Here is a 55,000-nt window from a genome sequence, read left to right on the forward strand (position 1 = left end):
GCCGTAAGGCGAAGTATACGGGCTGACGCCTGCCCGGTGCTGGAAGGTTAAGGGGAGTGGTTAGGGGTAACCCGAAGCTATGAACCGAAGCCCCAGTAAACGGCGGCCGTAACTATAACGGTCCTAAGGTAGCGAAATTCCTTGTCAGGTAAATTCTGACCCGCACGAATGGCGTAACGATTTGGGCGCTGTCTCAACGAGAGATCCGGTGAAATTTTAATACCTGTGAAGATGCAGGTTACCCGCGACAAGACGGAAAGACCCCATGGAGCTTTACTGCAGCTTGATATTGGATTTGGGTACGATCTGTACAGGATAGGTGGGAGCCTAAGAAACAGGAGCGCAAGCTTCTGTGGAGGCGCCGTTGGGATACCACCCTGATCGTATCTAGGTTCTAACCTAGTACCGTGAACCGGTGCGGGGACAGTGTCTGGTGGGCAGTTTGACTGGGGCGGTCGCCTCCTAAAGAGTAACGGAGGCGCCCCAAGGTTCCCTCAGAATGGTTGGAAATCATTCGAAGAGTGCAAAGGCATAAGGGAGCTTGACTGCGAGACCTACAAGTCGAGCAGGGACGAAAGTCGGGCTTAGTGATCCGGTGGTACCGCATGGAAGGGCCATCGCTCAACGGATAAAAGCTACCCTGGGGATAACAGGCTTATCTCCCCCAAGAGTCCACATCGACGGGGAGGTTTGGCACCTCGATGTCGGCTCATCGCATCCTGGGGCTGAAGTAGGTCCCAAGGGTTGGGCTGTTCGCCCATTAAAGCGGTACGCGAGCTGGGTTCAGAACGTCGTGAGACAGTTCGGTCCCTATCTGTCGTGGGCGCAGGAAATTTGAGAGGAGCTGTCCTTAGTACGAGAGGACCGGGATGGACGTACCGCTGGTGCACCAGTTGTTCCGCCAGGAGCATGGCTGGGTAGCTACGTACGGAAGGGATAAGCGCTGAAAGCATCTAAGCGTGAAGCCCCCCTCAAGATGAGATTTCCCAACTAGTAAGACCCCTTGAAGACGACGAGGTAGATAGGTTGGAGGTGGAAGTGCAGCAATGCATGGAGCTGACCAATACTAATCGGTCGAGGGCTTATCCTAAATATTCGCAAATCACGTTTCGTATCTAGTTTTCAAGTGATCAAACACTTGATCCGTTTGGTGGCGATAGCGGAAGGGTTCCACGCGTACCCATCCCGAACACGACCGTTAAGCCTTCCAGCGCCGATGGTACTTGGACCGAAGGGTCCCGGGAGAGTAGGACGTCGCCAAGCGAACAACCGAAGAAACCACTATCGAGCAATCGATAGTGGTTTTTTTTAGTATAAACATCGGAGTAAACTGCATCTTTATCTCGCAAGAAAAACAACTGTTAAATGCGGCCTGTCTTCATTGAGGTACGTCGATAGACGTTTCGCGTATGTTTATTTCAGGAAGCACTTCAGTAAGTATTAATGGATGTTTTCACTTTATTTGGGGAAATATAAGTTATATGTCCATTCACAGGAGACAGATTCTCTTGGGCGAGATCGTTTTATGAGGCCATGTAAAGGACCTATTCTTTTCTTGACAGCCTATAGGGCCTTTGCTAAGATGGCAATAATATATTTTTGAAAATAATCATGAAAATGCCGTCCGGCCCAGTTCTGACAGGATTTTGAAGTCCGCCGGAAGACGACAAAAAGGAGGAATAACCCAGGTGTGGGAAGATAAGTTTAGCAAGGAAGGCTTTACTTTTGACGATGTATTGTTGGTTCCTAGAAAATCAGTGGTACTGCCCAAGGAAGTGGATGTATCGACGAGATTGAGTGAGCAGGTGAAGCTGAACATTCCATTAATGAGTGCAGGAATGGATACAGTTACAGAAGCTCCTTTGGCAATCGCTATTGCCAGAGAAGGTGGAATCGGCATTATTCATAAAAATATGAGCGTAGAACAACAAGCTGAGGAAGTAGATCGGGTTAAGCGCTCTGAAAGTGGCGTAATCACCAATCCGTTCTCCCTGAGAGCGGATCATTTGGTATCCGATGCGGAGAACGTAATGTCCAAATTCCGCATATCTGGTGTTCCAATTGTGGACGAGGATAACAAACTGATCGGTATTTTGACCAATCGCGATCTTCGCTTTGTACATGACTACAGCATTGCGATCAGCGAAGTAATGACCAGCGAGAACCTGGTAACAGCACCCGTGGGAACAACACTTGAAGATGCTGAGACCATTTTGCAGAAACATAAAATTGAAAAGCTTCCGCTTGTGGACGATAATAATGTTCTTAAAGGACTTATTACCATTAAAGATATTGAAAAAGCAATTCAATTCCCGAATGCAGCCAAAGACGCTCAAGGACGATTGCTTGTCGGCGCAGCCATCGGTATCTCAAAAGACACATTTGATCGTGCTGAAGCGTTGGTTAAAGCCGGTGTGGATCTGATTACGGTTGATTCCGCACACGGACACCATATCAATATTATCGAAGCTGTACGCAAACTGCGTGAGCTGTATCCGCAGCTGACCATTGTAGCTGGAAACGTAGCAACAGGCGAAGCTACCAGAGAGCTGATTGAAGCCGGTGCTTCTGTCGTTAAGGTGGGTATCGGGCCAGGATCTATTTGTACAACTCGTGTTATTGCTGGTATCGGTGTACCGCAAATTACAGCGATTTACGATTGTGCAGCGGTTGCAAGAAAATATAACATTCCTATTATCGCAGATGGCGGTATCAAATACTCTGGAGAAATCACCAAGGCTATTGCGGCAGGCGCTAGTGCCGTTATGCTCGGTAGTATGTTTGCAGGAACCGAGGAAAGTCCTGGTGAAGCCGAGATCTATCAAGGACGACGCTTTAAGGCTTACCGCGGCATGGGCTCCCTCGCTGCGATGAAACAAGGCAGCAAAGACCGCTACTTCCAGGATGATGACAAGAAGCTCGTTCCGGAAGGAATTGAGGGCCGTGTTGCTTACAAAGGGCCTTTGGCCGACACGATTCATCAACTGATTGGAGGCTTGCGTTCCGGTATGGGCTACTGTGGAACAGAAAGCCTGGAGCAGCTGACCAATGATACACAGTTCATCCGGATAACGGGCGCCGGTCTTCGTGAAAGCCATCCGCATGATATTCAAATCACGAAGGAAGCACCAAACTACTCGTTATAAAATAAAGATGCTTCATTTCTGTTCCCAAGATGACCTAAATAATGAATAATATCGGTTGTTATGTGAATGCATGAGGGACATACAAGTATCTTTTGAATAAACCATTAGAGTGCGATAGCCTAAACGCCGATCGTTAAGAAGGACAAGCCGGTTGAAATGTATCCGGCTTGTCCTTTTTTTGATAACCCCCCTGTGATAGAATAGAACAAGCAAACGATTTATTGAGTTAAGAGGGGAGTTATATCATTTGAAATCTAAGACTGTAAGGAAAAATAAACGTCCTATCGTACAACGAACTATAGCATCGGTGATGCTTATGAATATACTATGTCTTTCCGCCATTCCTACTCTGGCGCTTGCCGAACCGGTCACGGTGGCTACCGCCGAGAAGAAGGAAACTACGACAACAGAGGCGAAAGCGACCAAAACAGTAAAAGCAGATAAAGTTCCTTCCATTGATACACTTGGACTGCAAGTAAGATCGGCTGTGCTGATGGAGCCTACGACGGGACAGGTGCTTCTATCGTTAAATGCTGATAACGCACTCCCGCCTGCCAGTATGACAAAAATGATGACGGAATATATTGTGCAGCATGAAATAAAGCAGGGTAATCTAAGTTGGGACACCGTCGTGACCGTAAAAGAGAATGCGGCTAAGAGCGGTGGTTCTCGTATATTTCTGGCTGTGAATGACCAGCATACGGTGGAAGAGCTGTACATTGCTATGGCCGTAGGCTCAGCGAATGATGCAGCCGTTGCGCTGGCTGAACATATTGCGGGCTCTGAGCAGGAATTCGTTAAATTAATGAATGAAAACGCGAAACGCATGGGTATGAAAACAGCTCATTTTATCAATGCTACTGGTCTGAGCCGTGCCGACATGCCTGAGAAATATCGTCCGGAAGGTGAAGATGAAACAGTGATGTCTGCTATGGACACGGCAAAGTTGGTCAAGTTCATCGTGGAAGAACATCCTGAATTTTCGAAATATACAACGATTCAATCGTTTAAGTTCCGTGAACGCGATAAGGATCCAATCATAAATCTGAATTGGATGCTGGAAGCGAATAAAAATGTGCCCAACTTCCGCTCTTTTGCCTATGAGGGGCTGGACGGCATGAAAACAGGCTTCACCGAAGAAGCAAAGAACACTTTTGCAGGAACCGCTGAGCGTGACGGTATGCGTCTGATCAGTGTCGTGATGGGAGCCGAGACCAAAGCTTCACGCTTTACCGAAACACGCAAATTACTCGACTACGGCTTTAATAACTTTGAAGTCAAGCAGATTATTGATGGAAATACAGTTGTTGAAGGATTTGAAACGGTTGACGTAAAAAAAGGTAAAGAAACAGAGGTTAAGCTCGTTACCAACAAACCACTCAGCTTTATGGTACCAAAGGGCTCTGACGGAAGCAGTGTTACGTTTGAAGGTAAGATCGACAATGAGAACCTGACAGCCCCTGTCAAAAAGGGCACCAAAGCAGGAACAGTTACTTACACTTATAAGATTGAGGGCATGAAAAATGTCCAAAAGGGAACCGTGGATCTCGTAACGTATGAGGATACCGAAAAAGCAGGCTGGTTTAAGCTCTTTTTGCGAGCCATTCAGCAGTTCTTTGCGGACCTGTTCGAATCGATTAAAAATCTTTTCTAAATATATTTCTCGCAGAAAAGCCGTCGCCCTTTGAAAAGGGCGATGAAGTCATTTCTTCTTAAATTCCGAGTAAATGGGTTGCCTATTTGTTACCCGTGGAGTAGAATTACAAGTTAGATTATAGATTTAATGAAAAACAAGATAAGTGACTATTTCGGGAGGCTAGGGACATGGAAACGGGAACAGCAACTGTAAAAAGAGGTATGGCAGAAATGCAAAAAGGCGGCGTCATCATGGACGTCATGAATGCGGAACAAGCAAAAATCGCTGAAGCGGCTGGAGCTACAGCAGTTATGGCGCTGGAGCGCGTGCCTTCTGATATTCGCGCGGCTGGGGGAGTTGCCCGTATGGCTGATCCTACCATCGTTGAAGAAGTAATGAAGGTTGTATCTATTCCGGTCATGGCTAAGGCTCGTATCGGCCATTATGTAGAAGCAAAAGTTCTGGAATCGTTAGGTGTAGACTACCTTGATGAGAGTGAAGTTTTGACACCGGCTGATGAAGTATTCCATATCGACAAGTGGGATTTCACTGTACCTTTTGTCTGCGGCGCTAAAGATCTGGGTGAAGCGCTCCGCCGGATAGGGGAAGGCGCATCTATGATCCGCACAAAAGGCGAGCCAGGAACAGGCAATATCGTTGAAGCTGTACGCCATATGCGTTTCATCAATAGCCAAATCCGCAAGGTACAGAACATGTCCAAGGACGAGCTGTACGCTGAAGCTAAAAACCTGGGTGTATCCTACGATCTGCTGAGAGGTGTTCAGGAGAATGGTAAACTTCCAGTCGTTAACTTCGCTGCAGGCGGAGTTGCAACTCCTGCGGATGCCGCACTTATGATGCATTTGGGTGCAGATGGAGTATTTGTGGGATCTGGTATTTTCAAATCGGATAACCCCGAAAAATTCGCTCGCGCGATCGTGGAAGCTACGACCCACTTTGATGATTATAAATTGATTGCCGAAGTATCCAAGAACTTGGGTGCACCGATGAAAGGTATCGAAATTTCCAAGCTGTCCCCATCCGAACGTATGTCGGACCGCGGCTGGTAAGAGAGAAGGATCAGCATGAGAATTGGAGTACTTGCACTTCAGGGGGCAGTTGCTGAACACATGCGCAGTATTACTAAGGCTGGCGCGGAGGGCGTTCCGATCAAACGAATCGAGCAGCTGGAGACGATTGACGGTCTGATTATACCAGGTGGCGAAAGCACGACGATCGGTAAACTGATGCGTAAGTATGGGTTTATCGAAGCGATACGTCAATTCTCGGCGAAGGGTAAACCTTTATTCGGCACATGTGCCGGTCTAATCGTGCTAGCTAAAGAGATCGACAACGGCGAAGAGGCACATTTGGGGCTGATGGATATCAAAGTTGCCCGGAACGCCTTTGGACGCCAACGGGAGAGCTTTGAGACCGAACTTGCAGTAAAAGGAATAGAGGAACCTGTTCGCGCCGTATTTATCCGTGCTCCACTGATTGTGGAAGTTGGAGAAGGTGTGGATATACTCTCCGCCTTTAACGATGAGATCGTGACCGCTCGGCAGGGGGCCTTACTCGCGGCTTCTTATCATCCGGAATTGACGGATGATTACCGTCTTCATCAGTATTTTGTAGACATGGTGAAGGATGCTGCCTTGTCGCCAAAATAGTAAATTCGGTTATTGAAAAAGCATCTTGACTCTTTTTTAAGGGTCAAGTTTGTTTTTTTCTTGATTTTTCAATAAAATATATAGAATGAAGTAATAATAATTCGTTACACCGATGGATGTTTTACTTAGGAGGGTTTCCTGTGTTAGACGTGAAAATATTGCGCAGTGATTACAGCCGTGTGGAAGAAGCGCTGAAAAACCGCGGCAAATCACTTGATTTGATTGCGGATTTCCCAAAGCTTGACGCACGCCGCCGTGAGCTGTTGCAGGAGAGCGAAAGTCTGAAGAACCGGCGCAATACCGTGTCGGCCGAAGTAGCTAAGCTGAAAAAAAATCGTGAGAATGCGGATGATCTGATTCTGGAAATGCGTGAAGTTTCAGACCGGATTAAAGGTATGGATGAAGAAGTACGCGAGCTGGAAAGCCAAATTTCCGAGCTCAGTTCGGCGATTCCTAATATTCCTCACGAAAGTGTGCCTGTAGGAGCATCGGAGGAAGAAAATGTAGAGCTTCGCCGCTGGTCCGAGCCTAGAAATTTTGATTTTGAGCCGAAAGCACACTGGGATCTCGCTCAGTCTCTCGACATTCTCGATTTTGAAGCTGGTGCTAAGGTAACGGGATCACGCTTTACGTTCTATAAGGGCCTAGGTGCTCGCTTGGAACGTGCATTGATCAACTTCATGATGGATCTTCATAGTGAGCACGGTTATGAAGAGATGCTGCCTCCATATATCGTCAACCGGGACAGCCTCTACGGTACAGGTCAGCTTCCTAAATTTGAAGAGGATCTCTTTAAGCTGGATGACTCTGATTATTATCTCATTCCGACGGCAGAGGTTCCTGTAACGAACTATCACCGCGAGGAGATTTTGAACACAGAGGATCTCCCCAAAAGATATGTAGCTTACAGCTCTTGCTTCCGTTCAGAGGCTGGGGCGGCAGGACGCGATACACGCGGCCTTATTCGTCAGCACCAGTTCAACAAAGTGGAGATGGTGAAGATTGTGGATCCGGACTCATCCTTTGATGAGCTGGAGCAAATGACAACTGATGCGGAGCGCGTTCTTCAGCTGCTGAATCTCCCATACCGTGTGCTTGTATTGTGTACAGGGGATATGGGCTTTGGCTCCATGAAAACATACGACCTGGAGGTATGGCTTCCGGAGAGCGGTGTATATCGTGAAATTTCCTCATGTTCGAATATAGGCGATTTCCAAGCTCGCCGTGCCAATATCCGTTTCCGTCCGGAACCGAAATCGAAACCAGAGTTTGTACACACGTTGAACGGATCTGGACTCGCTGTGGGTAGAACAGTAGCTGCCATTCTGGAAAATTATCAACAAGCTGACGGCAGTGTTATCATTCCAGAAGTGCTGCGCCCATACATGAGAAATGTAAGTGTTATTGAACCAAAGAAATAGCTTGCAGTAATAATATTGTTTGTGGTAAAATAATTAATGCACGTGATTAATCATTTTATCACTTGGAGAGGTACCGAAGCGGTCATAACGGGGCGGTCTTGAAAACCGTTAGAGTGCAAGCTCACATGGGTTCGAATCCCATCCTCTCCGCCATACATATACACAATAACCGTTTCCTGATCAGGAAACGGTTTTTTTTGTTTTTTCAAATGGCTCCTTTCATATTTACAGATACGGTACAGCTTTAGCCGTTTTTCTTATTTTTTGTAAAGTATAAAAAGAAACGCATCTCCGCAATTTAAAGACAAGGGGAGGTGTGATAGATGAACTCAGAGCTAAATGTTGATCAGACAGCGTTGGTGAATGCGTGGCAAGAAAGACTGCCCACGGTACTGAAGCCTGGCGATCATGCTGAAGTGGCTGCCGACATGGCGAACCCTCATGCTGTTCGGATTCACATTGATGCGGCTGGAAGGCAGGATTATTCCTTCGATTTTGAATGCCGCTATGTGGATTCCAGAGAAGTTGAGGTTAAGCTGGTCGATGTGGAGCGGGCAGGCGTTGTTATTGATGAGCGCAATGAGAACATTCAGGGAATGGCAGGAGATTATACCCGTCATATTCATGAGTGTGCTCAGGCGCTTCAACAAATAACGAACCCTTAGACAGTTTACGGCTACAGTCTTCGATGAACTTCCACAGTAAGAGATAAGAAGAGCTGTAGAGCAATGGATTCCGCATGAAACGGAGGGTTAGAAGCTATGAGTAAACCAAAGTCCATACCGGTGCCGGAGGCTCAAAAGCCGCAAAGAAGACGTAAAGATAATGGAGAAGGTGGAGTGCAGGAACCGATGACCGGATCACACCGAGCCAAAATTCACAAACAATCCGGGCATTATAACCCAGAGGGGTAGTGTTATTCATTTTTATCATGTATTCAGAGGCTTCTGTCGTAAGGACAGGGGCCTTTTGCTGTTGTTCTAACATATTTCAAAAGTTTTCATGAAAGGGGATGAAACCTATTCCTGAATTTTCCGTATATAGAACATGTAAGCTTCATCGGGGCCCCAACTTTTGATGAATGAGTGAATATTCGCAACATATTATCTTATTTCATCTTCCATTTTGAAGCAAGGAAAATGATTGGAAAAATATTTTGAAAATATTCCATAAAGTGTTTCTCATTTTGTCGAAATGGTTTATGATTAAGAGGTCTTGTTATTTTTTATGGTTATGAGGGGAGAGAAAGAGTAATGAATAAAAAGTTTGGAGTGGTGATGCTGTCACTGCTGTTAACTTTGACAGTTGTGCTATCAGGCTGTGCGAAGAAGCTAGAACCTAAAGAGGCAATGAATACTGCTGCTGCTAACGCTATGCAGATGACGTCTTACGAGATGAAGAGCAGCTTCGTTATCGAAGATCTGCAAATGAAGGTGGCAGCTACCGAAGGTAATCCTAACGTTGACCAAGCTCTTACTATGTTGAAGAACGCTGAGTTGACATTGACTGGTATCCACCAAGCAGAGCCTCAACAAACTGAAATGCAAATGGGGATCAATCTGAAGGGCGATATGGCCATGACTTTCAACATTGATATGGTCATGACCAAAGAGAAGATCTATGTGAAAATTCCAAGCATTCCGATGCTTCCATTCCCTGAGGATGTTGTAGGTAAGTATCTCGTTATGGATTTGAAAGAACTTGCTGAACAGGCTGGGGAAACATTCAATCCGGAAAGTCTGGATGCTCAGAAGTCCCAAAAATTCGCAACCGAAGTCATGAACGCTTTGATCGCTGAATATGATCAAGCGAAATACTTCAAGCAAATCGAAACCAAGGATGCTAAGCTTCCAGAAGGTGTAGATGCGAAACAAGTTGTACAATTCTACATTACCAATGAGAACGTTAAAGAAGCATTGGATATTTTGGTAAATAAGGCTGCTCCGAAGATTGTGGATATCGCAGGCAAAGATGAGTACCGCGAAATGCTCAGCCTGACCAAAGAAGACATCGAGCAAGCGAAGAAAGAAGTAAGCTCGGTGGATCAAGGTGAGTTCAAGAAAGGTCTGGAGGAACTCCAGAAATACCTGAAAATCAACACCTTTAACATTACCACAGCAATTGACAAGAAAGATTTCCCGGTTTATCAGGATCTCGTAATGAATGTTGACTTCAACGATCCTGAAACGAAGGATACAGTGAAGCTTGCTGTTAAAGGTAGCACACAATACAGCAAAATCAACGAAAAGCAAACATTCAAAATCGGAATTCCTAAAGATGCTGACGTGATTACCATGGAGCAGTTTCAGGAATCCATGGGCGCTTATTAATTCCTAATTACACTTTAACAAGAACCCGGCCGTAGAAAACTGGCCGGGTTTTTGTGTTGCTGTGTAACGGTTATTTAAATTTTTTGGAGATGTTGTGAAAGCTGAAAGTCATTTACCTCTCAGGCGCCGAAAGAACTGAGTTAGAAGGGCTGCACACTCTTCTTGCAGTACACCTTCGATCACTTCGGTACGATGGTTGAAACGCGATTCCTGAAGGAGGTTCATGAGCGTACCGGCACAGCCTGCCTTGGGGTCTAACGTGCCGTAAATAAGCTGGGGTACTCTGGACTGGACAATGGCCCCTGCACACATAGGACAAGGCTCTAGGGTAACGTAGAGACGGCAATCAAGCAGCCGCCACGCGCCAAGGTGACGGCTAGCATCGCGAATGGCAACCATCTCTGCGTGTGCAGTGGCATCAAAAGTAGTTTCGCGCAGGTTATAACCACGGCCGATGATCTCGTCACCATGGACAATCACAGCGCCGATGGGGACTTCACCAAGCTCCTCCGCTTTTCGGGCTTCAGCAATGGCCTCACGCATCCAATAGTTATGATTATAATTATCCACAGTGTGCGGATCATTAAATTTTAAATTCAATTCAATATCTCCTCTCGGTCTGGGACTAAAGTAGTTGTTATACAACGAACATTCATTCGTTTGTTAACATGATGTGGACATTTTTGTGGATAAATAAAAAGTTATGCACAAACTTATGCACATAATCCACAGAAAACATGTGTATTTGTTAGCAATCTGTGGACACTTCTGTAAAAAAAACAGATGTTTTGCTTCTTTATTGTAGAGAAAGAACCTCTCAAGATCAATAAATCCATATCCTTTAACTCACACCACCGATACGTATGCCAAAAATTCTTTTCAAACCACCGGACTCACGTTATCATAAATTATGACAGGCTATACTAGTTTATTGTCAACGAAGTGCCGAAAGGTGTAGATTACTTTGTCCATCAAGACAAAATTATCATTGATCATGTCCATATCTGTGCTTTTTATCTTGTTGCTTAACATCGCGCTTAATTTTTATACAACACAAGAGAATTTAAGGCAGGACAGTGAGACTAAGATGGTTATGGCTGCTACCCAGATCGCAATTACCGTGGAGCAAACGGAGTACAGTTCCAGATATGTAGACGGAGTATTTGGGGACCTGCTTCGGGTCGCATCAGTAAATGCTGCTAAAATGCTGGATCCCGACATTGCGAATATAACCAACGAAGATCTTGTTAAACTCAGTGAAGAGCTCGGAGTTACCCATATTTCCCTTTTAGTCGAGACGAGTGATGATATAGTAGTTGCCCGTTCGAGCGAAACTGAACAAATGGGCATGTCTACCCGAACATGGGGCTACTGGTTCACAGCCTTTCAAGAGCTGTTTAAGTATAAGGAGGTACGTTCGGTCGAGGAAGGGCATACTGACAAGCACTTTTGGTCTGGGCCATTTGAATTTTCGACGGCTATGCCGGAGTTTATTGATAAATGGGGATATTATTATGACGGAAAGCGCAATTACATTGTCGATCCCTATATCCGTAGTACGGACATCAAGGATTTTTTCAAAATAACAAGTCCGGGCGTCGTTATCGAGCAGACCATTAAATCCAACCCCCGTATATTGGAGGTAACGGGCATCAACCCGGATACTTTCGGTAATATTTTTATGGAGAAGGATGGAACCGATAGAATTCACTATAAACTGGGCAACCGCCCCATCAAATTTGGGACATATGACTACGGCACTTTAAAGGGAGACCAGGCCGCAGTTAAGCAATCGGTGACGAATGATGAGAATGTAGTTTTTGTCAGTACGGTGAATGGGAAGAAAGTGATGAAAAGCTTTATCCCGATCCAAATCGAAAAAAAGGCTCCCTATGTTATCAGTGTGGTCATGGACTATGAAGCCATCTCTTCTGTGATGCGGGAGCAGATGATTAGCTTGGTCGCGATCTCGCTTGTTCTCCTGGAAATTGTTATATTCGGTAGCTATATTGTGGCTGGTTATTTTACAAAGCCAATTCAAGCTATACTGGGTACTGTAAATGAGGTTGCCGATGGAAACTTTGAGCGGCGTTTGGAAGTAACGAGCCGGGATGAACTTGGGCAGTTGTCCGGTCGAATTAATGCGATGACCCGCAATCTGGGGAATTATACAAGTCAGTTGAAACAAATGGTAGATGAAAATCAGTCGGTCAAGGAATATTTGGAATCTGTTATCAACCAGACGGCGGATGCGATTCATACGACGGACATGTACGGAAAAATCACAAGTGTGAACAAGGCGTTTGAACAGTTATATGGCTGGAATAGCCATGAGGTGATAGGCCGGAAACTTGAAATGATACCTGCTGAGATGGAAGATGAAGAGAGAGAGCGGTGGAGACGGCTTAGAGCTGGAGAGCGGCTTGGATCGGTCGAAACCGTTCGGATGCGTAAGGATGGCAGTATGATTGAAGTCAGTATCAGCACATCTCCGATACAGGATGAGACGGGAAATATTACGTCAATGGTCAGTGTGTCACGGGATGTCACGGAACGTAACCGGATGGAGGAAATGCTGCGGCGATCTGAGAAGCTGACGACAGTCGGACAGCTGGCTGCCGGTGTTGCTCATGAAATCCGTAATCCGCTAACTACGTTGCGCGGTTTTATGCAGCTCCAACAACAAACCCATAAAATTAATCCGGATCATATCAGTTTGATGTTGTCCGAGCTGGACCGGATTAACCTGATTGTAAGTGAGTTTCTCATATTGGCTAAGCCGCAGGCGGTCTGCTTTCAGGAAAAGGACCTACAGGTTATTATGAATGATGTGATCTCACTGCTGGGTAGTCAGGCCCGTTTATATGGGATTGAGTTTAGTTACAACTACATGAACGAGCCGGCGTTGGTACACTGTGAGGAGAACCAGCTAAAGCAGGTGTTTATTAATGTGCTTAAAAATGCGGTAGAAGCTATGCCGGATGGCGGTTATGTTACGATAGAGATGACAAAACCGTCTTCAGAGCAGGTGGCTGTCCGAATTATCGATAAGGGTGAGGGCATTTCTGAAGATCTGATGCCCCATGTCGGAGAACCATTCATTACCAATAAAGAAACGGGTACAGGTCTTGGACTTATGGTCTGTCAGCGAATTATACAAGGTCATCAAGGCGTTCTGGAGATAGAAAGTGAAGAGGGCGTAGGCACAGCGGTAACCATCCTGTTGCCGGCTGCTGCTAAAGGTGATCGGGCGTAGCACATAAATTTGAGTATGGATGGAGAGGATGACACCTTGAGGATTAATAAATTCATCAGTGAGACAGGCTTCTGTTCCCGCCGGGAAGCGGACAAGCTTGTGGAGAGTGGTCAGGTCACGATTAACGGAGTGAAGGCCGTGCTGGGTAGCCAGGCGGAGGAAGGCGATGACGTTCGAGTGAACGGTCGACAGCTAAGCGAGAAGAAGGCAAAGCATGTTTATATCGCCCTGAACAAGCCTGTGGGCATTACGAGTACTACGGAGTCCCACATCAAGGGGAATATCGTTGATTTTGTAGGCCATACCGAGCGGATCTTTCCGATTGGCAGGCTGGATAAGGATTCCGAAGGCTTGATTCTGCTTACAAGTGACGGGGATATCGTGAATAAAATACTGCGTTCTGAAGGCAGACATGAGAAGGAATATATCGTTACTGTAGATCGTCCGCTGACAGAGGCTTTTATCAGAGGCATGTCGAGCGGGGTGAAGATACTTGGGGAGATGACACTTCCTTGTACCATCACACGGATGTCGGAGCGAGTGTTTCGTATCATTCTAACCGAAGGGAAAAATCGTCAAATCCGGCGTATGTGCAGCGCTTTTGGTTACGAGGTGAGAAAGTTGCAGCGTATCCGGATTATGAATATCCGTTTAGGCAGTCAGAAGACGGGGTCATGGCGTGATCTTTCAGATCAAGAAAAGCAGGAGCTCGGTAAGCTTCTTAACTATACACTGACCTAAATAGCAAACAACCGGCTCTCGGGTACGTCTGCCTGAGAACCGGTTGTTTTTTTAATTAGATGAATCATCTTTTGATTTGGGCACGTTGGTATACGTATTGTGACTCGAATATTTACGAATAATAGATACTTCTACCCGTCGGTTTTTGGATTTGCCTTCGACGGTTTCGTTGGTCGCTATCGGGTGATACTCTCCGTAACCGACTGACATAAACCGCTTCGGATCAAGTGACGGATTCTCCAGAAGGATCTTCATGAATTGCATCGCCCTGTCAGAACTCAAGTCCCAGTTGGATGGGTACTTGCTGGTGTTCATCGGGACATCGTCAGTATGACCAGATACGATAATATCGAAGTCCGGGAATTGCTGGAGCATGTTCGACATCTCTTTTGCCAGCTTGCTGGCCTCTGGCTTCACAACCGCCTCGCCTGGAGCAAACAGCGCATTATCCCGGATGGTGATCATCAACTGTGAATTATTCAGCTTTGTGTTTAATTCGGTACTTAAACCATTGTTTTTAATATAACTATCCAGCTGTTTCTTTAGCTTCTCCAAATCCTCCTGCTCCTGCTTCATAAGTTTTTCGCGTTTCTTATCATCAGATTTCGGGGTTGGGATAGAGTTCATTGCCTTGTTATTACCTTTATCAGCTGGATCATTGCTCGGTTCGGTCTTGCTGTAATCAAGAACCCCGGTTCCGCCAGTCAGGGCCATATTGAATGCTTCGCTCATTTCTTGAAACTTTTTAGCGTCCGTCGCGCTCATTGCGTAAAGAACTAGGAAGAGCGCGAGTAATAGGGTAAGCAGATCTGCATACGGAAGGAGCCAGGACTCGTCAGCATGCTCTTCGTGGGGCTCGTGTCTAGTCTTTTTGCTCACTAGAACCAGCCTCCCTTTGGTTCATTTTAAGGCGCTCAGAAGGGGTCAGGAAGACGGACAGCTTCTGACTGATCGCAATAGTTGAGACACCTGATTGAATGGAAAGAAGACCTTCAACCATCATCAGCCGGATCTCCACTTCACGTTTAGACAAGCGCTTCAGTTTGTTGGCGATGGGGTGGCAGATGACATAACCGGTGAAAATACCAAGCAGCGTTGCGATAAAGGCAGCACCGATTGCTTTTGCAAGCTCTGTCATATCGCTCATCTGGCCTAAGGCTGCGATCAAACCGATAACCGCACCCAATACCCCGAGAGATGGTGCGTACATGCCGGCCTGAGAGAAGATGAGTGCACCGGAGCGGTGCCGCTCCTCGGTGGCGTTAATATCCTCCATCAGAACGTCGCTCACGAATTCCTGGTCGTTGCCGTCAATGATCATGCGCATCCCGTTGCGGAGAAAAGTATCGTTGATTTCCTCGACTTTTGATTCGAGCGCGAGCAATCCCTCGCGGCGGGTAATGGAGGCATACTCCATAAAGAGTGTAATCAAATCTGTTTTATTCATCAGCTTTTGCTTCACGAAAATCATTTTGATAAGCTTAGGAAATTTCTTAAGCTCCGACAAAGGAAAACCTATAAACAGTGTGGCTGCCGTACCGCCCAAAATAATGACAAAGGCGGCAGGATTAACTAAAGCGGTAAGTGGTGCATGCTTTAACACCATTCCGACCAGTACGGATACAAACCCGAGCACTAAACCTATAATCGTTGAAATTTCCATAATACACCTCATCCATGAGAAATAAATAACGAATCCATTCGTTTTGCCGTCCTTTTGGGTAGACAGCATTGTGCAAATGAGCGCATTACACTATTTATCGTCAGGTTAGTGTTTTTTTTTTAGCTGTAATTTCCGGTATAATAGAAGCAAGGGAAACTTGCAGGTATGAAGTGACAGAAAGGAGTGAGAGAGATGGGTGTTAAGCATGGGCGTGATTACGGTGATATTTTGACAGATTTGACTGAAGCGGTCGGACGTATTCCGGACAGCTACGTGTTTTTTGAAATGGAATCGGAGGATTGGAGCAACCTTAACGATACGGAGAAAAATGAGGTTCATGAGGCGCTGGCGGAGGATTTATTTTATGCACTGGGCACAGAGCCTGTCATATCGGTAGGCAGTGGAGTTGTCATTCACGATCAGACAAACCATCGGATACATATTTTAATTGGGGAAGAAGAATTGGCGTTTGTAGCTCTCGTCTAGCTAAGGTAATGAACCAAAGATCAGAGGAATAGAATAGATGAATAATTGGTCCCGCCTTGGTGGGAGAGGTTTTTTTGGGGAGGAAGATAAAATGCTGTATACACAGCAGGAAGTTGAAACACATCTGGAAAGACTTGAAGGCTGGGAATTGGAGCAGGGACGGTGGATTATCCGTAAATATACCTTTCCTGCGTTTATGAAAGGGATTGCTTTTGTGGATGAAGTCGCTGCGATCTCGGAGGCATTCGGTCACCATCCCTACATTACAATCGATTACAAAACCGTGACGCTACGTCTGACTTCTTGGGATGAAGGCGGTATTACGGCTGTAGATATCAAAGAGGCACAGCAGTTTAATGAGGCATACGAAAAAAGCCGCTCCAAGGACAATAAGGAGCAGGATTAGCAGCAGCGGATGCTTATATAAAAAACACGCTTGGAACGGGAGAGCTCCTGTCCAAGCGTGTTTTTCTGCTTATTATTTTTTCTCAGACAGATAAAGTGCAAGATTGGCAATTTCCTCTGGTTTAAGTTGATCTTTAAAGGCAGGCATACCTTTACGGCCCTTCGTGATCACGCCAAACAATGCATTAGTGTCCATATGTCCGCCTACTTGCTGGAGAGCTGGTCCTGCTCCGCCCTGGAGCTGATCACCATGACAGGTAATGCAGCTGGCTTTCAACGTAGCTTCAGCCGCAGCCGCGTCCAAAGTTACCTCAGGCATTGTTGGTTTTGCTTCTTCAGCTACTTCTTTTTTCCCTGGAAGCGTAAACATCAGCGCAAGGGCCAGCGCACATGCGACGAAGAACAATCCGCTCATAATCCATTTTTGCATCGTCATATCGTCCCTTCTTATGTATACTGCAATTGATTCTATTATAAACGAACATACAAAGACATCATAGCAGTTGTGACAAAAAAAGCAATAAAACAACGCTTTCTTTAACTAAAATTACACAAAATTGTGCTATTTTTCATAGTCATAACGGTTTCGGATGGAATTTCCAGAATCGTCCGAAGACATATAAACCATGCAATGAAAAAGAGCTTTGCCAGTCGGAGTCATCCGTTCGTACGTGTCCGTAACATGAAAACCGACGTTGTAGTATGTGCGGATTGCACGTTCATTCCAAGTTAAGACCTCAAGGTCAATCTCATCCTCAGGACGCCGCTGCCTGGCCACATCCACAATAGACTGCACAAATTGTTTACCCATTCCGAGTCCACACCAATCCGGTCGCATACCAAGACCAATCCGCGTTACGCCTTCCATTGGGAACAACTGCGCGAATCCCCACATCCGCTGTTCTTCATCGAGAATGGATACATACTGCTGCTCGCGGATGTCCGGATCGCCAAACTCGATACCAAGTCCTTTCATTTGCTCCCAGGGGAGCCAGCCATAGATATTGTAAGGAGATGGGTAGGTCCAGCTGCAAATCTCCGCCGCTTGATACGAATCCATTGGAACCGCATAAAACCGCTGTGCCATGGGAAGCAATTGTCATTCTCCTTTCATGATTTACGGAATAAGAAGAAAACACCCGCCAAAAGAAGGGATGCTTCTCTTCGCGGGTATATTTGTATGATATAAATGATTTCAAATTATTCAGACGCGTGGTTTTCGTATGCTGAATCATCCATAATTCGCTTGGCGCCAATATAACGCTCCGCATAATAGCTTTCACCCAGTCGGTTAGTTACGACCCCTCTTGAAGTGGAGGCATGGGCAAATTGATCATCGCCGATATAAATGCCTACATGGGATACGCCCTGACCTGATGTATTGAAAAATATGAGGTCCCCCGGGCGAAGGTCTTCGCGGGATACGGCCGTACCCATCTCAAATTGGGAGCCCGACTGATGGGGAAGCTTCATTCCCATTGCGGAGAATATGTACATTGTAAATCCAGAGCAGTCAAAACCACTTGTTGTCATGCCACCATAGCTGTATCTTGTCCCTAGCACCTTATCGATTTCTTGATCCAGCTTACTATCGGCAAAAGCGCTGCCTAAGCCTGCCGTGAACAGCATCGAAAGGCCTAACACGGTTGCACTGAACTTCTTAAGCATAAATAACTCCTTCCGCTGCCTGCGAGGTTAGCTGTAGGGTTCGGTTGAAGGTCCCCTATGATCCCTTAGTAGCAAGATCAATTCACCCGTGGTTGGATCCCCCGCTTCCATTGTTCTGGAATTTGGCATATGCATTCTATATATAAAAGCCCTTACAATAATGACAAAGTTATTACATTGAATATTCTATCAGAGGGCCTGTCCATTTGGCAATTGTTTCTTGCTGTCTTTTGAATAGAATAGATGGCTATTCGTGTCGAATTATTGTCACAAAAATTTTCTCGTAAAGGTGCAAACTTTTTCCCTATTTCATCCGTTATAAAAGTATAAAGAAAAAGCCGCGAAGGAGATTGTGGTGAATCTCATTCGGGCTTAAGTAAACTTTTGGTTATGAAATTAATTGTAGTTCACGGCGGCGGATTTGTACTTGCTTGGGCTCATGACTCGTTTGGCGCCAATGTAACGCTTGCCAAAATAGCTCGAGTTGATTGCGGTGATGGTGACACCGCGGGAACTTGAGGAATGTGCAAATTTGCCCCCGCCTATATAGATCCCTACATGGGATACGCCTCTGCCTGAGGTGTTAAAGAATACAAGATCGCCGGCTTTCAGTTGGCTCTTCGGTACTGCAGTCCCAACTTTATATTGGGATACCGATGAACGCGGCAAAGTCAGCCCCAGTTTCTTGAATACATAACTTGTAAATCCAGAGCAATCGAATCCTTTGGCTGTGGTTCCGCCCGATTTATAGGAGACGCCAATGACGGGTTTGATTGCGCTGTTTAACTTGGAATCCGCGAAAGCGCTTCCGGTGCCTAACGTAAGGGCGAGAGCTAGACCGAGTGAAACGGCTGTTAGCTTCTTTTTCAAGTGATAAGCTCCTTCCAATGCCTGCGAGGTTAGCTTAAGGGTTCGGCTGAAGGTTAGCCTATGACCCCTCTGTTGCGAGATCAATTCACCCAAGACGGTTCCCCCGCTTCCCGTTGAAACGGGAATTCGGCTTCTTAAGATATAAGACAGATTATAAGTATACGATAGTTTATCCATATGAAATAGTTACAGGAAAGATGACAAAGTTGTTACTAACACATTCGTTATTTTATCAGAGTATTAACTTTTTGGCAAACGAGGAAAGTATATTTGAACATAAAAAATCCCGTTCTTCCTAGAGGAGAACGGGATTTTTTTATTTAGTTGGCTAGCGTTATGCATCTTTTGAGCTTGATAGTGACATATAATGCATGAATTTATGGTAAAAATTAGTTTTTTTGATTATGCTAAGTTTCTTATGGATATGTGAACGATTTTCAAATTTGACGACTATGAGTATGCCATACATGATATTGAGCAGTAACGCTCCACAACTGGAACAGACTGCTCACAAAATAGGAGGTCTGCTGAATGATTAACCCGATCAGACCTGACCATAGGAAGGACATACCGCTGAGTAGAAGGAGAAGAGCTATCGCTGTTCCGCCGATCGTAATGGAGATGAGCATAGCCTTTCCGATGTGACGGAGACAGACCATCAGAGCGGATATCATGCCCATGCCAGTTGTTTTGCCGAACTGCATATAAAGAAAGAACAAATGAATGAGATACGCATACAACAGCCAACAGACGAAGTAAGGAGCGATCTTTAGCAACGTAGACGGGTCGCGAATGGCAGCTAATAGTGAAGGTAACATTTTCGGCACCAGCCAATATGCGGGGGTAAAGGTCAGAATCGTCTCAACCACATAAAATAAAGTTACCGGTTTCCATAGCTGACGGATGCCCTTGAAGAAGAACAGACCTCGCTCGCCTTTCGCCTCTTGATGGAGATTGTAAAATATACCGGCATGAATAAGAGGAGTCAGAAGCATCCGAATGATCAGCATACAGATGAGTATCCAGGCATAGGTATGAACGTCACTGCTTTGAGTCAGGGCCTTTTCGCCCTCGTAAAAATACAACAGCTTACTAAGCTCATTCGGAGCAGGGTCCGGGAATCGCATCAGTAGCGGAACGACGGCTGATTTAACAAGGCGATACAGGCAATATCCCCACAGAAGCCGATACAGAAACAGAAGAATAATAACATAGAACTGATCTTTCACACTGGTCCAGCCTTTGCCTGCGTAGCTTTTCATGTTCTCCCCCCTTACCATGACAGGCTGCCGAATAGTGTCTCTACCAGCTTGGTGATGCTCAGGTTCCAGCGCGTGACAGCTTTCGGATCCATTCCCGCCTTCATATAGTTATTGATGTGTTTGTTCTCGAGCACGATCGTGTATTTCGGATCAACCATTGTCCAGATGAGTGGAGATTTATGTTTGATTTCATACTGGGTTTTTCCATTCTTGCCGTCCCACACCTTTTCAACCGTCTTCCCGTCCTCAAATGCAAATCTGATCGGGATGTTGGAGACGGTGCCGCCCTTGCTCACGATGGTCACAATCGTCTTATAGGCGGGGTCTTCCCGGGTTCCGATATTTTGGGTCTGAATGTTCTCCACAGCGACGTCAGCCATCAGGTTACCGTATACATATTGGTCAAAATAAGGCTGCCACGATTGTTTGGTGATTTGCTCCACAACCTGTAGAAAATCTTTAGTTGTCGGATGTTTGAAGCGGTATTTTTTCGCATAAGTCATCATGATTTTGTCCATCGTCTGTGTGCCGACCAGGCGTTCAATATCCTGCAGCACCAGCTTGCCGCGTGTGTAGACGTTCAAAGCGTATTTTTCGTGAGATCCGTATTTCCAAGATTCCTGTTTAAGCGGCTCAGGCGAGGATATGGCCGCAGCTTGTGCTGCTGTGTTAGTGGTTAATCCGTATTCCTGCTCCATTACCCGATCCTCGGCATAGGAGGTGAATCCTTCGTCGAGCCAGGCCTCCTCGAACTCATTGTTCGCGATCATGCCGTAAAAATATTGGTGTCCGATTTCATGGATGATCGTGCGCTCCAGCTCGTACCCTGGCGAATCGTCCTTGGCTCCGAAAGCGGTCACCAGCGTCGGATATTCCATACCGCCCGCGCCGTTTCCAGCGTCTGGAGGCACTACAATGGACAACGTAGCGTACGGATAGGAGCCGTACCATTTACCGTAAGAGGATAAAGCTGCTTTGGCAGCATCAAAATAGCGGTCTTTCAGGTCTTTATGCACCGGATCAAGGTAAAGCTTAATGCGGACACCGGGTACACCAGGTGCAGAAAATGCCTCTTCCGATACGACAAAATTGGGCGAGGCTGCCCAGGCAAAGTCATGAACATCGTCTGCGTAGAATTGGTAGACCTTCTCACCGTTTGATTTTGTGGCCGGTTTGGTCGGAAAACCAGTGGCTGCAACAATATAGTTCTCCGGCACCCGGATACGGACGCTGTAAATGCCGAAGTCCGCATAAAACTCAGAGTTTCCATGGTATTGATGGAGATTCCAACCTTCCTCCGTGCGATCTCGAACTCCCGCAGGCTCGTATACGCTGATTTTCGGAAACCATTGTCCAGCCATTACAAAATCATCAGCTGTACCCATACGTGCAAAGATTTTGGGCATATCGACTTCAAATTCCATATTCAGCGTAATGCTCTCTCCGCCTTTAACAGAACGCGGAAGACGCAGCTTCACCAGGCTTTTGTCCTTCGCGTTGCCATCATCAGGCTGCACATATTGGAGACGGTGGAGCAGGGATAGCCCTTCAATTGTTTTGATCCCCGTAATCGTCATGGATCCGAATCCGTCCTCAGGCATACGGTCTGATCGAAGTCTGCCACCAGATTCCTTCATAAACGTGGTTTCTTTGGATGCAAAAGCATTAGGGTAAAGATGAAAGTAAAGCTCGTTTACGGCTTTTTTACCAGGATGAGTCCAGGTTATCGTCTGTTTTCCCTTCAATTTGTTTTCGCCCGGCTCAAACCTGACATCCATGTGATATTCAACCAGTCTGTTGCTCAGTGCAGGAGCAGGTACATCGTACTGTGCTTTAGGTGGGGAGAGCGGGGCTTTCTCCACTATCGCAGGCTTGCCCAATTCTGGAGCGAGAACAGGCGCTGAAACATGGATACCCTGCAGAAATAACAGCATTGACCCTCCAAGGAGACCGAGGGCGAGCAGGGATGAAAGAAAGACTTTGGCGCGTGGTGGGACCATATCGAACAACCTCCCGTTGACAAGCATCTATAGCATGTATATGTTTGCTTTTAGGCGATTATTAGTTAAAATAAAATTATTGGGACTAGTTATTAGAAGAATGAGCAAGGCGGAGGTCTCTTCCGTCCTTACATAGGAGGTTTTGCCGTAATGGAGAATGAGGAACAAAAAGACAAGAAGCAGATTGCCCTTAACATTATAAGCAGTAAAAGCAAGCACAAAGGGTTCGGAGCAGGCTCCATTGATCTGAACAGTGTATCTCCGGTCATCATTGACGGCGGAGTAGCAAAAATTGAGATTGGTGCAATGCACGCGAAGAGCAAGGTGGAACGCGGCATTAGGTTTTCCACTAACCGGGAGGATGTACCGAACGGTCGTCAGTTGTGGATTGTATGGGTTGCCGTGGACCGTACAGCTGAGGGACAGCACTATGGCGGTATGACTGCATGTGAGATGTGGATCGATCAGGAAGCGAAGCGAGGCTGGAAAATTCTCGCTGACCACGTGAATAAGTTGGATGCGGCACTGAAGCGTAAAATCATTGTTGATGGGTTGGGTAACGTGGAGAAGCAAGCACTGAAGGATCTGCTGATCTCCAAAAACGAGGAATGGTGGAATGCCTCTTCTGACGAGTTTAAACAGGCGTTGGATACGGAATCGGAATAATAAATTGAGGAAGCCCGGTACGGATAAGATCCGTCCGGGCTTTTATTTAAGAGATAAGAAAGGATAAAACTTCGATTTTGAGATACATGAATAGTATTTCCCGATGGATCGAGAGATCTACTATTATTTAGAAGGGGAGCTTGTACGTGAACGTTTTATTCTTATCAAGCAAGGGGTGACTCCAATTAAAGGTCAGCTTCTGATTTTTAAATCCGGTGTATATCAGACCATCGCCGACATAGCCCGCTTCATTTGGAGGATATTCTTCAATCAGCTTCTTTGCTTCATCATCCAGCTGCAGTTTTTGATAGATCAGAATAGATTGCTTAGCTGTAGGATGAACAATAAATAGCGTTGCTTTTTTATAAGGGCGGACTAGCAGAAACTCCGGTTCGATTGCTTCCACAACGAAATCATCCTTTACACCGGTAATGGCCTCAAGATTATACGTTTTGACTACCTTCCCAGTAGGGTGGACAAGCTGCAGAGTGCTGCCGTTCATGATCGCTACATTTCCTTTATAGTCGTCTATATTCGGTTTCGTATTGCGGCCGCTAAAGTTAGCGTAATGGGTGCTGCCTGCGTTAACAATCTTTCCGTTATAAATGAGGACACGAATGTGAGACTCGTGAATATGCGGTTCGCCGTAAGAGTTGTTTATATCCACCACGTAGCTGGAGGGATTGATCTTACGGGGTTTGATATTGAGTAGATCAATACGTTCTATTGAAGCCTTGCCGGCTTTCTTTGGGACACTACCGGCTTGACCAGTTAGTAATGTACCGTCCTCACGGCTTAACCAGAAGACCATGCCACCGACAGCTCCGGAAGCATATTGTTTGCTTCCTTGAAGCGAAACCTTGGATTTCCCGTTCCACTTTACTGGGATTCCAAAGCTTTTAGCCAGGAGTGAAGTTGGAACATAAGTAACGCCGTGTTTCACAATCGGGGTAGCTCCAAGGGCAATGGCTGTTCCCTTGGCATTTATCGCTTTGGACTGGCCAGATGCGATACGGACAGACTCGAAGGGACTATTAATATACACATATTTTTTATTAGGTGTCACTGTAATATGAAGATCCAAATACTCCGATAGCTCCTTAATGGGAACAAATACAACTCCGTTTTTCTTAAACGGCGCATTTGTCAATTCCGCATTCCAGGATGTTTTTTGGCTTTCTTTCTGGGCCACTGCTGCAGAAGCCGCCTGTGCTGAGCCTGAAAGGACACCAGATAAAGGCATGAGAACAAGCGTCAGAGCCAGTGCCGCAGCCCCGGTGATTTTATATGACTTTACTGATTTCATTAAATACACCTCCACAACAAGTGATATATACTAGACGCTTCTTTGATGGGAAAAGTTTCATATTCGAGGTTTGAAGTAGTGTCCATAAGATCGATTGCTTTCTTAGGAATCTTCGGATGGCGCGATTCCACCAGATACAACGCTGCCCTTATGTATGACAGCTTTCCTTGGAGCTCTTCTCGCCACTGCTTCTGCCGCGCAGCTTGCTGCTACAAGCACACAGCTTGCTTCATCACCAACCGCAGGCCATACGCGGGTTCCATTACGATCTAGTGGCAGTAAGCCATCTGTAATGAAGCCTAGTGCCTCAGCAAGCTTGCGTTCGCTTCTCCAGCCGTAACATTCTGCAAAAATGCTTGCACGCTCTAAATTATCCCCTGTACCAAACGGCGACCAGTGATCTGTAATGCTGTCTTGTCCAATAACAACCTTTGCTCCTCGCTCATAGAGTAGCGGCAGGGGCATTGTCATCGTGCCTATCGGAACTGTTGTAGCAAGTGTAATCCCCAGTTCAGCGAATAGATCTGCTATTTCACTAACAAGTAAAGCAGGTACTCCAGCTAGACCAAAGCCATGACTTATCGTCACTCTTCCTTGCCAACCAATTTCCCGAGTAAGGGCAGCTAAGCGTCGCATCGTAAATATCCCCAGATGACCGGCATCATGCAAGTGCATATCAATATCTGCATTCTCATCAACCGCTAGCTGTACCATCGCATCGAGCGAAGCTTCGATATTCCCGTCCACGGTAGCAGGATCGAGTCCACCGACCAGATGTGCACCTGATCTCAATGCTTCGCTTACAAGTGGAACTGAATCTGAGTGCAAAAGCCCGTGCTGAGGAAATGCGACGATTTCATATGTACATTTATTTTGATAAGACTCTAATGCTTGCAAGGTAGCTTCTAAATTGCGCAGGCCGGTAGTCGGTTCAATATTACAATGGGTACGCACATGTGTGGAACCATTGTTCAGGACTAGTTCTAATAGCTGTTCCGCACGATCCTTCGCCGTTGGAAGCAGGGTGGAGAGCAGCGCTTTTTCCTCTTCAATCCGTGAAAAGACTCCATTCGGTGCTGGACGAACAGCTCGCCATGGACCTCCATAGTACGTTTTATCCAAGTGGATGTGCATTTCTCTAAAAGCAGGCAGCAGAAGCTGCGCATTAGCATCATAGCAGGGGAGTTCGGAGTGAAAAGGAGTCTCGGCTGTTACAATCTCAGCGAACTTGCCGGCGTTAATTCTCACATGGCATTTTTCTGTTAAAGTGGATACAATCTCTTCGCCTTCAAAAGCATAACCGCTCTCAAGGAGCAGGTTAGTAATCCAGTATTCTGTAATGAGCTTGTTCATTCAATTAGTCGCTCTCCTTTTGTGATTTCATAGACTTATGTTAGCATAGCACCATATATATGAAAATTAGGAAGAGTGTATAATATATTTTGGAATCGTTTTGAAGGGAGATTCGTTCATGAAAGTTATTACATTAGTCGTTAGTTTGCTGGTCGTCTCTATGTTCTCATTAGATACACAGGCAGCGGAAAAAGGGTACGGCAAAGAGGTTGGTACTACCGTTATGTCTTACAACATTCATCATGGGGTCGGTATAGATGGAGAGCTAAGCCTGAACAGAATTGCAGATGTCATTCGTGATTCCGGTGCAGAAATTGTAGGCCTTCAGGAAGTGGACCGGTTTTACGGAGCTCGGAGTGACTTTAAAGACCAAGCGAAGGAATTAGCGAGCCTACTTGGGTATCACTATGCCTACGGTGCTAATCTTGATTTGGAGTCTAGGGAAGGACAGACGAATAATAGGCAGTACGGCACAGCCATTCTCAGTAAATATCCTATCCTTCATTCGGAGAATATTCTGCTCAGCAGCTTTGGAAAAGAGCAGCGCGGCGTTCTGCATGCTGTCGTGAACGTACGGGGTATTCATGTGGATGTGTACAACACCCATCTTGGGCTGGACGTCCCGAGTCGTATGGCTCAGGTACAGGAAATAATAGATCTAGCTTCTGCCTCAAACGGTCCGGCTTTATTGACGGGGGATTTTAATGCGGAGCCTGACAGCGAGGAGATTCAGCTGCTGTTAGATAACGGCTTATTCATAAACAGCTTTCAGGGGATTGATGATGCATACACATTCCCAGTATTTAATCCGTCTGAAATTATCGATTACATTCTGACGTCTCCTGCTGTTCAGCATGCCAACCAGCGTGTAATACATGCGGAGGCTTCCGATCATCTGCCGATCGCAACGGATGTTATATTCAAGCGGTAAAATCACATGTGAATCGATTCCGCAGTTACAGCAAAAGAAATCCCCTGTCTCTTGAAGCCGAGAAACAGGGGATTTTTGCGTGCATGGAACTTGTCAGGATGAAGATGGCGTGTTGTCTTTGCCCATCAAGATCGTCAGTCCGAGAATCGTCACAAGAATCGTTGCGCCCATATCGGAAATAATGGCGATCCATAAAGTCAGAAGGCCGGGAATTGTCAGCAGCAGAGCAATGGCCTTCAGCGATAACGAAATGCCAATATTCCAGCGGATAATGCTGTTTACCTTTCTTGCCGTCCGGATTGCGCTCGGAAGCTTGCCAAGGTGATCCTGCATCAACACCACATCAGCGGTCTCGATGGCACTGTCTGTTCCTTTTCCCATGGCAATCCCTAAATCCGCTGCCGCAAGCGCAGGAGCATCATTGATACCGTCTCCGACCATACCGGTCTTTTGTTTGCGTGTCAGCTCTTTGATCTTGGCAACTTTCTCCTCAGGGAGCAAACTTGCGAAAAAGCTTGTGACACCCGACTGCTTGGCAATGGACTGAGCGGATTGCTCGTGGTCTCCTGTAAGCATGACGGTGTTCGTGATGCCGGCTTCATGCAGCTGAGAAATAACTTCCGGTGTTTCCGCACGGATCTCGTCAGCCAAACCGAATAGACCAAGTACAGAATGCTCGTCTGTTGCCACGATAATCGTATATCCCTGCTCTTTCAGCTTTCGGATATCTTCACGTACAGCGGCCATGACGCTCTCCTGCCCGCCTTGCACATAACGTAGCACTTCCTCGCTGCCAACCCAATACAGATTTCCGCCGACCTCAGCACGGACGCCTTCTCCTGGCAACACTGTGGACTGCAGTGGCTCCGCAAATGTCTCTTTCGGCTGCTTCGCAGCCAAGTGTTTCATGACTGCTTTTGCCAACGGATGCAAGGAAGATTGTTCTATAGAGCCAGTGATAGCGTAAAATTTCTCTTCATCATATACCGTTTCCGCGTATACAGCAGGTTCGCCGCGTGTTAGCGTACCGGTCTTATCAAAAGCGATGGCTTCGAGCCGTCCGAGTTGCTCCATATGAACGCCGCCTTTGACCAAAATCCCGTTGCGGGCGGACCGGGTCATACCGCTAACCAGTGCAATCGGGGATGAGAGCACCAGAGAACAGGGACAACCGACAATGAGGATGGAGAGACCTTGGTACACCCATGTCATCCAAGGTTGGCCAAGTAGCAGCGGCGGGATCACGGCAACAGCCAAAGCAATGATCATGATTGCCGGTGTGTAATATTTAGCGAACTTATCGATGAACAGCTCAGTCGGAGTCTTGCTGTCCTGTGCTTCTTGGACCAGATGCATAATCTTGGCGAGGGAAGAGTCCTCGTAGGCTTTGGTGACCTCTATGTTCAGCAGGCCGTCCGTACTGATACTGCCGCCGAACACGGTGTCGCCTTCCCGCTTGGTAACTGGCACCGACTCACCGGTGATGGCGGCCTCATTGACTGCTCCAGTGCCTTGTGAAATGACTCCATCGGAAGGGATTTTCTCTCCTGGGCGGACACGTACAATGTCGCCTGGGGAAAGACTCGCAATCGGCACACGCACGGTCTGACCGTCCTTGAGCAGTTCCGCCTCTTTTGGGGCAGCGGCAAGCAGAGCTTCCATCGACTGGCGGGCACGGTTCATTCCGTAACCTTCGAGCATCTCGTTAAGACCAAACAAGATGGCTACGAGTGTCGCTTCTCGCCATTCCCCAATGATCACGGCACCGATCAGTGCCACAGTCATAAGCGTATCCATATTAAATTTAAACTTCGTCAAGTTCCGGAGTCCTCGCAGGAACGTGGTATAACCGCTCAGAATCATGGCCGCAGCATACAAGGTAATAATGACGGGAGCGGGTACATTGTTTTCCAAAACAAACGTAAGAAGATAAAAAACAGCCGAAATCGAAAGCACCCATTTCATAGTTCGGCCTGAGCTGTGGCTATGGTCGTGTCCATGGCCTTCACTGTGATCGTGACTGTGACTATGATCATGTTGATGAGCATGGGCGCTGTGGTCGTGACTATGTCCATGTGGGTGGTCAGAGCTTGAAGCTGCGGCGGCACTATGATCTGCCATGTAAATAATACGGGCCCCGTCGCTTTTTAAAATGCCTTCCACACGGCGTAGGTCTACATTCGGTGAAAGAGTCAGCTTTCCGCTGTTATAGCTCAGTTTTGCATTCTGACCATGTTCAAGCTTCTGAATTTCTTCCTGCATTTCACGTGTGCAGTTTGGACAGGAAAGACCCTGGACGCGGTATTCCTTCTGGTTCTCATCTTTTCCTTTGCCGCTCTGTGCGGATTCGTTATAAGTGCTCATGCTTACACCTTCTCCTTCTGATGCTCCAGTGTCATATGAAGCAGGGTACGGATATGGTCGTCCTTTAAGGAATAAAACACATTTTTACCTTCTTTGCGTGATTTGGCGATATGCTTATTCTTTAATGTTCGAAGATGGTGGGAGGCCGTTGCCGTAGAGCTCCCAAGCACCTCCGCTACATCGCATACACACAGCTCGCCACCCTGGTCCAGCATATATGCGACCTTAACCCGAGTAGGGTCAGCGAGAGCCTTGAAAATCTCGGTCATGCCGATGATGTCATCTTCCGATATAGCTTGCTTCAGCTGCGATACCGTCTCGGCAGTGGGACAAAATGTTTCGCATATATCTAATGTTTCGTTAAAGGATATCGGATCCGTTTTGGCAGTCACCCTCATTACCTCCCATTGTAGTTCCATCAAACTTCGTTATTCGGATTTACAAACCATTATATTCAAACAATAGTTTGATTGTTATCTTGAATATAACCCAAAATCAACCGTTATTCAAACGTTGGTTTGATTGTTGTTACTATGTGCGGTCTGTCTACTTTGAAGTACGTCGAAAGTCGTTTTTCTTATCGATCACAGACACATACGGGTTCTCTTGGATATAAAAACGCCAAGGCTTAGCTGCATACTCTTCCGCATAAGGAATGTTAATACGTGGTCCCTGAACAATTGAAAGACCAGAGGTACCTGCGCCTAGTTCAAGATATAATGGTCCATCCATACGGTTCAGTTGGCAGCCGTTCAGACTTTTGTCAATACGGAGAGCACGGCACAGCTTACCAGGCCCGTTGCTCAGATTGGCAGCTTTGCCAGCAGGAAGCTTACCGCGGTAAAGCTGCATTAGCTCCGCGTCCCGGGATGTCAAAGGCTCTACGGCCCGAATCAGGACCGCATGCGGATCATCTTCGTCACCGGTGACCACATTGACGCAGTGATACATGCCGTAGATCAGATACACATAACATGCACCGCCTGCCTGAAACAACATCTCCGTCCGGGCTGTTCGTCTGGCGCCAAATGCGTGTGACCCTTTGTCTTCTTTGCCTCCGTAACTTTCTGTTTCCACGATTTTGCACCGGATATCACCGTCCTCGGTACAGCGTACCAGTGTTTGTCCAAGAAGCTTGGGCGCGGCTTCAAGTGCGGTGGCGGTATAAATAGAAGGCGGCAGAGGCCGGCCATAGAGCTGTGAGTTATCTTTTTTATTTGAATTCATCAGGAAGTACCTTTCTTTGTTAAGTACGAATCTTATATAGAATCTTTATATATAGTATAAACAAATTCGAGCATACCTCTTTGAGTGGCACGTAAGCTGCAAACAAGAAAATGCTTCCATTCGTATACCGCCACACTTATACTAGTATCTTAAATAGTGCCAGAATCACATACTTTGGATGTTATACGATGTATACTTAGGGCGAACATATCATGCTTACATATAATAGGTACTTCGTATTCCCGGTACATAAGTAGTATACAGGATGAACCAGTTCTTCGTTCCTGCTTTCGAATCCAAAAGTATGTGCAACCAAACAAGGAGGTAAGATGATGGTTTGTAAGATCTGCGGACATGAGAATGTGGACGCCAAGTTTTGTGAGAAATGTGGGTCCAAGCTTGAATATGAAGTAGAGGGAAGAGTTGCAGTTCAGCCAGATGAACACCAAGAGATACATAGTTCAGAGAACACGACAACAACATTTCCTAAGGAAGTAGAGACGGTTAAATTTAAAGCCCCAGCGGGTAACCCGCATACTGCCTTCACGGCTCCGCCGCCGACAGAGCATTCTTCGTCTGGACAAGCGGAAAGTGAATCTTCACAGCTTAAACCGTATCTGGATAGTGCCAAGCAGAATTCAAAAATTTATTTCAATTATTTTGTTACCGGTTTGAAAAGCCCGCTCCGCGTCGCTAAAAAAACAGGCAGTGAGCAGTTGTTGAACGGAATCATATCTATGGTCATTTTCGCCATATTACTCCCGTTAATGCTGTACTTGTCGCTCGGATCAGCTCGCGGGTATATGAGAAGTCCGTTCGTGGACATTGTGCTGAAACCCGTGTTTTGGCTGACCTTGTTTATATTTTTGATTGCCGTATACACATTCGGAGCCGTAAAGCTTTCAACGAATCGGAGGGTAGGCCTGAAGGAAGTTATTGCCCGTTTCGGTACGCTGCTTATTCCGTTTATCGTCATTGTTTTAGCAGCTTTTATCTTTCTGTTAATGGGAATCGGGATCGGCAAACTGTTTATAGCTATCGCGTTGTTAGGTACGATCTTTACAATTCCCGCACTGATTACGCTGAGCTACAAGCGGGAGTCGCCCGGTGGAATTGACACGCTGTATTCCATTCTGCTTATTTATGTCGCTGTATTCCTTACGATATTTATTTTGGGTGACTCGGTAGGATCCATGTTGGGGTCATCTAATTTCTTCGGGTTTTAAAATAATGAGAGGAATTTATACGACATGAGATTTTGTACAGAATGTGGTACAGCATTATCTGAGCAGGCTCAGTTTTGCAAAGAATGTGGTGCCTTGGTGAGACCGGCGGCCGGAGAAAAGAAGTCTCAAGAAGCTCTACCAGAGGATAGACTGTCAGATGAGAATACTGCAACTGGGCTGAGTATCGATCGTTCTACCGGATTCAGCACTGTCTCCAGATCAGAGGAAGAGATAGATCCCCAACCGCAAGGCGGCTCTTCTTTGACTTCGGCTCAGGGTGAGAGCGCGGTCGCGGTTTCCATCGGAACGACTGCTGGTTTATCCCATGAAGCTGAAGTTGCAGCCACATCTGTACGGATGAGCCGGAAGCGGAAAGTATTAATTTTGTCGGGCGTACTCTTGTTGGTAGCTCTTTTTGGAAGCTATAAAGTCGGAGAGTATTTCACATCCGAGGAACGGCTCATCGAACGGTTCGAGAAAGCACTGGAGTCCAAAGATCATAAAGCTGTTGCCCAACTGCTAACCTCTAAGAACAAGGATCTGGTTATCGACGAGAAGTCGATCTCAGGTTTCATGAATTATCTGGACCAGCATCCGGGTGAACATGAAGAGATAGTCAACACGCTGAAAGAGCAGACAGCTGCAGCAGAATCCGCTGAGGGAGCTCAATTAATAGATGTATTTGGCAATCTCGGCTTGAACAGTATCATTAATCTGGAGAAGAGCGGTAAAGTGCTTTTTTATGATAACTATATACTCACCATCGATGGCGTATACATCAGCGTAGAGACGAATTACGCAGGTACGGTGTTGACTGTGAACGGGCAGCAGGCGGCCGTAGCCAATGCTCCAGATTATAAGACCAAGCTTGGCCCTTATGTACCTGGGTTATACCAACTGGAGGCCAGATTCAATAACGAGTTTATCGATCTGCAGGAGGCTAAAGAGGTACAGCTGCTTTATCCGAAAGAGTCCTATAGTGCATATTTTGGATTGGACGGTGAGGTTGTCAGATGGGATACCCGCTTTTCAGAGCAGGCCGATTTGAATGGGCGCTTGTATATTAACGGCAAGAAGGTAGAGGTAAACCCTTTTGATCACCCTGAATTTGGGCCAGTCACTATGGATGGCTCCATGACCTTGGCCGTGGAGGCCGATTTTCCATGGGGGACGATGAAAAGTGCTGAAGTACCGATAAAGGATGATTATATCGATCTTGATTTTACAATGCAGGAGAGCTTCCAAAAGACAATCAAGGATACGATTATCGAGCATGCGAAGGAGAATCTGGACGCTTTTGCATCTGGGGATGCAGGTAAACTCACGGTTTCAACAGATAATTATAAAACTGTGTTTCAAAACGTCATTGATCAGTTTAAAGATAGCGGCTACGCTTACAAGGCCAATTATGTAGGTACGGTATTTGATATCGGCTCCTTTGATCTCGACATTCAGGGCGGTAAATGGTATTTGACACTCATCATGAAGCCTTTGATTGAAGCAGCCACCTATGTCGAAGGCGCGTCACCATTCCTTGAAATGCAGGAGGCTTATAGCGAAACAGGCCTGACGTATGATGAGAATCAGGGCATCTGGAAAGTGGATTTCATTGCCAACACTTGGGGATTCAAGACAGAGGATCTCCAGGAATATAAAGAAGACAAGTCAGTGACTTATGAATCGACTTGGAATAAGACTGCAGAAGAGGATCCACCTGCCGAAAGTGTTATTAAGGTTACAGATGGCAAGCTCTAGGCTTACAAGCTGCTGAGCGCGGATGAGCAGTAATGAAGTGAAGATAAGCCCTGCATGGATCCGAAATCCGATGCAGGGCTTGTTTTTATTCGTACAATGAACTCAAGGCACAACAGGGAGAGCGGGAGGGCGTGTTACTCCACCCACCAACGCTTGAAGTCAGACCACCATGACCGTTCCTCCTGCTTCACGGTGTCCTCGGGCTTCACAGATTTTTGCTTACCGCCATGCGCGTCACAGTATTCCACAGGCTCAGTTCCCTTAATGAATACTTCAAGCGATTTCTCTGGGCATTCCGTATCGGCCAGTTTGCCAGTCTTGGGATCAATGTAGGCGCTGACGACATTTTCTGGGATAGGAAAAATTTTTGGAGGTACACTTTCCAACGCCTTTTCTGTAAACTGCGCAAAAATCGGTGCAGCCCGTCGTGAGTCAGTCGAATTAATCTGCCTTCCTTTGTCATATCCAACCCAGACAGCAGTCGACAATTCCGGGGTATAACCCACGAGCCAGGCATCGGTATCTGTTGTCCCGGTCTTACCAGCAACAGGACGCTTCATTAATGAGGAGACTCGTCTGCCGGTGCCTCCCGTCTCAAAGACACCTTCCATCATACGGGTCAAAACGTAAGCTGCCGCAGGTTCTACCACCTGTTCACCCTTCTCCTCCGGTGCGGTATAGAGATTTCGTCCGGTCACATCCGTAATCCGGAGCACCGCTATAGGTGGAATACGCTGTCCATTGCTGGCAAGAACCGCAAAAGCGGATGCCATCTCCAACGGACTGATTGGTGATGTTCCCAGTGCGAGAGATGGTACCGCCTCGAGGGGACTTGAGATGCCCATTTTCTTGGCCATTTCCTTCACCTCTTCAGGGCCGATCTGTAAGACCGTATTTACTGCATAAATATTGTCGGAAGCAGCGATTGCCTGGCGCATGTTAATTTCACCGAGATATTTGTCCCCGAAATTACTAGGCTGGTACGTTTTTCGGTTGTTATCGTAATGGAACAGGGTCGGTTGGCTATTGAACATCGAAATTCCCGTCATTTGGCGGGAGGCGATAGCCGTCAAATACATGATCGGTTTGAATGTAGAGCCCGGCTGGCGTGTTTTGGCAAGGGCGTGATTGTATTGATTTTCGCGATAGTTCTTCCCCCCAACCATGGCTTTGATATGACCGTTGCGAGGATCTATCGATACGAGTGCTGTCTCCAATTCGCTTTTGCTGTCCATCTCTTTTTCTACGGCTTCTTCTGCTGCCTTCTGGGCTTGAGGATCAAGGGTGGTGTAGATGTTCAAACCGCCTTGCTCAAGCTGCTCCTCCGTGATGTTAAGCTGCTTGGTGACAAGGCCGCGTACATAATCCCGGAAAAAAGAAGCGATCACCTTGTTCTGCTGACGGTCTTGCGGCTGAAGCGCTACATTTACGGAAGCGGCCTTATCGGCTTCGGCACGTGTAATAAAACCGGTTTCGACCATAGCGTTGAGTACGATTTTTTGCCGATTAACCGCATTATCCATATGGTTGTAAGGTGAGTAGTAGGTCGGACCCTTCGGAATTCCAGCAAGCATGGCACTTTCAGCGAGACTCAGATCTTTTGCCGGTTTGTCAAAATACATCAGCGCCGCCGATTCTATGCCGTATGCCCCGTGTCCGTAATAAATTTCGTTTAAGTACATTTCCAGAATTTCATCTTTATCGTATTTCATCTCAAGCTGGGCTGTGAACTTGGCTTCTTTGAGCTTCCGGACCAGTGTCTTCTCATGGGATAAATATAGATTTCGGGCAAGCTGTTGGGTTAGCGTGCTTGCACCCTGTTTGCTATCCATATGCTCGAGATTGACGAGCACGGCCCGGGCCATGCCTTTGAGGTCGAATCCCGGATGGTCATAGAATTTGCGATCTTCCACCGCTAATGTAGCTTTGATGAGCAGCGGTGAGATGCCTTCTAGTAGGACTCGTTCGGGAGGATGACCGGAAGAGGAGAACGTGGCGATCACGTCACCGCGGCTGTCCAGCAACCGGGAATAGCGCTGGGTCTCGGCAACAGGCAGCGGCGTGATGTACAAATAGGCCAGCATAACACCGCCAGCGATGAGCGAAAGCACGAGGAGTCCGAATAGAACAATGGTGAGCCGGAATAGCGGTCTTTTACGTTTATTCGGTTTATGATTGTGTCCCGCCATATGAATACCCCTCTCATCCTTTTGCTATACATTATGGGGTCCTATGAGTAAGGATATTCATAGATCGGGTATGGTTTTTTGCGATTCGAACGGGATGCTGGATAATTTGGTTGCATTTTGGGCCTGTTTTAATATAATCTTATTTGTTTGGTAAAATAGAAAAAGTGTGAAACTGATACTAGAGGCATCTCGCCCGAATAAAGTTTTACGGCTTGGATCTGGAAGGCTGAACATTTATTCTAGCGGAAAGAAGGTAGAGACGATGGAATTATGGTATACGGAGAAACAAACGCCGACTTTCGGCATTACGGCGAAAATTCGGGAAACGTTTGTACATGAGAAGACGGAGTTTCAACAGCTGGATATGATCGATACCGAAGAATTTGGACGCATGCTTGTCCTGGATGGAATGGTCATGACTACGATTAAGGACGAATTCGTCTATCATGAGATGGTCGCTCACCCCGCACTGAACACGCATCCGAATCCGAAAAAAGTGCTCGTTGTGGGCGGCGGAGACGGCGGCGTTATTCGCGAAGTGATTAAGCATCCAGGAGTGGAAAAAGCCGTACTCGTCGAAATCGACGGGAAAGTTATTGAATACTCGAAGCAGTACCTGCCAGAGATTGCTGGTAAGCTTGACGATCCGAAGGTAGAAGTACTGGTTAACGATGGATATATGCACATTTTGGAACATAAGAACGAATATGACGTCATCATGGTCGATTCTACAGAACCTGTAGGCCCCGCTGCACCTTTGTTTGAGCGCGGTTTCTACCAAGGCATTTATGAGGCGCTTAAGGAAGACGGTATTTTCGTTGCGCAGACCGACAACCCTTGGTTCAAAGCGGACCTGATTCAGCAGGTAAACAAAGACGTGAAGGAAATCTTCCCGATCGTGCGTGTGTATGGTGCCAACATTCCGACCTACCCAAGTGGTCTGTGGACTTTCACCATGGGCAGCAAAAAGTATGATCCGCTTGAAGTCGATGAGTCGGCTATTGATGAGATGGATACGAAGTATTACTCACCACGCCTGCACAAAGCAGCTTTCGTGCTGCCTAAATTCGTAGAAGACTTGGTGAAGTAAGGGGGAACGTACTCAAATGAAACTGGATCAAGCCTACTCTGGCAACGTATTTATTTGCAGCTCCGACGATTATGAGAATTCCAAAGCGGTCATCTACGGGATGCCGATGGACTTTACCGTCAGCTTCCGTCCGGGTTCGCGTTTTGGCCCGTCCCGGATTCGTCAGGCATCCGTAGGATTGGAAGAGTATAGCCCTTACCTGGATAAAAGCATTGAAGATATAACCTATTTCGACGCTGGTGATCTGATGCTGCCTTTCGGCAACGCAGGGCGCAGCCTGGAGGTTATTGGAGAATATGTGGGCAAGCTCTTGGATGAAGGCAAGTTTCCGATTGGCCTTGGCGGCGAGCATTTAGTCACTTGGCCGATTATCCAAAAGATGCACGAGAAATATCCAGACCTGCTGCTGATTCATATTGATGCGCATGCTGACTTGCGTGAACATTATGAGGGAGAGCCTTTATCCCACTCCACGCCGGTCCGCAAAGCGGCTGAGATCATGGGCGGGAAGAACATTTATCAGTTCGGTATCCGTTCCGGTTCCCGTGAGGAGTTCCAGTTCGGACATAAGAACATCAATTTCCACCCGTTTGAGGTAGCTGCTCCACTGAAAGAAGCTCTTCCACAAATGGGAAATCGCCCCGTATACGTGACGATTGACATTGATGTTCTGGACCCTTCTGCAGCACCTGGTACGGGTACCGCTGAAGCAGGCGGCATTACATCGAAGGAACTGCTGGAAGCTGTACATCTGATCGCGAACTCCGATGTGAACGTTGTTGGCTGTGATCTGGTGGAAGTGGCACCGATCTATGATCCGACCGAACAGACCCAGATTGTCGCAGCGAAGCTGATCCGCGAGATGCTGTTGGGGTTTGTAAAGTAGGAGGGGCACCCACCTAAATCCTCCCTGGGAGGGAGGACCCCAGAGGGCTCTGCCCTCTGGACACCCGGAACTGGCGTTTGAGGTAGGGTGGTGGAAGGAAGCGGGGCTAGAGCGTGTGCTCGGCCCTTCCTCGGCTTCCCTTCGGGATCGCCATTGGGGGCCTTTCATGCGGGGTTGCCTTGGCTCATTTTTGCTGCCTCGGCAGAATATAGAACCTTTCACGATCCGGTCCCCTACTATTGCGGGATCGGATCGTGAATTGAAAAAACAAGCATCCCTATTCCTGAGCCTGTAGCTATCGGGGGATGCTTGTTTTTCATTTTAAAGCTAAATACGTTTAACAATGGATTAGTGATATTAATTCCACCGTTCCGGGCGGCTGTTTTAAACTCGGATATAGTATAAGGAGTTGGAATTATATCGTAAATATATGTTTTTTATCCTGATTAATGGAGGTCAAGCCAGAGTGGGGATTAAGCTTCTTTTATTGGATCTCTACGGTCTCGGCCCTTTATTGTAATTAGAGTGTATATAATAGCGTCAAAGACGTTTTTTTGGAGGGTACAAGGTGATCCGAAAAAAGTTCCCGTTATTGGCATATTTCATTTGGGCAATACTGCTTTTGCTAATTCCATTAGGTTGCGGTTCAGATTCGCCGTGGTCAGAGGATGAAGAGTCGGCTGCAAACTATGTTGAATCACAGGGGTACAAGATTGTGGCTCGTCAAGGTAAGGTTTTTACCTACAGGCTGGATAAATCTCTTCTGCAGTTAGGTTCCAGTCACCCTTTGGATAAAAAGTACAACACAAATACAATAGTAAATATTATGATGTCAGACGGTGAAGTCATTGGAGGTACATCTACACCGGATGTCGGTGGATTGGATGGTAGCCTTTATTCTCTGGATGGCAGAACACTTGAAGAAGTGACCGGCATTTCCTATGGGGAATGGAGAACACAATGGGCACAGAAATACACTGACTGAAAGGGGTTTGCAAATTTTCATTACTTTTCTAATGCAATATATAGATTTACAGGATCTTTTATATCAATATATGGTTAGTCAAAGGTCATTCTATGAAAATTTGCAAAAATCCTCAATTGAATTGCCGTGCCATACTGGATATAGTAATACAATAGGTAAGGAAAAGAGGAGCGTTATCATGTCAGACCGAAAACAAGCGACGATCCGTCTTCAGAGCCTTCATGAAGGAGAGAATACGGTGCAGCAGCTTCCGGCAGAGGTATTTGCCAAGGGGAGCGCTTTATATGTTCGCTACGAAGAACCAAAGATGGGGCCGTACCAAGGAGAGACCCGCACGACTGTGAAGCTGACCGAGGACGAGCTGAAGATTATACGTCACGGTGAAGTACAATCGGAGCAGGCTTTCAGGCTTGGGCAAAAACTGCCAGGCTATTACCGTTCCCCTTTCACCTCATTTAATTTGTCTACGCACACCCAGCATCTGAGCATCAATCTCAGCGGCATGTCCGGCAGCGCTTCGTGGGCGTATGATTTATATGTGTTCGATGAGTTTTCGGGACACTTTTCTATCAGTTTGACTATTCAGGAGGCTCATGAATCATGACATTGAATCCACTCGATCACATTAATCAGCTTGTTGCTGAAGCGGTAGCTGACGCAGCGGTAGCGGCAGGACTGGTGTCCCGCGAAGAATTGCCTGCCATCACGCTAGAGGTGCCGAAGGACAAGTCGCACGGCGATTTGGCCACAAACGCTGCAATGCAGTTGACTCGGATTGCGAAGAAGAACCCACGCCAGATCGCGGAAGCCATTCTGGAGCATCTGGATATGGGCAAAGCATCGATTGAAAAAGCGGAAATTGCGGGCCCGGGTTTTATTAACTTTACGTTGAACAAAAGCTACCTTTATCCCGTAATTGGACTTATTCAACAAGAGGGAGAGAACTACGGACGCGTAAAGACAGGCCAAGGTCAAAAGATCCAGATGGAGTTTGTCAGTGCCAACCCGACGGGAAGCCTTCATTTGGGACATGCCCGCGGAGCAGCAGTCGGTGATGCGCTTTGCAACGTGCTCGATTTTGCAGACTATGAAGTTACCCGTGAATACTACATTAACGATGCCGGCAACCAGGTGGTTAACCTGTGCAAATCCATCGAAGCGCGCTATCTGCAGGAGCTGGGGCAAGAAGTTGAGATGCCGGAGGACGGCTACCATGGAGAAGACATCAAAGGATTTGCTAAAGAGCTGGTTGCTGAAAAAGGCGATTCCCTGCTATCCCTGTCGCCGGAGGAGCGGACGGACTTCTTCCGTCAATACGGACTGGAGAAAGAGCTTGGCAAGATCAAACGCGATCTGAGTCGTTTCCGCGTTCATTTTGACGAATGGTTCAGTGAAACGTCTCTCTATGAGAACGGTTTGGTTGTGCAGGTTCTTGAAGAGCTGAGAAGCAAGGGCGAGGCGTACGATCAGGACGGAGCAACTTGGCTGCGTACGACGGATTACGGCGACGACAAGGATCGCGTACTTGTGAAAAATGATGGCACATACACCTATTTGACCCCGGATATCGCTTATCACCGCAATAAATATGAGCGCGGCTATGACCGTGTGATGAATATCTGGGGTGCGGACCATCATGGATATATTCCACGGATGAAGGCCGCCATGGAGGCTTTGGGCAACGATCCGGCCAAGCTGATCGTATTGATAGCCCAGATGGTAAGTCTGTTCCAGGACGGCGAAAAGGTGAAAATGTCCAAGCGTACCGGCAAAGCCGTAACGATGGAAGATCTGATGGATGAAGTAGGCGTCGATGCGATCCGCTATTTCTTCACGATGCGAAGCATGGATTCGCACCTTGATTTTGACATGGATCTGGCTGTTTCGACGTCCAATGAAAATCCGGTGTTTTATGTGCAGTATGCTCATGCACGGATTTGCAGTGTGTTCCGCCAAGCTGAAGAACAGGGGATCGACCTGCTTCCACTGAAGGATGTGAACCTCAGCTTCCTTATAGCAGAGCACGAATATGACATCTTACGCAAAATCGGCGAGCTTCCTCAAGAAGTATCTCTTGCCGCTGAGAACTATGCGCCACACCGCCTCATCCGCTATGTATATGAACTGGCTTCGTTGTTCCACAGTTATTACAGAGCCGAACGTGTGATCACAGAGGATGCAGAGCAGACTCAAGCGAGGTTTGCGCTTCTCGGAGCTGTTCGGACCGTTCTGGCGAATGTGCTGCGTCTAGTGGGCGTATCTGCCCCAGAACGGATGTAACAGCGAATCGTCTCTACGCCAGTTATAGCGCGTAGTAACGGAATGAGACAACCGATTCAACCTTAACAGCCGCTTACCCGTTATAGGCAAGCGGCTGTTTGTTATGACATGAAACGATACTTCCGATTCCATGAGATTAAAGCTTTAATCCTTCACGGAGGAATTTTAGTGTTTGAACTTCGCCACTGTCAGACATCGTTCGACCTTTACGAAGACGTAGTGGAATCGAGGTTCGCCGCAGCAGTGACTTGATTGTGGCGGGTTTGATACCGGGCTTTTGCGCCAGCAGGAGGGCGATTGTGCCGCTGATATGGGAGGTTGCCATAGAAGTGCCGCTCATTTCATGATATTTACCGTGCAGCCAGGCTGATACAATTTTGTCGCCTGGAGCATAAATATCAACATACTGCCCCCGGTTGCTGAAAGGCGGAATTCTACGGTTCCGGTCCGTTGCTCCTACCGAGATGGTCTGCGGATAACGGGCCGGGTAATCCACGGAACGACGCTTACCGTCGTTACCTGAGGAAGCTACAATAATGACGCCGGACTGATAGGCTTTAGAGACGATATCAAGCAGGGCGCGGCTGCGGGTGTGCATACCGAAACTCATATTGATAATGTCAACACCGGTATTCACACACCAGTCAATGCCCATGACAATATCCGACACAAAAGCGGATCCGTTGTGGTCGAACGCTTTTACAGGATACACTGTCGATCTAGGGGCGACCCCGATCATTCCCTGGGTGCTATTAGCTGCTGCGATGGTACCGGAGATGTGTGTGCCGTGACCGTTGTCATCATAGGGCAGCGTACCTCGATTGACCAGATTGACTCCTCTAGTCACGGAATGTTGGAGGTCAGGATGGCTGAAGTCCACACCGGTATCGATAACCCCGATCTTGATACGATGCCCGGTTGAGATCGACCAGGCTTGGGGGGCTCTAATCTGTTTGACTCCCCAAGGTACTCCCGGACCGGAGCCAATGCTACCTTGTACGGCATGAATGCATACCCGGCTATCTTCCTCCACGGTTATATCATGCTTAAATTCTGATTCCATACGGGCTGTAAGGGAAGATGAGGCGATAATCGAGTGAGTGAGTGAAGAATAACTGACATTCTGCAAATGTGAGGCGGATCCGGACAGCTCATTCCATTCATGAACGCAGTCGAAGTAGACCTTAGGGTCATGAAATGTCAGGATCCTCCGATCCTCTTCCAGGCCGTGCTGCAGAGGGGCCGTCTCCAAAAGCAATGATTGCATGATCCGGGTGTAGTTCATGCCTGGCAATCCCCCTTCGATGAACCGTTGCTGAAGTATTGTATGAATGGAGGAGGCTGCCCGAATGGGACACTGCCCTTTTTTCAGGGAAATAGGCCCTGTTCGGCGTGTCAAACGCTAATGGCGAACATAATATAAACGGAGAGAACATTGGGGTTCTTTCATCTATCCCGTGAGGAGTCGATCCTTGGGGCGGATACAGTCAGAAGGCGGAGAGTTGCTCTCCGTCTTTTTCTAAATGTAAGAAAGTATAAATCTGGATCTTTATACTTGGCTTATATTTTTCGCAGAAACTCTGTCGCCCTTAGAACAGGACGACGAAGTCGTTTCTACTTGCGTTGGCAGTGAAGTGATAAAAACTTGATTTTTGAGTCTAAATAGGTTTTACTTAGTTTTGATAATGGATATGTTGAGATAATGATGGTATGCAAGGTGAAGATTGCGTGAGAGGAAGTGTACGTTAGTGAGTAATCCGCTCAATTTAAAAATCGATCCAGAAAAGATTCAGGAAATCCCGATGGTGGACCTGGCTTTTATGGTACTCAAAGCGGCTAATACGCCGTATTACTACCGTGACCTGATGAATGAGGTGGCCAAGATTCGCGGTTTTAAGGAACAAGAAATTAACGAAACGATTGCTCAGTTATATACCGAGATCAATATCGATGGGCGTTTTGCCTGCGTTGGCACCAACTTGTGGGGCTTGAAGCGGTGGTACCCTCTTGAGCGTTCCGACGATCCCGTGGCGAATGCGAAGCGTCCGCGCATCATTAATGACGAGGACGACGATGATGATTTCGCAGACGAAGAAGAAACATATAGCGTGGATGATACGGAAGAAGATTACGACAACGTCGATGAAGAATCAGATGATGATATCTATTCCGATGATGACGATGCCGATGAAGAAGTAGACGAAGAAGTTGTCCTTGACGACGATGATATGGACGATGAGGATTCTGAGGACGAGGATGAAGACGCCTCGGATGAGGATGAGAACGACAACGATTTGGACCGATAAATAAATGGTTTCTCATGCTTTAGTTTTTTGCCTCCATATTGGGGCGATTTGGGGCTGGTTCTTCTCTTGACAAGGAGACAAGGCACAGAGTAAACTATTGCTTGGGCTTATGATTTAAGTGTTTAAATATGATTAATTTATAAAAGTGCCCCGTTACTTTTCGGGGTCACTTTTTTTGTTTGTTTTAGGGAATTGTTGTAATAGTGTACGCAGCACCATTTGCGGATTTCAAGTAACCTCGTGGGTTAACGGCGCGTGATTATAGGGTTATTTGCTGTTAGCTGACAGGCCGGCTTGATTCACCGGAAAGCTGTCATATGTCAATTGGTCGGCTCGCTTTTTTACTATAGAAGCGGGCACCGTTCATTTTTATTGCTGTTTGATGATGAATCAGAAGTAAAAGGGTTACCATAAACATCATATGTCGCCTGATTTTTTCGAATTTATTTAGGAGGGTTTTTACTGTGACAAAGTATATTTTCGTAACAGGCGGGGTTGTGTCTTCCTTGGGTAAAGGGATTACCGCGGCTTCGCTCGGCAGACTGCTGAAGAACAGAGGGCTAAAGGTAACGATCCAGAAATTTGATCCTTACATTAATATAGATCCGGGTACGATGAGCCCTTATCAGCACGGCGAAGTGTTCGTAACGGACGACGGCGCGGAGACGGACTTGGACCTTGGGCACTATGAGCGTTTTATTGATATCAATCTGTCGAAGAACAGCAACGTCACGACTGGTAAAATATACTCCTCCGTTATTAGCAAGGAGCGCCGTGGAGAGTATTTGGGCGGCACCGTTCAAGTTATCCCGCACATTACGAATGAAATCAAGGAGCGTGTGTTCCGCGCTGGACGCGAGGCAGGCTCTGACGTCGTAATTACGGAAATCGGAGGTACTGTAGGCGACATCGAAAGCCTTCCGTTCCTTGAGGCGATCCGCCAAATCAAAAGCGAAGTGGGCCGCGATAACGTGATGTACATTCACGTAACGCTCATCCCGTATATCAAAGCAGCCGGCGAAGTGAAGACGAAGCCAACCCAGCACAGCGTAAAAGAACTCCGCAGCATCGGTATTCAGCCAAATGTTATCGTATGCCGGACCGAGCATGAGCTTTCTACTGAGATGAAAGCTAAAATAGCTCTGTTCTGCGACATTGACGCGAATGCGGTTGTAGAATGCCGTGATGCATCCACACTGTACGAAGTTCCTCTGAATTTGCGTGAGGAAGGTCTTGACGAGATCGTAGTAAATCACTTGAAGCTGAACACACCGGAGCCGGATATGACCGAGTGGGAAGCGCTCGTGGACCGCGTTTCCAAGCTGGAGAAGAGCGTTGAAATTGCAATTGTAGGTAAATACGTTGCCCTTCATGATGCTTATCTTAGTGTGGTTGAGTCGTTGTCACATGCCGGATTCGATGCTAATGCTGAAGTGAAGATCCGCTGGGTTAACGCGGAAGAAATTACCCAGAGCAATGTGGAGCAGATGCTCGGCGGAATCGGTGGTATCCTCGTACCAGGCGGCTTCGGCGACCGTGGTATTGAAGGAAAAATCACAGCAATCCGTTACGCTCGTGAGCAGAACATTCCTTTCTTCGGTATTTGTCTTGGCATGCAGGTATCCGTTATCGAGTATGCACGCTCTTTGGTTGGTCTGGAAGGTGCTAATAGCTCCGAGATCAACCCGGCAACAGAATATCCAGTCATCGACCTTCTGCCGGAGCAGAAGGACGTGGAGGATTTGGGCGGCACCATGCGTCTTGGCTTGTATCCTTGTAAGCTGACACCGGGTTCCCTGGCTATGTCTTGCTACGATGATGAACTGGTTTATGAAAGACACCGTCACCGGTATGAGTTCAACAACCAATACCGTGAAGATATTGAAAAAGCAGGCCTGCGCATTTCCGGCACGTCTCCTGACGGAAGATTGGTGGAAATCGTGGAGCTTCCAGGACATCCTTGGTTCCTTGCAGTTCAGTTCCATCCGGAATTTACGTCCCGTCCGAACCGTCCGCAGCCGCTGTTCCGTGAGTTTGTAAAAGCTTCGATTCAACATCAGTCTTAATACGCAAATCCTCCCTCATTAGGGAGGGTTTTTTTGTATGCCAAAGAAATGAACCGTCCATAAAATGAAATTTCCAGTTCCTTGCGATAAGTATGAAGAAAAACATTGTTTTTTTGAGTACTTTTCAGATGTAAGGAAGGAATTCGCTATCATCAGGCGAATACAAATAATGGTTAGTCAAGGGAAAGTTAGGAACTTTTATTTCGTTTGATATATATAACGCTGATCATTGATGGGGAGGCTGTTGAATGGACAAACATAAAGTGTTGATTGTGGACGATCAGAACGGGATTCGCATTTTGCTGATGGAGGTTTTTAGTAGCGAAGGTTATGAGACTTACCAGGCTGCCAACGGCAAGATAGCGCTCGATATTGTGAGGAAGCATGAACCTGATTTAGTACTGCTCGATATGAAAATTCCTGGAATGGACGGACTTGAAATTTTAAAGCATATCAAACAGATGAATCCGGATATCAAAGTGATCATGATGACCGCGTACGGTGAGCTAGATATGATTAAGGAAGCGACAGATCTCGGGGCTCTGATGCATTTCACCAAACCTTTCGATATTGATGAAATGCGCCTGGCCGTCAATATGCAACTTAAAAATAAAACGAATACATGCAGTTAAACATTGAATTCTGCGTTATGGCAGAATTCTTTTTTTGCCTCTTGTGAGAGGATGCACAGCTTTTTGCTATTTGCTTGTTTAGTATTTATTACGCGATGTGGTATAATACTAACGTATAAGAACGTCGGCTATATATACTAGACATATCGACTATAGGAGGATGGACCATGCCATTAGTATCAATGAAAGACATGCTTAACAAAGCTCTCGAAGGAAAGTATGCAGTTGGTCAATACAACATCAATAACCTCGAGTGGACACATGCGATTCTTGAAGCGGCAGAAGAAGAGAAGTCGCCGGTAATTCTTGGTGTATCTGAAGGTGCAGCGCGTTACATGGGCGGTTTTAATACGGTTGTAAAAATGGTACAAGGCCTCATCGAAGACTTAAAAATTACTGTACCTGTAGCTATCCATTTGGACCATGGTTCAAGTGTTGAGAAATGTAAGGAAGCTATCGACGCAGGATTTACTTCTGTTATGATCGATGACTCCCACAGCCCGATTGACACCAACATTGCAACAACGAAGCAAGTGGTTGAGTATGCACATGCTAAAGGTGTTTCTGTTGAAGCAGAAGTTGGAATGGTTGGCGGTCAGGAAGATGACGTTATCGGTGATGTTATGTATGCGAAGTTGGACGACTGTGTACGTATCGTGAACGAGACGGGTATCGACACTCTTGCACCTGCATTGGGTTCTGTACATGGACCATACAAAGGCGAGCCTAACCTTGGCTTTAAAGAAATGGAAGAAATCCGTAACGCAGTCAGCCTGCCGCTCGTTCTTCATGGCGGAACAGGTATCCCGACTCATGATATCAAGAAAGCTATCTCGCTGGGTACTTCCAAGATCAACGTGAACACTGAGAACCAAATTGAATTCTCGAAAGCTGTTCGTGAAGTGCTTGCTGCGAAGCCAGAAGCTTACGATCCGCGTACATTCCTCAAACCAGGCCGTGAAGCAATCAAACAAACGGTTATTGGTAAAATCCGCGAATTTGGATCCAACAACAAAGCATAATTGATTTTTGCGATTTGCCTTTTTGGCACTTCAAAATATTTTTGATTTAACATAAATGAGGACAGCCCTCTGAGGGCTGTCCACTTCCATAGTTTAGAATGGAAAGCACACCGCTAAGCCGGTGTTTTTCCATTTTAATTGTGGGTAGCCATAATTCTGCTGCTATTTTTTATTCTTCTCTTAGAAACGAATGTCATCCTATGACGGCGAAACTGTGTTTGTCGCTTGTTATCTATTGCCAATCATAACCATTATCGGCTGCGAAGTGATGTAGGGGGACCCTTAAGCTTATGGAAAAATTGATGATCAGCGGTGGACGTCCACTGCAAGGTACTGTGACAATCAGTGGTGCCAAAAACAGTGCGATTGCATTAATACCTGCAGCGATTCTGGCGGAAACAGAAGTTGTGCTGGACAACTTGCCACTTTTGAGTGATGTAGCTGTGTATTCTGAAATATTGGAAGAACTGGGCGGACAAGTTTTGTGGGAAGGTAATCAGATGAAAATCGATCCTTCCAGAATCAAATCCATTCCGATGCCAAACGGGCCTGTTAAGAAGCTTCGCGCTTCGTATTATATGATGGGCGCAATGCTTGGAAGATTTAAAGAAGCCGTTATCGGCCTGCCGGGCGGCTGTAACTTTGAACCTCGTCCTATCGACCAGCATATCAAAGGATTTGAAGCGCTTGGAGCGACCGTGACTAATGAGCATGGCGCTATTCATCTGCACGCGAAAGAGCTGCGGGGCGCAAAAATTTATCTGGACGTAAGTAGTGTCGGGGCGACAATTAACATTATGCTGGCGGCTGCGAAAGCCAAAGGCTCCACAATTATCGAAAATGCGGCGAAAGAGCCTGAAATCATAGATGTTGCTACTTTGTTAAATTCCATGGGAGCTGTCATTAAGGGCGCCGGTACGGAAACGATCCGGATCGAAGGCGTCACTCATATGCATGGCTGCCGTCATTCCATTATTCCCGACCGGATTCAAGCCGGAACTTATATGATTGCCGCAGCAGCTACTCGCGGTGATGTTGTAATTGATAATGTCATTCCTAAACATTTGGAGGCTCTCACAGCCAAGCTGCTGGAGATGGGTGTCGGTATTGAAGAGCTGGACGAAAGCATCCGGGTCATCGGTAAGGAACGCTATGGGCATGTTGATGTGAAGGCGCTCGTTTATCCCGGATTTGCAACGGATCTCCAATCTCCGATGACCAGCTTGCTGACGCAGGCGGAGGGTGTCAGTGTGCTTAGCGATTTTGTATACAGTAACCGGTTCAAGCATGTACCGGAATTGGTGCGTATGGGAGCGAAAATTCGTGTCGAAGGACGCTCTGCTATTATCGATGGCGGGAAGCTGAATGCTGCCAAAGTAAAGGCAACCGATCTTCGTGCAGGCGCGGCACTTGTCATTGCGGGATTGACTGTTCCGGAAGGTGTTACAGAAGTCAGCGGCGTGGAGTTTATTGACCGTGGTTATGACCATCTGGTCACCAATCTTCGTCTGCTTGGCGCTGATGTATGGCGGGAGACAGAAGATTAATCAGGATAACATAACCCTCATAGGGAGGTAGCAGAGGCGGCCCTTTTTAAGAATTCACAAAAAAGGTTACCTGGCCTGCATATCTCCCTCTGAATTGGGTAATCCTATCCTAGTGATGCAATCATAGACTTATAGACTTGAAGCGGCTGAAAAGCCTTACCCAGAATTAATAATTGAATAGGTGGTTATTGAATGGATTTACAAATTTCCGATTTGGAAGGCATGAAGCTGACGGATCTGTATAAACTGGCCAAAAAGTACCAGATACCGTACTATGGTCAGCTGAAGAAGAAAGAACTTATATTCGCTATTCTCCGGGCACAGGCGGAACAGAGCGGCCTGATGTTTATGGAAGGTGTTCTCGAAGTTTTACCAGAGGGATACGGCTTTTTGAGACCGATCAACTATCTTCCGAGCACCGAGGATATCTACATTTCTGCTTCTCAGATACGCAAGTTTGATTTGAGAACAGGAGATTTGGTCTCTGGCAAGTGCAGAACTCCTAAAGAGAATGAACGGTACTTCGGTCTGTTGCAGGTAAATGCCGTTAATGGTGAGAACCCTGCAATTGCAGCGGAACGCTTGCATTTCCCGGCCCTGACTCCTCTTTATCCGCAAGATAAGCTAGTGTTAGAAACATCCCCTAATCAGTTGTCCACCCGAATTATGGACTTACTTGCTCCTGTAGGCTTAGGACAACGCGGTTTGATCGTAGCTCCGCCAAAAGCGGGAAAGACGCTCCTCTTAAAAGAAATTGCCAACAGTATTTCAACCAATCATCCCGAAATCGAACTGTTTGTACTGCTCATTGACGAACGTCCTGAAGAAGTAACTGACATGCAGCGCTCTGTAAAGGGTGAAGTGGTTGCATCGACATTCGACGAGCTGCCAGAGAACCATATTAAGGTTGCGGAACTTGTTCTGGAGCGCGCACTGCGGCTGGTTGAGCATAAGAAGGATGTCGTCATTTTGCTGGATAGCATTACACGGTTGGCACGGGCATATAACCTTGTCATTCCACCCTCTGGCAGAACACTCAGCGGCGGTATTGATCCGGCAGCATTTCATCGTCCGAAGCGGTTCTTTGGTTCGGCGCGTAACGTAGAGGAAGGCGGTAGTCTGACGATTTTGGCGACGGCTTTGGTTGACACAGGTTCAAGAATGGACGATGTCATCTATGAAGAGTTCAAAGGAACCGGTAATATGGAGCTGCACCTGGACCGCAGATTTGCGGAACGTCGTATTTTCCCTGCGATCGACATCAGACGCTCTGGCACACGGCGTGAAGAAGTGCTTCTAAGTAAGGAAGAACTGGACACGATTTGGGCTATTCGTAAAAATATGAACGACTCCGCTGATTTTGTGGAAGGTTTCCTCAAAAAAATGCGGGATAGCAAGACCAACGCCGAATTCCTCGCTTCGTTCGATGTAAACGGGGGCAATGGTTCTGCAGCACCAAGCCAACCGACAAGACGCACAACGCGTCCTTCGACGGCCTCAGTTACACAAGGCTGAGAGCAAGGCTTGAGAATCAACCTTAGAATAGGAGAACGACATGTATTTGGTTTATGCAGATGAGCAAGGAAATGTCTATGATCATTCCGAACTGTTCGGGCTTGCTCGCAGTGGGGATATGATTGTTGAGATACTGGAAGATGAATTGATTCCACTGCCGGAAGGCGCAACCCTGGTGGGGCTGCCGAACACCCGTGCTATCGGAATGGATCCGGAAACGGGGGAAATGTCTGCGCTACCTGGGAACGAGACAGCCGTTGGCGCTCTTTTGCCTCAAGGATATACACGTCTGTGTCTTCCTGGATACGTAAAGACGGATAAAGAATATAAACTTCCGCTGTTTGGTTACTCTGCTGTCGTGTGGAAAGATGGAGCTTTCTATACAGCTGCCCGTTTAACAGACGATCCCGAGAAGTGGAATCCCGTTAACTGTGATTTGGGAGAGTTGGAGCTGGGCGTTAAGAAATTGACTGAAAAATACCCGGAGAACCGTCTCTATGAACATCTGTCCAATTGTGCGCTCGGTTATGAATGCTTGACGGCATCCAACACATTTCTGAACCGCTGGGAGGGTGCTGTACCAGTATCCTATTCCTGTAATGCAGGATGCTTCGGGTGTATTTCAGAACAGCCGGACGACAGTGGCTTTGTATCACCTCAGACCCGGATGAACTTCCGCCCCCGCACGGATGAACTGGTTCAAATTATGTTGGAGCACTTGAAGACACCGGAGTCCATTATCAGCTTCGGACAGGGTTGTGAAGGCGAGCCTTCCACACAAGCGAAGATTATCATTGAAGCGATGCGCGAAGTCCGGTCCATCACAGATATGGGTTACATCAACATCAACACTAACGCTGGGTTGACCGATTTTATCCGCGGCATCGTGGATGCCGGCCTTGATTTGATGCGTGTCAGCACGATTAGTGCACTGGATGATCACTACAATGCCTACTATAAGCCCCGCGGCTACAACCTGGCTAATGTAGAGAAATCACTGCGGTATGCGACTGATCAGGGGGTATATACGTCCATCAACTATCTTATCTTCCCGGGTGTCACCGACCGTGAGGAAGAGGTTGAGGCCATGATCGAGTTTGTCCGCCGCACAGGTCTCCGTCTGATTCAGCTTCGGAACTTGAATATTGATCCGGAGAGTTATCTTGAGCTGATTCCGCCTGCGCAAGGAGAAATCCTTGGTATGAAGCAAGCGATTGAGATTATGCAGGAAGAGCTGCCTGATGTAGTTATTGGCTCGTACACGCATGTACCACCTCCCGGAATGAGGCGTCCGAAGAAGAAGCCGTCCGTTATCTAGAAAATGGCGATAAGAATGCCAGTTATTTGACAATCAACTGCTGAAATTCGGGCCGTGGACGAGTCTGCTGGCGTCGTTTTATATGGGCTATTGCACAAATAATGTCCCCGTGATATACTTTTTTTATGTGTCCATTTAACTCTGAGTCCGCATGAGGCTCAGGGCGGAAAGAGGTGAAAGTCTAATGAAACAAGATATTCAACCGAAATATCATGTTACCACGGTAACTTGCGCGTGCGGTAACACGTTTGAAACAGGTTCCGTAAAGCCGGACCTTCGCGTGGAAATCTGCTCCAACTGCCATCCGTTCTTCACTGGTAAGCAGAAGTTCTTGGATGCTGGTGGCCGTGTCGATAGATTTAAAAAGAAATACGGTATCTAATAATCAGACCCTTCGCCTTGTGCGGAGGGTTTTCGATTTAATGGAACGCTCGCCAAGTTCTTCCCTCAGGTTGCAATTTCGACATGCATGCGATATACTTAATTTCGCCGTGCTAGACGGGGAGGTAGCGGTGCCCTGTAACTCGCAATCCGCTGTAGCGAGGTTGAATTCCTGTTAGAGGTATTGTCGATGTGAGGCTGGTCCCTGCGCTCGATGTTGACGGCTGGGTCCTCCGCAATGAGCACTTGTGAACCTGGTCAGGTCCGGAAGGAAGCAGCCATAAGCAGGTCCGCTTTTGTGCCGGAGGGGTGCCTAACCCGAGTTGTTGCTCAGGATTGCCGCTCGGATCGCAATTATCAATAACAGGTGCACGGTACATACATACCGAGTACACAAGCATCTCTGTCATTTTGGACAGGGGTGCTTTTTTCATGAATTCTGTCCTTGATTTTTTCCTCGGTAAACGTTTTGCTGGGCTGGGGAAATTAGTATAGAATGTAGTATAATAAGAAAAACTTTATCGACGTATATGGCCTGGCCGGATTGGGTTATGGGTAAGTTTATTCTTGTGATATAAGGGAGTTTATGCTTTCTTATATTCTAAAAAAAGCGGCATTAAGCCGCGGAAGTGGAAGTTGAAAGAGGGTAAAGCAGAGTGGAACATATTGCGTTATATCGTGCCTGGAGGCCCCAGTCGTTCCGCGACATGGTAGGCCAGCGGCATATTATCCAAACCCTGCAGAACGCTATCCGCGAGCAGCGGGTCTCCCATGCCTACCTGTTCAGCGGTCCGCGGGGTACAGGTAAGACCAGTGCTGCTAAAATTTTGGCTAAAGCCGTGAACTGTGAGAATGGACCGGCAGAGGAACCCTGCAACGAATGTGAAGTATGCAAGCGGATAACGTCTGGGGCTGTAATGGACGTTCAGGAAATTGACGCGGCATCAAACCGCGGCGTTGAGGAAATCCGCGATTTGCGGGAAAAAGTGAAGTACGCACCTACCGAGGTACGGCGCAAGGTTTACATTATTGATGAAGTACACATGCTTACTACGGAGGCGTTTAATGCATTGCTGAAGACGCTGGAAGAACCCCCGGCGCATGTGATGTTTATATTGGCTACTACCGAGCCGCATAAATTGCCGGCCACCATCATATCACGGTGTCAGCGTTTCGATTTCCGGAGGGTTTCTCTGGAAGAGCAGAGTGAGCGCTTGGAGCGCATATGCTTGGAAGAGGGCATTACTGCTGAGCCGGCTGCCCTGCAGTATATTTCAAGATTGTCAGACGGTGGAATGCGTGATGCACTTAGCATTTTAGACCAAATTGCATCCTTTACCGGAGGCAAGGTGTCCTATCAGCAGGTTATGGACATGACAGGAGGCATCCCCTCGGAGCAGTTTGGCCGTCTGGCCGCTGCCATAAAACAGGGAGATGCAGGACTTGTGCTGCAAATGGTAGAACAGTTTATGCAGGAAGGCAAAAGTGCCGACAAATGCATGGAAAACTTGCTGTATTACTTCCGTGATCTGCTCATGATCAAAATGGTCCCAGGAGCAGATAAGCTGACGGATCGTGTACTGAATCCGGCTGATTTCAAGGAGATGGCAGAGGCTTTCTCCAAGGAAGAGCTTTTCCGGATGATTGATACGCTCAACCGCTACCAAAGCGAGATGAAATACGCATCACAGCCACAGACGTTGTTTGAAGTGGCGCTGCTTAAGTTATGCGGAATACCGCAAGGCGGCGACGATGCGGTTGAACAAGGTGCTTCTGCGGGAAGATCGGCTGATGCCGATGAACTGAACCGATTGAAGCAGCAGGTAGTTTCTCTTGAGAAAAAGCTTGAGCGTATTTTGCAGAAAGGCGTTCCGGCAGCCGAAGGCCGTGATGCTTCCAAACCTACACGGACCCCTGCTCCGAAAATCGCATCGACAGCTAAGAAGCCGCAGCATATGGATCAGTATGTAGCGGCAAAAACCAGTGAGCCATTTTTGAATGTGCAGCGGCAGTGGGGTCAGATCCTACAGAGCGTGAAGGAGGAGAAGGTCACCGTTCATGCCTGGTTTGTGGATGGAGAGCCTGTATCCGTATGGGAAGATAACGTTCTGGTCGCCTTCAAGAATAACATCCACCGCGAAACAACCGAGAAGCCTGCTAACAAACAGGTGATTGAGGGAGTGCTGGAGTCTCAGTTCGGTAATCCGTACCGTCTGGTGACTATGATGTTGCGCGATTGGAGCGATGCCGTTGAAGGCGCTGGTAAGCCTCCAGCCGAGGAATTAAAGCTGGAGCATGAAGAAGCCGAAGCCGGCGGAGAGAAGCCATGGATTGATGAGGCGATCCAGCTATTTGGTGAAGACCTCGTTGTCATAAAAGATTAGCACGCTTTTTCGTGCATTCCACAAAGGAGAGATGAACCCATGAATAATATGAACCAAATGATGAAGCAGGTAAAAAAAATGCAGGAGCAAATGCTGAAGGCGCAGGAAGAACTCGCTACGAAATCGGTAGAAGGGTCTTCTGGCGGCGGTGTAGTTACCGTACAAGTCAGCGGTCACAAGCAAGTTACATCTATTAACATCAAGCCTGAAGCAGTAGATCCAGACGACGTTGAAATGCTACAGGATCTCGTTATGACAGCAGTAAATGACGCGCTCACTAAAGCTGAGGAACTTGCTAACACCGATATGGGTAAATTTACGGGCGGTATGAAAATTCCGGGCTTGTTCTAATCTATAGGCAGAAGGAGTAGTTTACATTTGTACTATCCCGAACCGATCGCGAAGCTGATCGATGCATTTACCAGGTTGCCGGGTGTGGGGCCGAAAACGGCTGCCCGCCTGGCTTTTCACGTCCTTAATATGAAAGAAGACGACGTCATTGATTTTGCCAAAGCGCTGGTCAGTGTGAAACGCAATCTTCATTACTGCTCGGTCTGCTGCAATATCACCGATACTGATCCCTGTCGTGTCTGTCAGGATAAGACCCGGGATCCATCCGTCATCTGTGTGGTACAGGATGCCAAGGATCTGGTGGCGATGGAGCGAACTAAGGAGTTTGACGGGTACTATCATGTGCTTCATGGAGCAATCTCCCCGATGGAGGGGATTGGGCCTGAGGAAATCCGGCTAAAAGAGCTCCTTACTCGGCTTAGTGATGAACGAGTGAAAGAACTTATTCTGGCTACCAACCCGAATATCGAAGGGGAAGCGACAGCAATGTATATTTCACGATTGGTTCGTCCCTTCGAAATTAAAGTAACACGTATAGCCCATGGTTTGCCGGTAGGCGGGGATCTGGAATATGCGGATGAAGTGACGCTGTCCAAGGCTCTTGAGGGCCGAAGAGAGCTCTAACGGTTTCTTATATGTATTTTAAAGATTAGTTATGAGGAGTCC

The 55,000-nt window shown here is 47.0% G+C and carries 48 protein-coding genes, 1 tRNA gene, 2 rRNA genes, 1 other RNA gene and 2 riboswitches (1 of these 54 cut by a window edge); of the genes, 36 read left to right on the forward strand and 16 right to left on the reverse strand.

Annotation, left to right across the window (positions count from 1 at the left end):
• The 11 genes from MNQ98_RS00390 to MNQ98_RS00440 form a co-directional block, all read left to right on the forward strand.
• Positions 1-1,090: ribosomal RNA gene (locus MNQ98_RS00390) — 23S ribosomal RNA — on the forward strand (it extends 1,839 nt beyond the left edge of the window).
• Between the two features lie 56 nt (positions 1,091-1,146).
• Positions 1,147-1,263: ribosomal RNA gene (gene rrf, locus MNQ98_RS00395) — 5S ribosomal RNA — on the forward strand.
• 425 nt (positions 1,264-1,688) lie between these two features.
• Positions 1,689-3,146, forward strand: coding sequence for an IMP dehydrogenase (gene guaB, locus MNQ98_RS00400; protein ID WP_241931413.1), 1,458 nt, complete (start codon positions 1,689-1,691; stop codon positions 3,144-3,146).
• Positions 3,147-3,393: 247 nt separating this feature from the next.
• Positions 3,394-4,800 (forward strand): D-alanyl-D-alanine carboxypeptidase family protein, encoded by a 1,407-nt coding sequence (locus tag MNQ98_RS00405; RefSeq protein ID WP_241931414.1) that lies wholly within the window; start codon positions 3,394-3,396, stop codon positions 4,798-4,800.
• Between the two features lie 170 nt (positions 4,801-4,970).
• Positions 4,971-5,852: a pyridoxal 5'-phosphate synthase lyase subunit PdxS gene (gene pdxS, locus MNQ98_RS00410; RefSeq protein ID WP_208916682.1), complete on the forward strand. Its 882-nt coding sequence runs from the start codon at positions 4,971-4,973 to the stop codon at positions 5,850-5,852.
• Between the two features lie 15 nt (positions 5,853-5,867).
• Positions 5,868-6,452, forward strand: a complete 585-nt coding sequence (gene pdxT, locus MNQ98_RS00415) for a pyridoxal 5'-phosphate synthase glutaminase subunit PdxT (RefSeq protein WP_241931415.1) — start codon at positions 5,868-5,870, stop codon at positions 6,450-6,452.
• Between the two features lie 140 nt (positions 6,453-6,592).
• Positions 6,593-7,873 (forward strand): serine--tRNA ligase, encoded by a 1,281-nt coding sequence (gene serS, locus MNQ98_RS00420; RefSeq protein WP_241931416.1) that lies wholly within the window; start codon positions 6,593-6,595, stop codon positions 7,871-7,873.
• 64 nt (positions 7,874-7,937) lie between these two features.
• Positions 7,938-8,026 (forward strand) — tRNA-Ser (locus tag MNQ98_RS00425).
• Between the two features lie 170 nt (positions 8,027-8,196).
• Positions 8,197-8,538, forward strand: a complete 342-nt coding sequence (locus tag MNQ98_RS00430) for a hypothetical protein (RefSeq protein WP_208916679.1) — start codon at positions 8,197-8,199, stop codon at positions 8,536-8,538.
• Between the two features lie 96 nt (positions 8,539-8,634).
• Positions 8,635-8,787: a small acid-soluble spore protein P gene (locus MNQ98_RS00435; RefSeq protein WP_241931417.1), complete on the forward strand. Its 153-nt coding sequence runs from the start codon at positions 8,635-8,637 to the stop codon at positions 8,785-8,787.
• A gap of 339 nt (positions 8,788-9,126) precedes the next feature.
• Positions 9,127-10,203, forward strand: coding sequence for a DUF6612 family protein (locus tag MNQ98_RS00440; RefSeq protein WP_241931418.1), 1,077 nt, complete (start codon positions 9,127-9,129; stop codon positions 10,201-10,203).
• A gap of 108 nt (positions 10,204-10,311) precedes the next feature.
• Here the strand turns inward: MNQ98_RS00440 and tadA are convergent, their stop codons facing one another.
• Positions 10,312-10,746 (reverse strand): tRNA adenosine(34) deaminase TadA, encoded by a 435-nt coding sequence (gene tadA / locus MNQ98_RS00445; RefSeq protein ID WP_241933803.1) that lies wholly within the window; start codon positions 10,744-10,746, stop codon positions 10,312-10,314.
• Between the two features lie 421 nt (positions 10,747-11,167).
• On the opposite strand from tadA, the gene MNQ98_RS00450 reads away from it, so the two are divergent.
• Both MNQ98_RS00450 and rluF read left to right on the forward strand, forming a co-directional pair.
• A complete protein-coding gene (locus MNQ98_RS00450) occupies positions 11,168-13,459 on the forward strand; it encodes a PAS domain S-box protein (RefSeq protein ID WP_241931419.1) in 2,292 nt (763 codons plus the stop codon).
• 36 nt (positions 13,460-13,495) lie between these two features.
• Complete coding sequence (gene rluF, locus MNQ98_RS00455) at positions 13,496-14,200, forward strand: 23S rRNA pseudouridine(2604) synthase RluF (protein WP_241931420.1); 705 nt, start codon at positions 13,496-13,498, stop codon at positions 14,198-14,200.
• 51 nt (positions 14,201-14,251) lie between these two features.
• On the opposite strand, the gene motB is transcribed toward rluF, so the two are convergent.
• Both motB and motA read right to left on the reverse strand, forming a co-directional pair.
• On the reverse strand, positions 14,252-15,079 hold the full coding sequence (gene motB / locus MNQ98_RS00460; RefSeq protein WP_241931421.1) for a flagellar motor protein MotB: 828 nt from the start codon (positions 15,077-15,079) through the stop codon (positions 14,252-14,254).
• Positions 15,063-15,863 (reverse strand): flagellar motor stator protein MotA, encoded by an 801-nt coding sequence (gene motA / locus MNQ98_RS00465; protein ID WP_241931422.1) that lies wholly within the window; start codon positions 15,861-15,863, stop codon positions 15,063-15,065. Before motA ends, motB begins: the two co-directional genes overlap by 17 nt.
• A 192-nt stretch (positions 15,864-16,055) precedes the next feature.
• On the opposite strand from motA, the gene MNQ98_RS00470 reads away from it, so the two are divergent.
• Together MNQ98_RS00470 and MNQ98_RS00475 are read left to right on the forward strand one after the other, a co-directional pair.
• Positions 16,056-16,349 (forward strand): hypothetical protein, encoded by a 294-nt coding sequence (locus MNQ98_RS00470; RefSeq protein ID WP_241931423.1) that lies wholly within the window; start codon positions 16,056-16,058, stop codon positions 16,347-16,349.
• A gap of 91 nt (positions 16,350-16,440) precedes the next feature.
• Positions 16,441-16,755: a 4a-hydroxytetrahydrobiopterin dehydratase gene (locus MNQ98_RS00475; RefSeq protein ID WP_208916667.1), complete on the forward strand. Its 315-nt coding sequence runs from the start codon at positions 16,441-16,443 to the stop codon at positions 16,753-16,755.
• Positions 16,756-16,827: 72 nt separating this feature from the next.
• On the opposite strand, the gene MNQ98_RS00480 is transcribed toward MNQ98_RS00475, so the two are convergent.
• From MNQ98_RS00480 to MNQ98_RS00505, 6 genes are all read right to left on the reverse strand, one after another.
• A complete protein-coding gene (locus MNQ98_RS00480; protein WP_241933804.1) occupies positions 16,828-17,184 on the reverse strand; it encodes a c-type cytochrome in 357 nt (118 codons plus the stop codon).
• A 132-nt stretch (positions 17,185-17,316) separates the two neighbouring features.
• Positions 17,317-17,841 (reverse strand): GNAT family N-acetyltransferase, encoded by a 525-nt coding sequence (locus MNQ98_RS00485; protein ID WP_241933805.1) that lies wholly within the window; start codon positions 17,839-17,841, stop codon positions 17,317-17,319.
• Between the two features lie 113 nt (positions 17,842-17,954).
• Positions 17,955-18,422: a C40 family peptidase gene (locus MNQ98_RS00490; protein ID WP_241931424.1), complete on the reverse strand. Its 468-nt coding sequence runs from the start codon at positions 18,420-18,422 to the stop codon at positions 17,955-17,957.
• A 1-nt stretch (position 18,423) separates the two neighbouring features.
• A riboswitch (cyclic di-AMP (ydaO/yuaA leader) is annotated at positions 18,424-18,560 on the reverse strand.
• Positions 18,561-18,818: 258 nt separating this feature from the next.
• Positions 18,819-19,292, reverse strand: coding sequence for a C40 family peptidase (locus tag MNQ98_RS00495; RefSeq protein ID WP_241931425.1), 474 nt, complete (start codon positions 19,290-19,292; stop codon positions 18,819-18,821).
• Positions 19,293-19,295: 3 nt separating this feature from the next.
• Positions 19,296-19,434, reverse strand: a riboswitch (cyclic di-AMP (ydaO/yuaA leader).
• Positions 19,435-19,729: 295 nt separating this feature from the next.
• Complete coding sequence (locus MNQ98_RS00500) at positions 19,730-20,554, reverse strand: hypothetical protein (RefSeq protein ID WP_241931426.1); 825 nt, start codon at positions 20,552-20,554, stop codon at positions 19,730-19,732.
• Positions 20,555-20,565: 11 nt separating this feature from the next.
• Positions 20,566-22,554, reverse strand: coding sequence for a M1 family metallopeptidase (locus tag MNQ98_RS00505; protein ID WP_241931427.1), 1,989 nt, complete (start codon positions 22,552-22,554; stop codon positions 20,566-20,568).
• A gap of 150 nt (positions 22,555-22,704) precedes the next feature.
• On the opposite strand from MNQ98_RS00505, the gene MNQ98_RS00510 reads away from it, so the two are divergent.
• The gene (locus tag MNQ98_RS00510; RefSeq protein ID WP_241931428.1) at positions 22,705-23,220 is read left to right on the forward strand and encodes a YwhD family protein; all 516 of its coding nucleotides are present in this window, start codon (positions 22,705-22,707) and stop codon (positions 23,218-23,220) included.
• A gap of 127 nt (positions 23,221-23,347) precedes the next feature.
• Here the strand turns inward: MNQ98_RS00510 and MNQ98_RS00515 are convergent, their stop codons facing one another.
• Both MNQ98_RS00515 and MNQ98_RS00520 read right to left on the reverse strand, forming a co-directional pair.
• Positions 23,348-24,526, reverse strand: coding sequence for a copper amine oxidase N-terminal domain-containing protein (locus tag MNQ98_RS00515; RefSeq protein WP_241931429.1), 1,179 nt, complete (start codon positions 24,524-24,526; stop codon positions 23,348-23,350).
• Positions 24,527-24,628: 102 nt separating this feature from the next.
• Positions 24,629-25,879 (reverse strand): amidohydrolase, encoded by a 1,251-nt coding sequence (locus tag MNQ98_RS00520; RefSeq protein WP_241931430.1) that lies wholly within the window; start codon positions 25,877-25,879, stop codon positions 24,629-24,631.
• Positions 25,880-25,997: 118 nt separating this feature from the next.
• Between MNQ98_RS00520 and MNQ98_RS00525 the strand changes: the two genes are divergently transcribed.
• Positions 25,998-26,810 carry an endonuclease/exonuclease/phosphatase family protein gene (locus MNQ98_RS00525; protein ID WP_241931431.1) on the forward strand — a complete coding sequence of 271 codons (813 nt, stop codon included), beginning with the start codon at positions 25,998-26,000 and terminating at the stop codon, positions 26,808-26,810.
• 93 nt (positions 26,811-26,903) lie between these two features.
• On the opposite strand, the gene MNQ98_RS00530 is transcribed toward MNQ98_RS00525, so the two are convergent.
• The 3 genes from MNQ98_RS00530 to MNQ98_RS00540 all read right to left on the reverse strand — a co-directional run bounded on the left by MNQ98_RS00530 (position 26,904) and on the right by MNQ98_RS00540 (position 30,401).
• Complete coding sequence (locus tag MNQ98_RS00530) at positions 26,904-29,174, reverse strand: heavy metal translocating P-type ATPase (protein ID WP_241931432.1); 2,271 nt, start codon at positions 29,172-29,174, stop codon at positions 26,904-26,906.
• A 2-nt stretch (positions 29,175-29,176) separates the two neighbouring features.
• On the reverse strand, positions 29,177-29,566 hold the full coding sequence (locus MNQ98_RS00535) for an ArsR/SmtB family transcription factor (RefSeq protein ID WP_241931433.1): 390 nt from the start codon (positions 29,564-29,566) through the stop codon (positions 29,177-29,179).
• A 154-nt stretch (positions 29,567-29,720) separates the two neighbouring features.
• Entirely contained in the window at positions 29,721-30,401 is a 681-nt protein-coding gene (locus tag MNQ98_RS00540; RefSeq protein WP_241931434.1) for a DNA-3-methyladenine glycosylase, read from the reverse strand.
• 329 nt (positions 30,402-30,730) lie between these two features.
• On the opposite strand from MNQ98_RS00540, the gene MNQ98_RS00545 reads away from it, so the two are divergent.
• Together MNQ98_RS00545 and MNQ98_RS00550 are read left to right on the forward strand one after the other, a co-directional pair.
• Entirely contained in the window at positions 30,731-31,627 is an 897-nt protein-coding gene (locus MNQ98_RS00545) for a zinc ribbon domain-containing protein (RefSeq protein WP_241931435.1), read from the forward strand.
• 24 nt (positions 31,628-31,651) lie between these two features.
• Complete coding sequence (locus MNQ98_RS00550; RefSeq protein ID WP_241931436.1) at positions 31,652-33,382, forward strand: zinc ribbon domain-containing protein; 1,731 nt, start codon at positions 31,652-31,654, stop codon at positions 33,380-33,382.
• A gap of 134 nt (positions 33,383-33,516) precedes the next feature.
• Here MNQ98_RS00550 and MNQ98_RS00555 read toward each other — a convergent pair whose 3' ends face one another.
• Positions 33,517-35,571, reverse strand: a complete 2,055-nt coding sequence (locus MNQ98_RS00555) for a transglycosylase domain-containing protein (RefSeq protein WP_241931437.1) — start codon at positions 35,569-35,571, stop codon at positions 33,517-33,519.
• A gap of 262 nt (positions 35,572-35,833) precedes the next feature.
• On the opposite strand from MNQ98_RS00555, the gene speE reads away from it, so the two are divergent.
• The 5 genes from speE (at position 35,834) to argS (ending at position 40,812) form a co-directional block, all read left to right on the forward strand.
• Positions 35,834-36,661, forward strand: coding sequence for a polyamine aminopropyltransferase (gene speE / locus MNQ98_RS00560; protein ID WP_208916639.1), 828 nt, complete (start codon positions 35,834-35,836; stop codon positions 36,659-36,661).
• Between the two features lie 16 nt (positions 36,662-36,677).
• A complete protein-coding gene (speB, locus tag MNQ98_RS00565; RefSeq protein ID WP_241931438.1) occupies positions 36,678-37,547 on the forward strand; it encodes an agmatinase in 870 nt (289 codons plus the stop codon).
• A gap of 568 nt (positions 37,548-38,115) precedes the next feature.
• Complete coding sequence (locus MNQ98_RS00570; protein WP_241931439.1) at positions 38,116-38,532, forward strand: hypothetical protein; 417 nt, start codon at positions 38,116-38,118, stop codon at positions 38,530-38,532.
• A 178-nt stretch (positions 38,533-38,710) separates the two neighbouring features.
• Positions 38,711-39,136, forward strand: coding sequence for a YwiB family protein (locus MNQ98_RS00575; protein WP_241931440.1), 426 nt, complete (start codon positions 38,711-38,713; stop codon positions 39,134-39,136).
• Positions 39,133-40,812: an arginine--tRNA ligase gene (gene argS / locus MNQ98_RS00580; RefSeq protein ID WP_241931441.1), complete on the forward strand. Its 1,680-nt coding sequence runs from the start codon at positions 39,133-39,135 to the stop codon at positions 40,810-40,812. Before MNQ98_RS00575 ends, argS begins: the two co-directional genes overlap by 4 nt.
• Before the next feature lie 136 nt (positions 40,813-40,948).
• Here argS and MNQ98_RS00585 read toward each other — a convergent pair whose 3' ends face one another.
• Positions 40,949-42,097: a S8 family peptidase gene (locus MNQ98_RS00585; protein WP_241931442.1), complete on the reverse strand. Its 1,149-nt coding sequence runs from the start codon at positions 42,095-42,097 to the stop codon at positions 40,949-40,951.
• Between the two features lie 463 nt (positions 42,098-42,560).
• Here MNQ98_RS00585 and rpoE point away from each other — a divergent pair, with 463 nt between their 5' ends.
• The 12 genes from rpoE (at position 42,561) to recR (ending at position 54,958) form a co-directional block, all read left to right on the forward strand.
• Entirely contained in the window at positions 42,561-43,118 is a 558-nt protein-coding gene (rpoE, locus tag MNQ98_RS00590; RefSeq protein ID WP_241931443.1) for a DNA-directed RNA polymerase subunit delta, read from the forward strand.
• A gap of 464 nt (positions 43,119-43,582) precedes the next feature.
• Positions 43,583-45,184, forward strand: a complete 1,602-nt coding sequence (locus MNQ98_RS00595; protein WP_241931444.1) for a CTP synthase — start codon at positions 43,583-43,585, stop codon at positions 45,182-45,184.
• Between the two features lie 248 nt (positions 45,185-45,432).
• Positions 45,433-45,816, forward strand: a complete 384-nt coding sequence (locus MNQ98_RS00600; RefSeq protein WP_208916619.1) for a response regulator — start codon at positions 45,433-45,435, stop codon at positions 45,814-45,816.
• Positions 45,817-45,983: 167 nt separating this feature from the next.
• A complete protein-coding gene (gene fba, locus MNQ98_RS00605) occupies positions 45,984-46,838 on the forward strand; it encodes a class II fructose-1,6-bisphosphate aldolase (protein ID WP_208916617.1) in 855 nt (284 codons plus the stop codon).
• A 290-nt stretch (positions 46,839-47,128) separates the two neighbouring features.
• The gene (locus tag MNQ98_RS00610) at positions 47,129-48,385 is read left to right on the forward strand and encodes a UDP-N-acetylglucosamine 1-carboxyvinyltransferase (RefSeq protein ID WP_208916614.1); all 1,257 of its coding nucleotides are present in this window, start codon (positions 47,129-47,131) and stop codon (positions 48,383-48,385) included.
• 192 nt (positions 48,386-48,577) lie between these two features.
• Positions 48,578-49,900, forward strand: a complete 1,323-nt coding sequence (gene rho / locus MNQ98_RS00615; protein ID WP_241931445.1) for a transcription termination factor Rho — start codon at positions 48,578-48,580, stop codon at positions 49,898-49,900.
• 40 nt (positions 49,901-49,940) lie between these two features.
• A complete protein-coding gene (locus tag MNQ98_RS00620; protein ID WP_241931446.1) occupies positions 49,941-51,218 on the forward strand; it encodes a radical SAM family protein in 1,278 nt (425 codons plus the stop codon).
• A 184-nt stretch (positions 51,219-51,402) separates the two neighbouring features.
• Positions 51,403-51,600 (forward strand): 50S ribosomal protein L31, encoded by a 198-nt coding sequence (gene rpmE, locus MNQ98_RS00625; RefSeq protein ID WP_006207505.1) that lies wholly within the window; start codon positions 51,403-51,405, stop codon positions 51,598-51,600.
• A gap of 107 nt (positions 51,601-51,707) precedes the next feature.
• Positions 51,708-51,974, forward strand: an RNA gene (gene ffs / locus MNQ98_RS00630) — signal recognition particle sRNA large type.
• A 281-nt stretch (positions 51,975-52,255) separates the two neighbouring features.
• Positions 52,256-53,983 (forward strand): DNA polymerase III subunit gamma/tau, encoded by a 1,728-nt coding sequence (gene dnaX, locus MNQ98_RS00635; protein ID WP_241931447.1) that lies wholly within the window; start codon positions 52,256-52,258, stop codon positions 53,981-53,983.
• 39 nt (positions 53,984-54,022) lie between these two features.
• Positions 54,023-54,334: a YbaB/EbfC family nucleoid-associated protein gene (locus MNQ98_RS00640; RefSeq protein ID WP_241931448.1), complete on the forward strand. Its 312-nt coding sequence runs from the start codon at positions 54,023-54,025 to the stop codon at positions 54,332-54,334.
• Between the two features lie 27 nt (positions 54,335-54,361).
• Positions 54,362-54,958 carry a recombination mediator RecR gene (gene recR, locus MNQ98_RS00645; RefSeq protein WP_208916604.1) on the forward strand — a complete coding sequence of 199 codons (597 nt, stop codon included), beginning with the start codon at positions 54,362-54,364 and terminating at the stop codon, positions 54,956-54,958.
• The last annotated feature ends 42 nt before the right edge of the window (positions 54,959-55,000 follow it).

It is taken from the genome of Paenibacillus sp. N3/727, assembly GCF_022637315.1.
Classification (GTDB): Bacteria; Bacillota; Bacilli; order Paenibacillales; family Paenibacillaceae; genus Paenibacillus_AQ; species Paenibacillus_AQ uliginis.

What these genes read in the sequence shown, in the direction of transcription:
- pdxS (WP_208916682.1), top strand. Translation starts at nt 4,971, where the DNA reads ATGGAAACGGGAACAGCAACTGTAAAAAGAGGTATGGCAGAAATGCAA.
- pdxT (WP_241931415.1), top strand. Translation starts at nt 5,868, where the DNA reads ATGAGAATTGGAGTACTTGCACTTCAGGGGGCAGTTGCTGAACACATG.
- MNQ98_RS00430 (WP_208916679.1), top strand. Translation starts at nt 8,197, where the DNA reads ATGAACTCAGAGCTAAATGTTGATCAGACAGCGTTGGTGAATGCGTGG.
- MNQ98_RS00435 (WP_241931417.1), top strand. Translation starts at nt 8,635, where the DNA reads ATGAGTAAACCAAAGTCCATACCGGTGCCGGAGGCTCAAAAGCCGCAA.
- MNQ98_RS00440 (WP_241931418.1), top strand. Translation starts at nt 9,127, where the DNA reads ATGAATAAAAAGTTTGGAGTGGTGATGCTGTCACTGCTGTTAACTTTG.
- tadA (WP_241933803.1), bottom strand. Translation starts at nt 10,746, where the DNA reads ATGCGTGAGGCCATTGCTGAAGCCCGAAAAGCGGAGGAGCTTGGTGAA.
- motA (WP_241931422.1), bottom strand. Translation starts at nt 15,863, where the DNA reads ATGGAAATTTCAACGATTATAGGTTTAGTGCTCGGGTTTGTATCCGTA.
- MNQ98_RS00470 (WP_241931423.1), top strand. Translation starts at nt 16,056, where the DNA reads ATGGGTGTTAAGCATGGGCGTGATTACGGTGATATTTTGACAGATTTG.
- MNQ98_RS00475 (WP_208916667.1), top strand. Translation starts at nt 16,441, where the DNA reads ATGCTGTATACACAGCAGGAAGTTGAAACACATCTGGAAAGACTTGAA.
- MNQ98_RS00480 (WP_241933804.1), bottom strand. Translation starts at nt 17,184, where the DNA reads ATGCAAAAATGGATTATGAGCGGATTGTTCTTCGTCGCATGTGCGCTG.
- MNQ98_RS00485 (WP_241933805.1), bottom strand. Translation starts at nt 17,841, where the DNA reads ATGGCACAGCGGTTTTATGCGGTTCCAATGGATTCGTATCAAGCGGCG.
- MNQ98_RS00490 (WP_241931424.1), bottom strand. Translation starts at nt 18,422, where the DNA reads ATGCTTAAGAAGTTCAGTGCAACCGTGTTAGGCCTTTCGATGCTGTTC.
- MNQ98_RS00500 (WP_241931426.1), bottom strand. Translation starts at nt 20,554, where the DNA reads ATGAAAAGCTACGCAGGCAAAGGCTGGACCAGTGTGAAAGATCAGTTC.
- MNQ98_RS00505 (WP_241931427.1), bottom strand. Translation starts at nt 22,554, where the DNA reads ATGGTCCCACCACGCGCCAAAGTCTTTCTTTCATCCCTGCTCGCCCTC.
- MNQ98_RS00510 (WP_241931428.1), top strand. Translation starts at nt 22,705, where the DNA reads ATGGAGAATGAGGAACAAAAAGACAAGAAGCAGATTGCCCTTAACATT.
- MNQ98_RS00515 (WP_241931429.1), bottom strand. Translation starts at nt 24,526, where the DNA reads ATGAAATCAGTAAAGTCATATAAAATCACCGGGGCTGCGGCACTGGCT.
- MNQ98_RS00520 (WP_241931430.1), bottom strand. Translation starts at nt 25,879, where the DNA reads ATGAACAAGCTCATTACAGAATACTGGATTACTAACCTGCTCCTTGAG.
- MNQ98_RS00525 (WP_241931431.1), top strand. Translation starts at nt 25,998, where the DNA reads ATGAAAGTTATTACATTAGTCGTTAGTTTGCTGGTCGTCTCTATGTTC.
- MNQ98_RS00530 (WP_241931432.1), bottom strand. Translation starts at nt 29,174, where the DNA reads ATGAGCACTTATAACGAATCCGCACAGAGCGGCAAAGGAAAAGATGAG.
- MNQ98_RS00540 (WP_241931434.1), bottom strand. Translation starts at nt 30,401, where the DNA reads ATGAATTCAAATAAAAAAGATAACTCACAGCTCTATGGCCGGCCTCTG.
- MNQ98_RS00545 (WP_241931435.1), top strand. Translation starts at nt 30,731, where the DNA reads ATGATGGTTTGTAAGATCTGCGGACATGAGAATGTGGACGCCAAGTTT.
- MNQ98_RS00550 (WP_241931436.1), top strand. Translation starts at nt 31,652, where the DNA reads ATGAGATTTTGTACAGAATGTGGTACAGCATTATCTGAGCAGGCTCAG.
- MNQ98_RS00555 (WP_241931437.1), bottom strand. Translation starts at nt 35,571, where the DNA reads ATGGCGGGACACAATCATAAACCGAATAAACGTAAAAGACCGCTATTC.
- speE (WP_208916639.1), top strand. Translation starts at nt 35,834, where the DNA reads ATGGAATTATGGTATACGGAGAAACAAACGCCGACTTTCGGCATTACG.
- speB (WP_241931438.1), top strand. Translation starts at nt 36,678, where the DNA reads ATGAAACTGGATCAAGCCTACTCTGGCAACGTATTTATTTGCAGCTCC.
- MNQ98_RS00575 (WP_241931440.1), top strand. Translation starts at nt 38,711, where the DNA reads ATGTCAGACCGAAAACAAGCGACGATCCGTCTTCAGAGCCTTCATGAA.
- argS (WP_241931441.1), top strand. Translation starts at nt 39,133, where the DNA reads ATGACATTGAATCCACTCGATCACATTAATCAGCTTGTTGCTGAAGCG.
- MNQ98_RS00585 (WP_241931442.1), bottom strand. Translation starts at nt 42,097, where the DNA reads ATGAACTACACCCGGATCATGCAATCATTGCTTTTGGAGACGGCCCCT.
- MNQ98_RS00600 (WP_208916619.1), top strand. Translation starts at nt 45,433, where the DNA reads ATGGACAAACATAAAGTGTTGATTGTGGACGATCAGAACGGGATTCGC.
- fba (WP_208916617.1), top strand. Translation starts at nt 45,984, where the DNA reads ATGCCATTAGTATCAATGAAAGACATGCTTAACAAAGCTCTCGAAGGA.
- MNQ98_RS00610 (WP_208916614.1), top strand. Translation starts at nt 47,129, where the DNA reads ATGGAAAAATTGATGATCAGCGGTGGACGTCCACTGCAAGGTACTGTG.
- rho (WP_241931445.1), top strand. Translation starts at nt 48,578, where the DNA reads ATGGATTTACAAATTTCCGATTTGGAAGGCATGAAGCTGACGGATCTG.
- MNQ98_RS00620 (WP_241931446.1), top strand. Translation starts at nt 49,941, where the DNA reads ATGTATTTGGTTTATGCAGATGAGCAAGGAAATGTCTATGATCATTCC.
- rpmE (WP_006207505.1), top strand. Translation starts at nt 51,403, where the DNA reads ATGAAACAAGATATTCAACCGAAATATCATGTTACCACGGTAACTTGC.
- MNQ98_RS00640 (WP_241931448.1), top strand. Translation starts at nt 54,023, where the DNA reads ATGAATAATATGAACCAAATGATGAAGCAGGTAAAAAAAATGCAGGAG.